This is a genomic window from Lacipirellula sp., assembly GCF_965279485.1.
In the GTDB taxonomy this organism is placed as follows: domain Bacteria; phylum Planctomycetota; class Planctomycetia; order Pirellulales; family Lacipirellulaceae; genus Lacipirellula.
In genome coordinates this window covers 3,969,457-4,027,127 of record NZ_CBDIIC010000002.1, presented here as the reverse complement: position 1 = coordinate 4,027,127, position 57,671 = coordinate 3,969,457, and the positions used below count along the sequence as shown (strand labels likewise).

General features: G+C 55.5%; 45 protein-coding genes (2 of these 45 only partly in view). 28 read left to right on the top strand and 17 right to left on the bottom strand.

The annotated features are described in order from the left end of the window. The 3 genes from ACQY7R_RS23695 to ACQY7R_RS23685 form a co-directional block, all read left to right on the top strand. Positions 1-50, top strand: the final stretch of a protein-coding gene (locus ACQY7R_RS23695) for a S8 family serine peptidase (protein ID WP_428308023.1). It extends 1,138 nt beyond the left edge of the window; the window shows 50 of its 1,188 coding nt (coding positions 1,139-1,188); the start codon falls outside the window, past its left edge; the stop codon is at positions 48-50. A gap of 1,544 nt (positions 51-1,594) precedes the next feature. Beyond that, positions 1,595-1,813, top strand: a complete 219-nt coding sequence (locus ACQY7R_RS23690) for a hypothetical protein (protein ID WP_428308022.1) — start codon at positions 1,595-1,597, stop codon at positions 1,811-1,813. Positions 1,814-2,401: 588 nt separating this feature from the next. After that, a complete protein-coding gene (locus ACQY7R_RS23685; protein ID WP_428308021.1) occupies positions 2,402-2,764 on the top strand; it encodes a hypothetical protein in 363 nt (120 codons plus the stop codon). A gap of 204 nt (positions 2,765-2,968) precedes the next feature. Here ACQY7R_RS23685 and ACQY7R_RS23680 read toward each other — a convergent pair whose 3' ends face one another. Then, a complete protein-coding gene (locus tag ACQY7R_RS23680) occupies positions 2,969-3,313 on the bottom strand; it encodes a hypothetical protein (RefSeq protein WP_428308020.1) in 345 nt (114 codons plus the stop codon). A gap of 21 nt (positions 3,314-3,334) precedes the next feature. Between ACQY7R_RS23680 and ACQY7R_RS23675 the strand changes: the two genes are divergently transcribed. The 7 genes from ACQY7R_RS23675 to ACQY7R_RS23645 all read left to right on the top strand — a co-directional run bounded on the left by ACQY7R_RS23675 (position 3,335) and on the right by ACQY7R_RS23645 (position 8,278). Continuing rightward, positions 3,335-4,498 carry a hypothetical protein gene (locus tag ACQY7R_RS23675; protein ID WP_428308019.1) on the top strand — a complete coding sequence of 388 codons (1,164 nt, stop codon included), beginning with the start codon at positions 3,335-3,337 and terminating at the stop codon, positions 4,496-4,498. A gap of 524 nt (positions 4,499-5,022) precedes the next feature. Next, positions 5,023-5,670: a recombinase family protein gene (locus ACQY7R_RS23670; RefSeq protein WP_428308018.1), complete on the top strand. Its 648-nt coding sequence runs from the start codon at positions 5,023-5,025 to the stop codon at positions 5,668-5,670. Positions 5,671-6,109: 439 nt separating this feature from the next. After that, the gene (locus tag ACQY7R_RS23665) at positions 6,110-6,550 is read left to right on the top strand and encodes a hypothetical protein (protein ID WP_428308017.1); all 441 of its coding nucleotides are present in this window, start codon (positions 6,110-6,112) and stop codon (positions 6,548-6,550) included. Between the two features lie 108 nt (positions 6,551-6,658). Continuing rightward, positions 6,659-7,186: a hypothetical protein gene (locus ACQY7R_RS23660; protein ID WP_428308016.1), complete on the top strand. Its 528-nt coding sequence runs from the start codon at positions 6,659-6,661 to the stop codon at positions 7,184-7,186. Further along, positions 7,186-7,770 (top strand): hypothetical protein, encoded by a 585-nt coding sequence (locus ACQY7R_RS23655; RefSeq protein WP_428308015.1) that lies wholly within the window; start codon positions 7,186-7,188, stop codon positions 7,768-7,770. Before ACQY7R_RS23660 ends, ACQY7R_RS23655 begins: the two co-directional genes overlap by 1 nt. Then, entirely contained in the window at positions 7,767-8,045 is a 279-nt protein-coding gene (locus tag ACQY7R_RS23650) for a hypothetical protein (RefSeq protein WP_428308014.1), read from the top strand. The genes ACQY7R_RS23655 and ACQY7R_RS23650 overlap by 4 nt, the downstream gene beginning before the upstream one ends. 23 nt (positions 8,046-8,068) lie before the next feature. After that, positions 8,069-8,278: a hypothetical protein gene (locus ACQY7R_RS23645; protein WP_428308013.1), complete on the top strand. Its 210-nt coding sequence runs from the start codon at positions 8,069-8,071 to the stop codon at positions 8,276-8,278. Between the two features lie 92 nt (positions 8,279-8,370). Here the strand turns inward: ACQY7R_RS23645 and ACQY7R_RS23640 are convergent, their stop codons facing one another. Together ACQY7R_RS23640 and ACQY7R_RS23635 are read right to left on the bottom strand one after the other, a co-directional pair. Further along, positions 8,371-8,949, bottom strand: coding sequence for a hypothetical protein (locus ACQY7R_RS23640; RefSeq protein ID WP_428308012.1), 579 nt, complete (start codon positions 8,947-8,949; stop codon positions 8,371-8,373). A gap of 220 nt (positions 8,950-9,169) precedes the next feature. Beyond that, on the bottom strand, positions 9,170-9,673 hold the full coding sequence (locus ACQY7R_RS23635; RefSeq protein ID WP_428308011.1) for a DUF6933 domain-containing protein: 504 nt from the start codon (positions 9,671-9,673) through the stop codon (positions 9,170-9,172). A gap of 370 nt (positions 9,674-10,043) precedes the next feature. Between ACQY7R_RS23635 and ACQY7R_RS23630 the strand changes: the two genes are divergently transcribed. Beyond that, positions 10,044-11,216 (top strand): hypothetical protein, encoded by a 1,173-nt coding sequence (locus tag ACQY7R_RS23630; protein ID WP_428308010.1) that lies wholly within the window; start codon positions 10,044-10,046, stop codon positions 11,214-11,216. Positions 11,217-12,598: 1,382 nt separating this feature from the next. On the opposite strand, the gene ACQY7R_RS23625 is transcribed toward ACQY7R_RS23630, so the two are convergent. Beyond that, positions 12,599-13,357, bottom strand: a complete 759-nt coding sequence (locus ACQY7R_RS23625) for a DUF4339 domain-containing protein (protein WP_428308009.1) — start codon at positions 13,355-13,357, stop codon at positions 12,599-12,601. Between the two features lie 30 nt (positions 13,358-13,387). Next, on the bottom strand, positions 13,388-13,660 hold the full coding sequence (locus tag ACQY7R_RS23620) for a hypothetical protein (RefSeq protein ID WP_428308008.1): 273 nt from the start codon (positions 13,658-13,660) through the stop codon (positions 13,388-13,390). A 1,485-nt stretch (positions 13,661-15,145) separates the two neighbouring features. On the opposite strand from ACQY7R_RS23620, the gene ACQY7R_RS23615 reads away from it, so the two are divergent. From ACQY7R_RS23615 to ACQY7R_RS23570, 10 genes are all read left to right on the top strand, one after another. Then, positions 15,146-16,447: a hypothetical protein gene (locus ACQY7R_RS23615; RefSeq protein WP_428308007.1), complete on the top strand. Its 1,302-nt coding sequence runs from the start codon at positions 15,146-15,148 to the stop codon at positions 16,445-16,447. After that, positions 16,444-17,076 carry a hypothetical protein gene (locus ACQY7R_RS23610; protein WP_428308006.1) on the top strand — a complete coding sequence of 211 codons (633 nt, stop codon included), beginning with the start codon at positions 16,444-16,446 and terminating at the stop codon, positions 17,074-17,076. Before ACQY7R_RS23615 ends, ACQY7R_RS23610 begins: the two co-directional genes overlap by 4 nt. A gap of 179 nt (positions 17,077-17,255) precedes the next feature. After that, positions 17,256-18,407, top strand: coding sequence for a hypothetical protein (locus ACQY7R_RS23605; RefSeq protein WP_428308005.1), 1,152 nt, complete (start codon positions 17,256-17,258; stop codon positions 18,405-18,407). Between the two features lie 52 nt (positions 18,408-18,459). After that, positions 18,460-20,976, top strand: a complete 2,517-nt coding sequence (locus tag ACQY7R_RS23600) for a hypothetical protein (protein ID WP_428308004.1) — start codon at positions 18,460-18,462, stop codon at positions 20,974-20,976. 20 nt (positions 20,977-20,996) lie between these two features. After that, on the top strand, positions 20,997-23,882 hold the full coding sequence (locus ACQY7R_RS23595; RefSeq protein ID WP_428308003.1) for a hypothetical protein: 2,886 nt from the start codon (positions 20,997-20,999) through the stop codon (positions 23,880-23,882). Between the two features lie 142 nt (positions 23,883-24,024). Next, complete coding sequence (locus ACQY7R_RS23590) at positions 24,025-24,798, top strand: DUF4339 domain-containing protein (protein ID WP_428308002.1); 774 nt, start codon at positions 24,025-24,027, stop codon at positions 24,796-24,798. A 69-nt stretch (positions 24,799-24,867) separates the two neighbouring features. Next, the gene (locus ACQY7R_RS23585; protein ID WP_428308001.1) at positions 24,868-25,764 is read left to right on the top strand and encodes a MotA/TolQ/ExbB proton channel family protein; all 897 of its coding nucleotides are present in this window, start codon (positions 24,868-24,870) and stop codon (positions 25,762-25,764) included. Positions 25,765-25,769: 5 nt separating this feature from the next. After that, positions 25,770-26,591 carry a hypothetical protein gene (locus ACQY7R_RS23580; protein WP_428308000.1) on the top strand — a complete coding sequence of 274 codons (822 nt, stop codon included), beginning with the start codon at positions 25,770-25,772 and terminating at the stop codon, positions 26,589-26,591. Further along, positions 26,588-27,496 (top strand): hypothetical protein, encoded by a 909-nt coding sequence (locus tag ACQY7R_RS23575; RefSeq protein WP_428307999.1) that lies wholly within the window; start codon positions 26,588-26,590, stop codon positions 27,494-27,496. The genes ACQY7R_RS23580 and ACQY7R_RS23575 overlap by 4 nt, the downstream gene beginning before the upstream one ends. A 173-nt stretch (positions 27,497-27,669) precedes the next feature. Beyond that, positions 27,670-29,154, top strand: a complete 1,485-nt coding sequence (locus ACQY7R_RS23570; RefSeq protein ID WP_428307998.1) for a prenyltransferase/squalene oxidase repeat-containing protein — start codon at positions 27,670-27,672, stop codon at positions 29,152-29,154. Between the two features lie 45 nt (positions 29,155-29,199). Here the strand turns inward: ACQY7R_RS23570 and ACQY7R_RS23565 are convergent, their stop codons facing one another. Continuing rightward, positions 29,200-29,586: a DUF6876 family protein gene (locus ACQY7R_RS23565; protein ID WP_428307997.1), complete on the bottom strand. Its 387-nt coding sequence runs from the start codon at positions 29,584-29,586 to the stop codon at positions 29,200-29,202. Positions 29,587-30,181: 595 nt separating this feature from the next. On the opposite strand from ACQY7R_RS23565, the gene ACQY7R_RS23560 reads away from it, so the two are divergent. After that, entirely contained in the window at positions 30,182-30,541 is a 360-nt protein-coding gene (locus ACQY7R_RS23560) for a hypothetical protein (protein WP_428307996.1), read from the top strand. A 330-nt stretch (positions 30,542-30,871) separates the two neighbouring features. Here ACQY7R_RS23560 and ACQY7R_RS23555 read toward each other — a convergent pair whose 3' ends face one another. The 5 genes from ACQY7R_RS23555 to ACQY7R_RS23535 all read right to left on the bottom strand — a co-directional run bounded on the left by ACQY7R_RS23555 (position 30,872) and on the right by ACQY7R_RS23535 (position 41,148). Beyond that, complete coding sequence (locus ACQY7R_RS23555) at positions 30,872-31,144, bottom strand: hypothetical protein (protein ID WP_428307995.1); 273 nt, start codon at positions 31,142-31,144, stop codon at positions 30,872-30,874. A 1,050-nt stretch (positions 31,145-32,194) separates the two neighbouring features. Further along, positions 32,195-34,954, bottom strand: a complete 2,760-nt coding sequence (locus ACQY7R_RS23550) for a hypothetical protein (protein WP_428307994.1) — start codon at positions 34,952-34,954, stop codon at positions 32,195-32,197. 154 nt (positions 34,955-35,108) lie between these two features. After that, on the bottom strand, positions 35,109-35,429 hold the full coding sequence (locus ACQY7R_RS23545) for a hypothetical protein (RefSeq protein WP_428307993.1): 321 nt from the start codon (positions 35,427-35,429) through the stop codon (positions 35,109-35,111). Between the two features lie 112 nt (positions 35,430-35,541). Then, a complete protein-coding gene (locus tag ACQY7R_RS23540) occupies positions 35,542-35,862 on the bottom strand; it encodes a hypothetical protein (protein WP_428307992.1) in 321 nt (106 codons plus the stop codon). 1,614 nt (positions 35,863-37,476) lie between these two features. Beyond that, positions 37,477-41,148: a hypothetical protein gene (locus ACQY7R_RS23535; protein WP_428307991.1), complete on the bottom strand. Its 3,672-nt coding sequence runs from the start codon at positions 41,146-41,148 to the stop codon at positions 37,477-37,479. A 554-nt stretch (positions 41,149-41,702) separates the two neighbouring features. Here ACQY7R_RS23535 and ACQY7R_RS23530 point away from each other — a divergent pair. The 6 genes from ACQY7R_RS23530 to ACQY7R_RS23505 all read left to right on the top strand — a co-directional run bounded on the left by ACQY7R_RS23530 (position 41,703) and on the right by ACQY7R_RS23505 (position 51,059). After that, entirely contained in the window at positions 41,703-42,662 is a 960-nt protein-coding gene (locus ACQY7R_RS23530) for an endonuclease/exonuclease/phosphatase family protein (protein ID WP_428307990.1), read from the top strand. A gap of 140 nt (positions 42,663-42,802) precedes the next feature. Continuing rightward, entirely contained in the window at positions 42,803-44,392 is a 1,590-nt protein-coding gene (locus ACQY7R_RS23525) for an esterase/lipase family protein (protein ID WP_428307989.1), read from the top strand. Further along, positions 44,389-45,273 (top strand): hypothetical protein, encoded by an 885-nt coding sequence (locus ACQY7R_RS23520; RefSeq protein ID WP_428307988.1) that lies wholly within the window; start codon positions 44,389-44,391, stop codon positions 45,271-45,273. Before ACQY7R_RS23525 ends, ACQY7R_RS23520 begins: the two co-directional genes overlap by 4 nt. Next, entirely contained in the window at positions 45,225-47,096 is a 1,872-nt protein-coding gene (locus ACQY7R_RS23515) for a phospholipase D-like domain-containing protein (RefSeq protein ID WP_428307987.1), read from the top strand. Before ACQY7R_RS23520 ends, ACQY7R_RS23515 begins: the two co-directional genes overlap by 49 nt. A gap of 51 nt (positions 47,097-47,147) precedes the next feature. Beyond that, positions 47,148-47,870, top strand: coding sequence for a hypothetical protein (locus ACQY7R_RS23510; RefSeq protein WP_428307986.1), 723 nt, complete (start codon positions 47,148-47,150; stop codon positions 47,868-47,870). A 51-nt stretch (positions 47,871-47,921) separates the two neighbouring features. Then, positions 47,922-51,059, top strand: a complete 3,138-nt coding sequence (locus ACQY7R_RS23505; protein WP_428307985.1) for a di-heme-cytochrome C peroxidase — start codon at positions 47,922-47,924, stop codon at positions 51,057-51,059. Positions 51,060-51,876: 817 nt separating this feature from the next. Here the strand turns inward: ACQY7R_RS23505 and ACQY7R_RS23500 are convergent. From ACQY7R_RS23500 to ACQY7R_RS23475, 6 genes are all read right to left on the bottom strand, one after another. After that, entirely contained in the window at positions 51,877-53,028 is a 1,152-nt protein-coding gene (locus ACQY7R_RS23500) for a hypothetical protein (protein WP_428307984.1), read from the bottom strand. Between the two features lie 82 nt (positions 53,029-53,110). After that, positions 53,111-53,971, bottom strand: coding sequence for a hypothetical protein (locus ACQY7R_RS23495; protein ID WP_428307983.1), 861 nt, complete (start codon positions 53,969-53,971; stop codon positions 53,111-53,113). Positions 53,972-54,374: 403 nt separating this feature from the next. After that, positions 54,375-55,244, bottom strand: a complete 870-nt coding sequence (locus ACQY7R_RS23490; RefSeq protein ID WP_428307982.1) for a DUF1559 domain-containing protein — start codon at positions 55,242-55,244, stop codon at positions 54,375-54,377. 299 nt (positions 55,245-55,543) lie between these two features. Further along, the gene (locus ACQY7R_RS23485) at positions 55,544-55,675 is read right to left on the bottom strand and encodes a hypothetical protein (RefSeq protein WP_428307981.1); all 132 of its coding nucleotides are present in this window, start codon (positions 55,673-55,675) and stop codon (positions 55,544-55,546) included. Between the two features lie 109 nt (positions 55,676-55,784). Continuing rightward, complete coding sequence (locus tag ACQY7R_RS23480; protein WP_428307980.1) at positions 55,785-56,345, bottom strand: hypothetical protein; 561 nt, start codon at positions 56,343-56,345, stop codon at positions 55,785-55,787. 84 nt (positions 56,346-56,429) lie between these two features. Next, positions 56,430-57,671 carry the 3' portion of a M15 family metallopeptidase gene (locus tag ACQY7R_RS23475; protein WP_428307979.1) on the bottom strand. The gene runs 411 nt beyond the window's last position, so 1,242 of the gene's 1,653 nt are visible here — the last part of the coding sequence; its start codon lies beyond the right edge, outside the window; its stop codon occupies positions 56,430-56,432.

Below are 57,671 nucleotides of genomic sequence, written 5' to 3'. Positions count from 1 at the left end.
TCGATAATTTCAAAGTGGGAGAATTTGAACTACGGGCCTCTAGGCGGTGAGGTAACCAGTAAGCACGTGTTTAAGACGCTAACGACCGATGTCGCTCTTAATATCCCAATTTCGGATGCCGACTTTGAGCTGGCCGTGGAAAAGCGATCCTCAGTTGTCGATCGGAGGGGGGGGCAAGTCAGTGTTTACCGCGCAACCGACAACATCACGATTCATCCTACAAATGGAGAGCTAGAACTCACAGGCATCGATGGCTTGACGCTCGCAAACTCCCTCGCACCGGTGAAGTCGGTTGCAACTTCTCGCCCTTATGAGCGATCGAGAATGCGATTCCTCATGATTTCAGGAAACACCGCTCTTATTTTCGCGATTGTCACTTTAATCTACGTGAGGCGGCGCAGGGCCATGAACGGCAAACCTTAGCGTACGGCGTTGCGACTCGATATGAGCTGGAAATCAAACGCTTGCCGAGGCTGTAGGTTGGTAATCTTGCCTGAATGACCTCTCGCCTCCTATGATTAGCCGAGGGTCATTCAGTCACCGAAACACCAAGGTACAGCGTCCATGTTTAATCTCCTCGTCTCAATGGCATTTGGAGCATGCCTCGGGCTGTTCGTTTGGCGATTGGCGAAGCGGCGAGCAGCATCTCTCAGAGCCCCCCTCAAACACGACGGCGAGCACCGAAATCCTTAGCCCCGTTTCAAGCAGCGTCACAGCGGCAGTGCTCGAGGCTTGCGAAAGGCTGAACGCCAGTCAGTCAGCCAGTTCAGCGAGCCTTACGCTAAGCTGCGCGTTCGGCTAGGGATGCGTACTGACCCAGCGCTAAATAACTGCCTTGGGAGCTACTACCCCACGACAACTATTGACCGCAGCGATTTGCCTGAGCACAGACTTGCGATCCGGCAACCAGCCCGCACAATCCCACTCCGACTCCTAGCCCCCTCCGCGCTCCCGAACTACACCATACAACAGACGGTAGCAGTTACGCCTTTTACTCCCCCTCAACTTGGTGGCGGAAGTCGCTATCGAGACGACACGAGAATGGTTCACGGAGGAGGTTACAGGTATCTTGCAGTTGCTATCCGAAACCTGCAACGCCGTGCGCAGTTGCTCTCGGGTTTCGTGTTATTCGCCGTGCCTTTTCTTGCAGCCTTTGCCTTCGCGTCCAACGCGAAGACAGAGGGACAGTCGCACCTTGAGTAAATTCGCGATCGCGATCAGATCGTAGAATTTTTAAATTTGGTATAGAAGGATACGTCAGCAAACTTCCAAGAGATGAAGACCTGCCACGGCAGCTACGAACACGCTCCCACACCTGCCGGCATTTAAGAAATACCAATCGTCGATCCGTCCGCTCCCGCAACTAAGTAAATCAATCGGCGACAATCAGCTCAGGCACATGCAGGACAACGCCGCCATGAACGTCAGAACTGCACGCCAACCCACGTCGCGTCCACCCGTGCGCGCCGGCGCAATGAGGCTCGAGGTCCTGCTCATTACGGCTTTTCTCGCTCTGCTGCTCCAGATCGTTCCCTCGCTTCGGGCGATTGTATGGCAAGCGATCGAGGTCCGGCAATGGTCCCGAGCAGCCTGGATGACCTTGAACGTCCTCGTCATCCTCGCGCTCTTTGGAGTCCGCTTCGGACCAATCGTTGCGACGATCATTCGCGAGCGATGGAAGCAGCCGACGCTGCGCGGACAGAGCAACACGCCGGCAGCCCCTGCTGCAGCAACCCCGGAAGACTACGAAGCCCGCCGCCGCCGCGACGCCGAGTGGGCAAAGCGAGCGAATAAACGCCTACCATGGCAGTAGCGAAGCTAGAACTGAGAATTACTGGCTTGCGTCACTCTCGCTAACAAGCACCCTGTGAAGGTCGCGTAAATCGCCATTCCGCTCGGAGCAATTAACGAACATTCGAAGAAACTTTTAGTAGATGAGGGCGTGCTTTCCCACGAAGCGTGAGCAAGCACGATCAATACCAAACTTGAGAATTCACGCTCTATCCAGAGCAGCGCAGCGCCACGTCTAATAATGACAGCATTTGCAATGCGTCCTGGAGTGCGTCGCGTTCCGGAATTGCGTTCTTTCTCGGGATTTGTTGAGTTTGGCGGCGGGTTCGATTCCCGCCGCCTCCACTTGGACGAAGTGACCCGTCCAGTCCTATTAAGGCCCGTCCAGACGCTCCGAAAGGGCTCTGGACGGGCCTTTTCTTTATCCAGTGAATCTGGGTCTTCGAGACTGTACGAGACTACAGAAGACTGGACGAGAACCGCGCCGCATACGTCCAGGCATACGTTGGGCCCGACTTAAGAAGGTCAAAGCTTGTACTTTAAGGGGTAGCAGAATAACTTCATTACACCGCGGCAGAGTTCGTGAGGCACATCCCGAAGGAGCATCGACATGAGCGAATTGACCAATCAGGACAACACGGCCCTCTCTCGAAAAGAGTTTGCGAATCGACTCGTGGAGCGGCTTAATGGCTCTGGCGATTTTCCGTACTTCGCATTCGATGCTCTTCGCTTCCAGCTTACGACTAACGACGGCGAATCGATTAAGCTGGCTGACTTCTATACTGAGCACCTCGCAAGATACGCAAATGACAAAACGATCAATTCAGATTGGATCTTCGAAGAATTGCGAAGCCGCTTAACTCATCGCGAGGAAGTTCGGCCAGAGGGTGCAGGAAGGTTCGACTATAAGATTCGCCTCACGCCTAACGGGCCCCAAATTGTTTGGCCACGAAATTCTCAATCCTCGGAATAAATCGCGAGTGCTATTGACGCGAAACCGCGGTTATGGTATTATTATGCTCCTCTCGGGGGCCGTTCAGCCCCCGCTGTCGAGCGTCCGAGTGTCCAGGGACGTAGCGTTGGGTCTTCCAGGGCCAGCTACGAACTCTAGGGCGAGATGGCGCCTATGGCAGAACTAACTAGATCGCCGGTTCGCTCCAGTCTGCTGGTGCGCCGGTTAGTGGTTCGCACATAGGTAGCATTTATGCCATCTAAACCGCGTCGTTCTGTCTGTCCCTGCTGCGCTCTCATTGGTGACGATGATCAGTGGATCTGTCGCAAGGGAGTAAAGCGCCTCGCCTGCTTCAGCGTTCGAACCGTTGATCGACTCGACAACGATGAAAGTGAAGCTCGGACTTTTCCTCGCTCCAGTAGGATCAATGTTGCCGGAGCCAAGAGAGGCTTCCGGCGCTGGGAAAAGCGTGCCGTCCTCGACTGGCTGAAGCGTCATCAGAAACCCTAGGTCTGTGAGAGATTCTTTCGGAGCACAGTATTGCTGTGCTCCGATGGTGGTTTTTTCCACACACTCTCTCGGAGTTAGGCAGTGCCATTGCCCGAATATCGATTGATTGGTCCGCCTAAGCGCTATCGCGACGGACGCGGAAAGCCTGCGAAATTTTACGCGCAGAAGTTCCGTCTGCTGCGTGATCCGCCTCGGCGTATTCGGAGCATTTCGCTGCAGACGTCTGACGGCACGGCGGCTCGCCGCCGTGCCGTCGCTTATGTCGAACAACGCATTCAAGAGATTATTCTGGAGGCGGATCCGCACGCCCGCACTCTGGCCAGCGGCATCCACGCTGCGCTTGTGGAATACATTGACGACTTGATTGCCCAAGGGAACACGCGTCGGCAAGCAAGTCTTGTCCAGCGCCGTATCGAGCGAGTCTTAGCCGAAGCCAAGATCACGGAGTACTCGCAACTCGATGCCGTAACATCAGTGAAGGCGATTGCTTCACTTCAGGCCAAGGGAGAGTTCTCAACCACCACCACGGCCAACCGCTACCGCGAAGGCTTGCGGGCGTGGTCGCGCTGGATGAAGCGCCACGGTCGCTGGCCAACGAATGTCCTAGAGGAGATGTCTAAATTCAAGGGTGACTCAAATACCTCGCGCCGCCGCGCGATCTTGAGCGACGGGCAGTTCAGTAAACTTCTTGAAGCGACGAAAAGGAGACCGCCAATACGTAATCTGTCGGGTACTTCGAGATTCTGGTTGTACCTTGTCGCATCACAAACTGGACTGCGGGCCCAAGAACTTAACAGTTTGTCGCCAAGCAGCTTCCATCTCGAATCATTACCTGCTTTTGTCCAAGTCGATTGCACGGTCAGCAAGCGGCGAACACTGGACCGGATAGAACTTCGCGCCGATTTTGCAAAGCTGCTCGTCTCTTGGCTGAATGGCAAGCCTCGCCACGAGCGACTATGGGGCGGAAGCCGTTCGTGGTGGTATAAGGCGGCGTCGGTACTTCGCGAAGATCTAAAGGCGGCCGGCATCCCATGTGAAGTGCATACGCCGGACGGGCCGGCGTTGGTCGATTTCCATTCCTTCCGAGCCTACCGGGTCACGCAGGCAATCCTGTCGGGGGCTAACAGCCGAGTGGTACTCGCCACCGTGCGATTGTCCACCGAATCGTTGCTGGATCGCTACGCCAAGATACCGCAGAGCGAAATCACCGCGTGCACCGAAGCGATCCCGCTGCCACGAATGTAGAACAGCGACCAGTGCGGAGGGCTATGGACAATTATGAGGCAATCCACACTCTTCGTATTCACAGACCTCGGGCTTCGGTACCGGATTACCGCAGTGCTCACAGAAGTTTCGTTCATCCCAAGGCAGGGGCAAGCAGTCTTCCTTGGGGTATTTCTGCAATCCGTTTCCAGGCTCGTTCTCGCACTTTACACGACCAGCTTCCCTGAGCATTGGCCCTCCGCAGTCGCGACAAAAATTTGAGTCAGAGCGGATGTAAGAACGGGTTGCCATTGAACTTCTCCAACTTTATCAGGCACGGTCGCGCCATCGCTTCTCTCCTCATACTGCCAACGATTCAGGAGGCTAAAGGGAGATTGCAACAATTCCAGTGAGCTTAAGGCGAATAGTTTGAATTGCAATACCGGGCGTGACTGACAGGATAAGGTTCCCATGACGGGGGAGCTAGTCGCGAGGATCGGAGTACTTCATCGTAATGGCTTGCTTAGCTAGAACTTTGCATTCCCAGCGTTCAGGAGCGGAATGCCATGCCGAGCCAGCCCAAAGTCGCCGTTTACGCCCGAGTCTCGACCGGCGAACAATCCCCCGACGCCCAACTCAGGGATCTGCGCGAATACACTCAGAATCGTGGTTGGAAGCAAGTCATTGAGTACGTCGACATCGGTGAGAGCGGCGCCAAGGACTCTCGTCCTGCATGGAACGACCTGTGGGAAGCGATCCGCCGCCGGCGAGTCAACATCGTGGTCATCCCTGCGCTTGACCGCCTTAGCAGATCGTTGCCGCATTTGGTCAAAATCCTTTGTGCGATCAACGACTCCAATATCACGCTCATCAGCCTGCGGGAAGGCTTTGACATCAACACGCCAGTCGGCAGACTGCAGGCCAACCTGCTGGCGGTGCTCAGTGAGTACGAGCTGTCCCTTATCCGCGAACGGACCAAGGCCGGCATGCGAGCCGCCCGCGCCCGCGGCAGCCAGATCGGACCGCGGAAGAACTATCTCTGCCCCAAGAAGGCAACGGAGATGCTTGATCGAGGCGTTGGCCAAATCAAGATCGCCAAAGCCTTGGGCGTAGGCGTCGGACGAGTCAACCAATTCGTCCACGAGCAGTATGTGCCGGCCAAACAGCGTCAAAAGCTCGCAAACGGCGTGGAGATGCTGACGCTCACCGACTGACCTCTGCATATCTAACCGGGGTTCACGCAAGAGCCGCTTGATGCCAGAAGACCGGTGACGCTCCACTTCTCGCTACAGAATCCGCCATGGCTGCGAACTCTGACCCGCTGAAAGCCGCCTGGGAACGAGCAAGAGTTTACGCCGCTGAACACGGCCTTTCCCTTCGTAAGGCTCGCTCCATCCTCGCTCAGCAACCGAAGACCGCCAAGCCAAAACGAACGACGAAGGCGGCAAAGACAGGAGTTCCTCAAGAGCTCGCCGCGGCAGAAAAGCAGTTGCGAACCAAATACCCTCACGTCATCGCCGGGACGCTCGCTGCCCACGCCGATGGTCCGCACAAGGGGCGGCGAACAGTCGAGATTCAATGCCAGGCCGAAGGCTGCAAGAACCGGCGATTAGTTCACACTTCGGACGTTTTCCAAGTGACTCGATGCCCTGATTGTGCCAAAACGGCCCGAAGTCAGAGAAGATCAAAGTCCAACTCGAAGGGAACGACTTGAACCCGAAGCCCAAAGTCGACCAACCTCCTGCCATCGATCTCGCCTGGAGCGAGTACGAAGACATTTCAATTTCAGCAGCCATGGCGGGGATCAAATACCCCGTGCTGCTCGACCCTCGCATTCGCACGCTGGTGGAACGGGAGATCGATCCTGTCGAGTTCGAACGAGCCCATCGTCAGGAGCCTTTGGGCATCTTCGCACTGATTGGGCTGCGATTCCTGCTCGACCGATTCCCCAGCATGACGAGATTTCGGTATTCGATCGGCCCGCCGCCAGAGGAAGCCAAAGTACCGGTGATCGCGACGTTTCACCACGACGAGCAGCGAGGCTACTTTCTCGCGTTAACGCTCGACGTTTACGGAACAGAGCTGAATGCCTGAGGCTCGTTACACGCGAGAAACCTTTGTCTCGGCAGAAGAGGCATTTGACAATATATTGGGTGCATTTTTCTACTATCGTCCATAGTTACCCCTACTATAGGTGGATGGATGCGTGAAGACCTCTTGTCACTACGAGCTTGCGTCGGCCTGGTGCGACGCTTCCATCAACGCATCAAGGCCCCGATCGCCGCGACGCCCCAAACTCTAAAATGCGATCCGGCATCGGCCTTGATGTTTAGCGAGCGACTGATGCAGCTATCGAAGGAAATGGCGAGGGCTGCCAACGGTACGGAGGATGTTCTGCTCAGTCGGGCGGCGATGGCGGTGGAGGAACTCGGGGAGTGGCTTGCAGCGAATGCGGAGGCTGATCTTCCTGGTGCCGCTGATGCACTCGGTGATCGGCTTTACGTGCTTTGCGGAGACGCCGTCGCCAGCGGTATTCCGTTAGCGGAAGTCTTTGAAGCAGTCCACGAGAGCAATTGGTCGAAGCTTCCGCACGTGACGACCGGCGTGGGCAAAGCGTTCAAGGGCCCCGACTACCTGGCGCCTAATCTCGAAACGCTGCTCGCGCATTACGCTGCGTTACGAGCGGAAGGCCTCGACGCCAACGAGCACGACCACTTCATTGAGAACTGATGCCGCGAGACAAGCCGGCCAACCAGCCGACTGACTTTCCTGAAGGAAATCCCTGGCTCGCCTCGACTTACCTCCAGTACATCCACGGCCTCGACGGCGAGTTGCGTGAGGTGTGTTTGCGTTGGGTGCAGGTCTGCCGGTTTGCCTTTCAATTGCCTGCAGGCTGCGAGTTCTTCGAGGGACGGCTGGCGAGCCTGGGCATCGATCGGCTTGGACTTCCCGACGAGAACGTGTTGGAGCTGCTGGAGGCAATCGCCGGATCAGGCGTTCGATTATCGGGAACGGTCTGGAAGCTGCGTGTTGCTCGTCCGTGGTGCGCCCTCCTCGAACCGACGAGCGGCGACGAACCGGTGCTGCCGACTCACTGGCTCGAAGGGCTGGAGCTTCATGGCAAACCGCACAGCCTCTGGATTGGCAGACGGGCGTTGAAACACCCGCTCTGTCCTTCCCCGTGCGACGAACTTCAAGAAGCCGCACCTGGTGCTAGTAAAGAGATTGACTGGTCTGCGTATGAACCGCATCCGGCAGGTTGGAAACTTCGAGATACCTTTGGCTGGCCAAACTTCATGGAAACAAGTGCATGACAACACCCGACCCGGAAGCTGATTGGCTCCAAGATACCCTCGCCAACGTCGCCCGGAAGCTGCGGCAGCCGGGCGTCAGTGCGGTCCAGTTGGAGGAGTGCGCAGCTATCCTCGAACGGATCGTCGGCGATCTGCGAGGAACCCAGCCGCTGGAGACCGTACCGGCCTTCGTAAGAAACCCTTGTACGCGATGGTGGGTCACCGTTGCGACTAGCCTCGGCCTGTACCTGCTACTAAAGCGACTCTTCGGACGTGACTCTGATTCCGAGTGCTGATCACCCACAACCTGGAGGCGACCTTGCAGCGTCCTAAAGATCTCAGTCGCGACGAGCTCGAACAGATCGTCGACCAGCTTCAACAAGCCCTCTACCTGAAGTACGACGAGGAAACCGACGCCTTCCTGTGGGATCCTCAGAAGGAGTGGAGGGGGACCGACGTCTCCGAAGCGATGAGCAACGTTCTTTCGGAACTGTCGATGGTTCCCGAAGAACTGAAACCATTCCAGTAGCGGCGAATTTCGACGACACTATATAGACAGTCACGGCGGAGGGGGAATTGTTAGCCCCCTCCGCCGTTGATGTTGATGCCGGCAGTTTCGAGCTATTCTAGAGCGTCCTCGACCGTCTCAAACGATTCTTCGGCGTCGTCGATGTACTCGATTTGCAACTGATCGAGCAGCTCCTCGCGCGACATCTCGCTGTAGCCTTTGTGACCGGACCAGAGAATGTCGCTGAGCCACGCCTGCAAGTCCCTCGTCTTCTCCTCGTACAATCCCTCCGAGAGTCGCTCGTGAAGGACGCCAGCCAGCTCTAACTCTACGGAGTTCGGTTTGCCGTCGACGGTCGGTTCGGCACTCACACGATCTTCCGCCCAGGCGATGAACCCCGCTTGCGTGAGCGGATGCGTCGCCGCCTCTTCGACCTCTTGCATCTCGACGACGGCCGTGCCAGGGAAGGGCGATTCGAATGAGTGCGTAAGCTGCAGTCTGTTCTGCGACAAGTCGGCGGAGTCGATGCGGCCCTCGACGTTCAGGAGCACGGCGTCTGGGAGGTTGGCGAGGTACGCCCGGGCAATCGTATGCGGGGTGGTCTCCTCCGTGCGGATCTTGTCGTAGTGTTCGGTTCGCTGACGTTTGGGATCGTTTGGGGTGACGTAACTCGTGTAGTTGAATCGACGCAATGGGCAGCTCCTAGAGTGTTGAAGAGGAACTGCTCTTTCTAGCACCATAAGGTGGTCGCGTGATCTTAGACGGCCTCTGCGGGCTATTCTCAAATGACCGTCTGAGAATAACTCCTTCGAACGCGATCAGAATATTCTCGCTGCCGCAGCTTGGCCCCTGCAACCCAACCACCCTTGAGAATATCGTCCGTCTGCCGACCCTTTGGGAATAGTGCCAAGATCACGCCAACTCTGGCGCGTCGGCAGCCAGCTCCACGAGCGATTCGCGGGGATTGGCGTACTCAATCGCCGACATCGGCATGTCGTTCAGCTTAAACGAGATGTCATATGGTGACAGCCCCTCCTCGACCAACCCGATTTTAGCGCAATTGATTAGGTCATTCATCGATCCCGTGACGGACCTGTTGAGCGACTTCGAGAAGCGGACGCTCGCGGCCGACGACGCCACTAATCGCTGATAGAGCCAACCCAGGCCATCGCCAACCATCACGTCTCGAATCGCCGCAAAGCCACGGTCGATCAGTCGCGCACCGTCCGTCACGCCGCGGCCGAGGAAGATCGCCGAGTAGAGCGAGGCGGTGTTCGTGAAGATGACGTACTGGGTACGATCGGCGGTGAACAGATGCCCCGACCAATCGGCCAGCGGGCTCGGGGCAAGCGGAAGGGATCCCGTTGGCGCTTCGCCCACCTTCTTCGACAGCTTTTGGGAAAGTCGAATAATCATGGCCTCTCTTGCCAGCTTCTCGATTCGTCGTCCGTGGATGTTAGGAGGTCGGTTGCCCCACCGCCCAAAATAATTGGCGACTGCAAGCGACAGGAAGAGACATCATCGTCGACGCCCACTTTCACCTCTATCCGTCTAGCTTTCCGCTGCCTAAGGTTCGTGAGCGGCTTGCGTTCCTGCGTGGAAACTCGCAGCCGAGTATATACCCGTAGACAAGTCTGAAGTACGACGCGGCTCGTTGGTTGGACAGCTCGCCCGCGTCGATTGAAAACTGCGTCGATAATCCCCAACCAACCAACCGACCCCCGTCAGGCGTTTCGCATTTTACCTGGCGGGGGTCGCGCTGTACCCACAGCCAGATCAAACTGCCATGTCGGAAGTCCGAGACGCTAGAGACGCGATTGACCGGAAGAGGATTGAGAATCGCAAGCTCCTCGACGCCGCTGAACTCGTGATCTTCGGCCTCGCCATTCCCGAGAAAGCCAAACTCCTCTGCCTCTACTTCCTGAGAACTTGCGATTGGCTCACTCTTACTCGTGACGAGGGGCGTGCCGTCCTTGCCCGCATCCTCGGCTGCAGCGAGGACCAAGTTTCCCGCTACACCAGGCCATTGGATCAGTTTGGCATCGTGAAAATCGTGGGCCGCGGGTCGAATTTGACGGGAATGGTGCACACCTACCGCATCGAGCTTGATCATAAATTCTGGAGCGGTAGCGAGTCGGAGGTTTGCAAGCTAGTAGCAGAGTTGCGACAGCGTATCAGGAAAGGGAAGCAAGTCGATCCGCTGATTGCCGAACTTCTCCGGGAAGATGAGAAGGACCATCCCAAGGAATCGGAATCCGTCGAGCAGCCGCGGACGGCATATGCCGCGGACGGCCTATCGACCAGCCGCGGGCGGCTACTCAACCAGCCGCTCGCGGCTACTCAACCAGCCGCGGACGCAGCCCTACCCCTTCTTCTCCCTTCTTCCCCTTCACCTCCCACAGGGAGGGAGGGTGGGAATGAATCTGAGCCAGAGGCCCTTCCTCCCTTACCCGTTTCAACGACTCAAGTAACTGATAAAGAGCTGGAAGGAATTGTGCAGACCCATAGGCTAGTCAAGCCCGATGACTTAATTGACAACTACTATCACAGCCGCAGTTGGACCGAACAGCTCAGATACCAAGTCCGACTGCGGTTCGCGGGCCATTATGTGCTTCATGGCACTAATGGGAGGTATGATTACTGTTCAGAGTACTGCCCGAATGATGCGAACATCATTGCCATCACGCTTCGCAACCTAGTTAACGCTTCACCCGACAGCCCGCTGAGCTTAGAGATCAAGCACCTCTACCCAGACATGTGGCCTTCCGCGAGTAGCGGCGATCTAGCGATCGATGAGGAGAAAGCAGCTCTAGACTGGCTGAAGGACGCCAACCGTAGTGGGACGCATAGTGACTTCTTAAATAGCAAGAGAGATCTGGTGCTGAATGGGGGGCTTCTTTCGCCCAAGCAGTTGGCAGCAGTGATGAATAACTGGAGAAGGTCGACGAGCGTGAACTAACCAACCCCTCAGCAAGACGTTGGCTGCTTACGTTGGCTGGTTTAAAAACCCCATCAGCAGCATACACCGACAACTTACGTTATATGTTGGCTGTGTCCCTAAAGGGGGGACACAGCCAACATAAGTAACACAGTAGGATAGCAATATTGTCGGTAAGAGGCCGCCAACGTAAACAGCCGACACGCCTCCCCCCTGACCTTATAACTTACAGCGAACTTGATGGCTTCACTGAACTGACAACTGGAAGATCAACCTTGGCTACTGCCTAGCTGGATGCTGCAATTTGCAGGCAACTGATGGAAGGAATGGTTGCTACCCTGAGCTCTGCCTGGAAGTGCTCCGACCGTGCTGGTGATGACAGTGACGTCCACGTTGATCGACTACCATCCGCCCGCCTAGCTTGATTACACAACCATAGCATCCTGAAATGCGGCCGTTCGGAGTTCAGCAGTGATGGCTAGCAGCAGGAGGATGACCGCCACTGTTGCTGACTGCCATGCCATGACTGCCACCACTTACCACGTGCTCTCCGATGGCCCTCCTCCGCTCTCCCTTTGCATCAAGTCCTCGGCGGCTATCTCAGGTGGGGCCGGCAGCTGAAAGCCAAGGAGAGGCCAAAGGAAAACCCGGAGAGGGCGTGTCCTCCACGGCCATTGCCTAGAACGCCATTTGATGAAGTCGTTAAATGGGACTTACCAAGCATTGCTGACGCCACCAATCAGTCCCAGGCGTCGAGGAGGCATTTACCTTGGACTTCCGTGGAGAACATGACGCTGGCAGAACGTCAGGAAGATCTTCATCGGCATGATTCACCGAAGTGCAACGAGAAGCCACGACGGGGTTATCAAGAGGTTAAAGTTGGCGACAGTTTGGGCGACGTCGCGGATCACTAGTACGCCATAAGTGCTCTTGGCCATACCTTTGGGGGATTTTCTCGGAATTGGATGGGTAGGTCGAGCGGGTCGGCGACCATTTCATTCATCGTCGAACAGCGCGTCAGCGGCACCTCCAACTTCGTAATGGAGATCAATCGCAGCTCTCCAATCCGATAGCTTGAACTCCACAGCAATCAGCTCTAATCGTGCTCGCGTCGTTGCCGATCCGTGGTAGATCATGCCTTGACCGGTTTTGGAACGGAGGAGCACTCTCCCTCGGGGAACGGAGAAGTATTCGTCATTGGCAGATCGCGCGAGCCGAAGGGCGACGTCTGGCCATTCCCGCCAGTGTTCGAGGTCGCTATCAATGAGTGTGACGGCCGTCGAATCACTGGCTACAGGCGGGTGAGCGAGCGCTACTATCTGCTTGCCGTCATCCCACCAAATCCCGACGAGCGGGAGATCGTTCGCATTGCGAGCCATTCAATCGAAACCGAAGAGTTCCAGTTACCTCTCGTCGACGGCGACAGGAGCGATGTCATCCTGATACTGGAACGGCCCGGCGGGGCATTTTACCGTGACGAATCCCTCGCGACATTTATAGGTAAGATAGGTGTCGTCTGCCACGGTAAACGTCCGGATGGGACGCCCATATTTTTCGTAGAACGATTGCTTGGGAATGAAATCGCGGCCAAGTATCTCTTGGCGGAACTGGTCAACGGACATTTGGGCCGTCGGCGACCTGACGACATGCTGTCGAAGGGTCTCGGCTTGCGCTGACATTTCGGGAGTGATTCGGCTCCCGGCGCCTGGGGCCGTCGACGCCGTCGCTCGCTGCCGCTGATTCGTTCGCCCCAGCACTGCGAGGAGTAGCAGAACCACAAAGCCGGCAGCGACGAGCCCCAGCACACGCTTTCCCTTCGTTTGCAACGCCGGCTGGCGATCGTTCCACAACCCCCATCCCCACCAGCCTGGGATCCACACGAATCCGTAGAAGATCCACGCGAGCACCTGAAACGGCGCCTCCCATTTTCCCGCATGCTCTCCATACCACTCGGAGAATGTCCCCGACTTCTGCGGCGGAGCATTTGGCGGGGGAGGTAGGAATAGCCCCTGAATGCTGCCAGCAGTCGTTGCGACAGCGATACCCTCCCTCCGCACGAGATCGTCGCGGCCCAACTTACCCTCGCTCGCTAGTTGGCGGAGCTGCGCATCGGTGAGCGGGCCTAGCTCGGTTCCGGCGAGTGCTACAAACCAGTTTGCCATGAAGATCCCGGGGCGGAGAGGGCAGGGGAGTTAACTTTTGGCGTCGGCGTCGATCTTGAGCATCACCCTTTCGGCGTTGTAATGCGCTACGAGGGCGTAGGCGAGGTTCCCGAACCCCAGGGTGAACCAAACGGTCAGTAAGGCCCACAGGACATGACCGCCAGTCGATCCCCAGGTCTTGCGACGAACCATTGCGGTCGTTTGGCCCTCCTCGATGATCTCATAACCTTGCGTCATATAGTCGTCGAGCATGTTTTCGAGTTCCTTCTTCGAGCTGACGCGGCGGAGGCGGGGTGCTGGCACTATTAACTCCATCGAGAGCGGAGCGGCCGACGCCATGAAGGATGTCAGCCGAAACATTGACGAATACTGGAACTTCTAGCCCCGTAAGGAACTCCCCCAAACTGGAATCGCCCATCGAGTCCCCAAATTCGGCTGGTTCGCAGCACCGAGCGTGAAATGGGCCTAGTGGCGTTCGGATTTGATGCCGGCCTTCCTTGCGTTCGTCGATATTGAGGGAGATTAGATATGGCCAATTCTTGCGGGGCGGGCATTCTCTATTGTCAAACCCGAAATTCAGGTCACCGGCGAGAACTTACGCAGTGAAGTGGCCATTAGCCCTCAATTGCAACCTTGGTTTCAGGGTTTACATTCCGAAGTAGCGTTTTCCCCGTAAGTAATTTGGGGCTTTCACTTTCTACAGATGAGAAATAGTTACCCCGTTTATTGATTTTAAATCGGATCGTAACTATTCTACGGTGCTTTGCAAAATTTTCGGACTGGGCGGGGCTTCGTGGAGCTAGAGCCGAAGTCTGCGCGAAGTGATGCCAGTGAGTAAGCGTTTCCTACGAGGCGCCGTTTGTTATGCCAGATAATGTCTCAGATCTTGAGCGACGAGTTTGCAGCGAGATCCTCAGGATACGCACTGATCGCTTCCCCCCAAACCATTTCTCTCTCCTTGGCATCTCTTCAACGACTGAAGACTCTTCTGCGATAGAATCCGCGGCGAAGCAGCAGGCCAATCGACTGAGGAGTGAAACTCCGAAAGAGCTCATTCCGGCCGCCCGATACGTTCTCAAGCGAATTGAGAAGGCGAGGATATGCCTTTCTGACGCGAGTTCGCGAAAGGCGTACTTGGAGTCGCTGGGCAAGTCGCGTGCTAAGACCACCGACAATGGCGCAGGGACTTCCAGTGCGACTCAGCTCGGCAAAGCTCGAAGTACAACTCCGCCGGCACGTCCTACTACGACCAGCCCTCCTTCAACGACCGCCTTGGAGTCTCAACCGAGTAGTTCAGATACGTTCTCAGCGCTCGAGCCCCTAACCAGCTCACATAACCTCGACTCGCTATTCGACGAACTTTCCGAAGAAGAAGTTTCTTCGGGCGTGGTTGGACTAATCGATAGGCCATACCGTTCCAAGAAGTCAAATAGCGGCCAAGCCGTTGTCTACGGAAGCGTAGCTGCTGTCAGCATGGCTGTTCTCGCCGTCATTGGCCTAGTTGCTCTCCTAACAGGCTCGGAATCGGCTGAAACCCCAGCGACCGCGCCAAGCCCAATCGTTGCAGAGACCTCGAAATCGCTAGTTGACCGTCCACCCCATGAAACGGCTTCCTCGCCCTCACCTACCAACCCAAAGACTGCAGCGGCAGGAAATCCAGGCAGCGGCGGGGCGTCCGAGACACGATCAACGGAATCGCCTTCGCCAACAACCGAATCGTCGAAGACTGGCGCTACGTTAGCGGACTCGCCATCTACCGCTTTGGCGCCAGTGGAAGATGCGTCTGACGTGCCCGATTCTCCCGTACCGCCCCCTTCGGCAGTCACCCCCGTAAGTACCGCACCAAAAGAGCGAGCTGCAGAGATTCCTCAAGCCGACAAACCTGACATTGCGATCGGCTCGCTCGAAGGGCTTGTGTCTGAAATCGCTCTCCCCCCCTTGCGGATAGATCAAAGTGCCGCAACGGCGGAAGAGTCTGCCGGCGTTACAGACCTTGGCTACTTGGATGAGGTAGCTGCAAAGAATCTTCGGATTGAAGTCGATGAGCCTCGTTCAAAGCAGTTCGAGTACACGCGATTCTATGTAGAGCGGTCTGATCCCGCCGTTGCCGCTTGGGAGATTAAATTAAAAGCTGAGCCCGAGAAAGCTGCGCCGGCGGATCCGGATACTGCGAAGAAACCAACGCCAGAAAAATCCCAATTCGATGGGGCGTTGGAAGGCTTCGATGAATCGATTGCTTCCCTGACGCTGGAAGATACGGCCCTGAAATTTCAGTGGCTCCAAACCAAGCGCGCGACATTAGTCGAACAGCTAAGAAACTGCGCTCTCGTAATGAGTTCCGGCAACCACTCGCATCGTATCCAGCTGCGACCACAACTACTCACTTACAAATTCGTATTCGACTTGTCGAAAAGCAATCATATCTTTGAGGTCGCCGACGAGTATCTTCCTCATGCGGCAGGCATCTGCTTCGAAGTCTCGAACATACAAATCCCCAGCCTCTCAATAGACCTTGATCCTGCGGATGGAAGAATTAAAGAAGGCGAAACACTGCGACTGAAGACTCGCGAGGACGGAATTCCTGTCGAATTTCAATTCACATTATCCGTCACGGCCTCCAAAGCGACTGTGCGATTCGTCCCTCGCCATCAACTCGGACGTCGCTGGTATCCATTCACCGGTGAGAGAGTGTACGGTTCGATTGGCGACCTTCAGAATGCTCTCGCTGACGGACGCGGCCGGTTGAGCGCAGCTCAAAGCGCGATAAGTTCGCTGCCTGGACAGATCTCTAGCATCGAATCTCGCATGCGTGCCGACAGTCCTGACTACGCGCAAGTGGCGTCACAGCGATCTTTGATGGTTAAGCAATTGAACGCGGCACGGGGCACCGCACGCCGCCTTTCAAAATCGCTGCCGGAGATTGAGGCTAAAATCCCGCAACTGACTTCCGTTGCCGCCCTAGGGAAGCAAGTCCACATGAAAGGGCGCCTCGAATTCCGCGCCTACATCCCACTTGAGTATGGGGAGCTAGTGCTTCTTAAAACGGGAACCGAAGAGCCGCCTGTCGAAAAAGAGAAGGGGAAAAAATGAAGTCTCCTCGCTTGCTCTGGCTATCTAGCAATGGCGCGTTACTAGTAGGCAAACAGATGTTCTACGTCTCAGCAGTGCTTATTGCTGGACTGCCAGGATGTAAAGAGAAGAGCAGCGATCCCGCGCACGAACCTAAGCAAGCATTCCCAGCAGGCCCCTTAGTTAACGAAGAGAGTTTGGACGCCCCCGCCCCGGTACCTGCGCCGGCTGCCGCTAAGCCTGAGCCCAACGACATGCCGGCAGAACCGGCAGCGCCCTATTCAACAGTCGCCGTTCCAAGCAAACGAGACTCGGAAACCGATAAGTCTGGTATCAGCCTCCCTGTAGAATCTGCGAAATCGGCAAGCTCGGGATTGCCCCGCAAGCGCACGACGCAAGAAGCACTTGCTGCTGCCAAAAAATCTCGGCTATCTGCCACAGAATATGCTCGGCAGGGTAAGCTGGAGCCTGCTTATAAGGCGGCAGTCGAAGGCTGGCAGATGGTGAGGACTCATCAGACTGATCCCAATTGCAAAGCACTAACCGCCAATCTTCTCGACGACATCAAGAAATACAGCGATCGGTTGGTGAAAGCCGCGGGAGGCGAGGCGGGAATGCCTAATGCCTCTAGGCCGATCAGATTCGAATAAGCTGGGACGTAGCTGCTATGCAGAGAGCGGGTGGACTCCAAAACGTGAGGATTGCGCTGCGTTCGCGGGTGACATGCCCCCATTGCTGGGCCGGATTCGGGCCGGAAGATGCGCTCTGGGTTGCCGAGCATCCGGACCTGCAGCATGATCCGCGACTCGATGCGGCCGGATTGCGATTCTTGCCGACTCGATTCGACGTCGACGGCAATGCGATTGATCCGATGGGGTCAGTCTGCAAGGAGCTAGCATGTCCGAAATGCCATCTCCGCGTACCGCGTCCGCTGTTCGAGATCCCGCCCCTTTTCCTTTCGATTGCCGGTACTCCCTCCTGCGGCAAAACTTACTTCTTGGCGTCGATGTGCTGGCGGCTGCGCAATACGTTGCCGCGTCACTTCTCGATGGCGTTCACCGACGCCGATCCGGTTTCGAATCTCCCGCTGCACGAATACGAGAATCAGCAGTTTTTTAATTCGAACCCCGACGAGATCGTCAAACTATTGAAGACCGATCCGAAGGCGGGCGATCTTTACGACATGGTGATGTACGGCGAGCAGCAGGTAACCTATCCGCGGCCGTTCTTATTTGCGATTCGTCCCAGCGAGAAACATCCGAACTATCGGGACGCTTCCCGAATCTCCCGCTTGCTCTGCCTGTACGACAATGCAGGCGAATCATTCGCTCCGGGCGCCGACACCTCATCGGCCCCAGTGACGCAGCATCTCGCGCAAGCTCAGGTACTTCTCTACTGCTTCGACCCGACGCAGGATCCCCGCCTACGCGCCGAATGCCGGGCTCGCACCAGCGACCCGCAAGTCGTCGCAGGGCTGGAAACGCGCCGACAAGAGGCCGTGCTGCACGAGATCGTCGACCGAGTCCGTCGACACGCGGGCCTGAACCAAAACCAGAAACACGCGCGCCCACTAGTCGTCGTCGTGACCAAGTACGACGTCTGGTGGCCCTTGCTCGGAGAAGAGCGGCTTCCAGATCCCTGGGTGAAATCTGCCAATCAAGATCTCTATGCTCTCGACATGGCGCTCATCAACTCGACCTCTAATCGAGTGCGAGAGATGCTGTGGCGGTTCTCGCCCGAGTTGGTTTCCGCCGCGGAGTCTTTCACCGATCACGTCCTTTACGTCCCCGTGAGCGCCACCGGCTGTGCGCCTGAATCGGTCGTCGAGAACGGCGTCACGACGCTCGTCGGCATTCGCCCGCGGGACATCAATCCAATGTGGACCGAAGTCCCGCTGCTGGTGGCGATGGCGCGTTGGGGCGGGGGAATGATTCCGTATCGAGACCAGCCGGCTGACAGCCCGGGCGCCGCGATCTCTTGAACAAACGCTAATGCGATCAGACGCTCACTCGTAACGTGGACCTCGTCGAAACGTGACTCAGGAACTCATCTACACTTCGGCACCGAAAGGGCTGCAGCTTGGCAGTCGCGGTTTCTGCACCGTCGCATGTACGGCAGGGATGGCGAAACCGCTCGCTGATCGTCTCGAGGCGCTGAGCGGTTATAAGCATCTTTATCCGCCCGGAGGAGAGTCGTCGCATCTCAACCCGGTGAACTATTCGTTCGTCACGTTCAAGCTGGGAGGCAAAACCTACTACGTCTTATCTCGCATTGCTGATGCAGGGTTGGACTACACTCAGCGGAGCAACAAGCTCGCCCACCATGTGGTGCTTGCGGGTTCGGAGTTACCGCCGGCGGGCCCGGCGTGGCTGATGCGCCAGCCAGGATTTTTCGTCACGAGTTGGGAGGGCGAGCCACGGCCAATTGAGCCCCGCCGCTTACCGCTAAGCCCCGACGTAGGGCCTCGTAAATGCGACGTGTGGCAAACCGTCTCCGGCGACGCCGGTTGGGGCGGCGTTCTGGCAGGGAACGATGAAGTTAGCGGTTCGATGGATGCGAACATTCTCTTCGCTCCGCCAGGCGAACGGCTGCTTGAGTTGGTGGACGAAGCCCAAGCACTGCTGCCGTCATCGAAACGGTGGGGAGCGACGTTTAGCACCTACTATTCAAAGCTGCCGCCGGGCGTCGAGTGTCATTGGCGATTTCTCTCGGGAGAGTCGGCTGAAGCGGTGGCGGCACGACGCAGCCATGATACTTTGCTGATCGATCTTTTCGCTAAGACCGGCGTTCGCAGTGAGACCGCCTGCGTTCTTGCTGCGAGAACGGGTGCTTTTCCACCCCTAAAGCCTACGTTGAAAGCGACAATTCCCGAGCAGAACATCCTTAAAACAATCGCTCCTCTAACTGTCCCACTCGGCAACGGTAATGGCAAAGAGATTTCACCGCCTCATGATTCAGGCGCGATCAGTTCGCCTCCTAGCCTTCCGCCTGCTGTGGCGATTTCCGTCCCCTCGGACAATTATCTCTTAACGAAGGCAACAAGGTCACAGCCATGGAAACTCGTTGCGATACTCGTGGGGATTCTGATATTCGCTTCTTCATTAATTGGCGTCGCGATTTTCACATTCGATGCCACTAGGCCATCGCACGGCCCATCAATTGCAGATTCTCCCAATTCGCATCCGGCAGCAGACTCACCGTCGACGATCGCACAGACGGCAACTGATCCTCAAGCAATTGGCTATCAAGAACCTACGAGCGATGCCGCCCCACTGGCCGAATCAACTAAAGCGTCACCGAACCCAACCATCCCGGCACCGGCCTCGCAGGGGAATATTGCTATAGCCAATCCATTGAATGGGGACAGTCCCGCAAAGGCTATTGATGGGTCGCCGCAGATGAATGAGGCAAACAAGGCTGCAACGGATTCAGCCAAATCAACCAATTTATTTGAATCAGTCCATAGATCAATCGTCGTACCGCAAGTGACATGGGCCCTGCGGCCTGATGAATGGCAGAAATCTGTATCACTAGGGACCATTGCTCACCCTCACTCTCCTCTAACCATCTCGCTACACACCGACAGTGAACGTCACATTTCGATTTCCTCAAAGAAGTCTCCTTGGCAAGTGACTGGCCCGAACGGGAAAGCGATAGCCGAAATAAGGGAGAACGATTCCAGTAAACACACTGAGTTGCGATTCACTTGGCTTGAGGAGGCTGTGCGCGCACCGAAAGACGTCGCCGCTGTGGAATGGTCATGCATTAATCTATCGGCCCCTAATCAAGTTAACGGCTCAGATCAATGCCATATATTCCTTCTACCCCAGACTTCAGGGAAGGCGATTACCGAAGAAGGCCTTTCATTTTCAAAGAACCTCATCGACATCAGCAGAACTCTAAACACGCCTCCTTCCCCCTCACTTATTGTTAGACATTCAATTGAACAAGAAGGATCTAAGACCGCGACCGCTACAAGTAAACCAGGAGAGGCTTACGAGTACAGGCTCGATACAACATACCCCCTAACGCTGAGCCTCCTACTCGAGGCGGATAATGAAGCAGCAAGCACTACTGGCATACGAGTCACCATACGACTCGCAGCGAATCCCGACGTGGGCGAGAAATGCAGTGCCTTAGAAGCGCTCAAATACGAGCAAACGGTAAAACTTAGGCGCATCCTAATCGAAGCGATTGAGAGCCACGCGTCGGCATTCGCCGCTAAAACAAACATTACGAAAGAAGACGCGATCGCCAACGGCTTACGCGACGCTTTCCCTCGCAAGAGCAACAAAGACTACACGAAGGCTCTTAACTCATTATCCATACAGGAACTCAAGGACTTTGAAATTGCTGGAAAGCAGGCTGCACAACAAGCAGACTACCCTCCGCTAGTTGGACAACTAAAGCTGATTTATGATCTAAAGAAGGCGATTGAACAACTACCTAAAAAGGTGAAGGTGAACCTACAGATCGTCCGGCAGACGAGAGCACCGGGAGGGGGTAGTGACTTAGCCGAAGTAGAAGTATTCCGGGCCGGCCAACTTTAGTAGCGTGGACATGACATTCAATGCAAGCCTACCAACAATACATCGACGACATCCTCGGCGCCGTTTACTCACCTGAAACGGCAGACCCCGATTTCCTTCGCGACTCTGCCGCGATGTACGCCGAAGCATGCGCGGAAGTTAACGACAGGCTCCGTCGCGTCGGGCGGCTGCTGCACCGCGGCCTTCGCAGCGAAGCGATCCAGATTGCGGAAGAAGAGCCCAATCTGCTTGATATGGTCGCGATGCTCGACTTCTCCGAGCTGCCGACTTGGCGGGAAATGCTCGTCCAGTGGGAGATGGCCGAGCCGCCGCAGTTACTGATTGATCTCGCTGCCGATCTCAACAAAGCTTACGCCGACCAACAACCGCTGGAATCGCTCCTCAAACAACACCGCACGCTCGCGCTGGCTCGCGCACCGCTGGCTTCGCGGATCTATACGCTCAGGCAAATTCGCGACGCCGACGCCGGCAATGAGATGTGGGGCGCCGACCTCTGCCTCATGGAACGCGCCCGCCTGAAGCAGATTGGCGCCGAAGTAGAAGGAGCGCATCGGAACCGCGATGTCGCTGGGCTGGCTCGCCTCACCGACGAATTACGTGCGAAAGGCTGGACGGTTGAACGCCCAAAGTCGCTGATCGACACGGTGGAAAAGTTCCGCTCGCAGGTCGCTGCCGCGGCGGCTCGACGGACTTTGGAGCAACTCGATTATGAACTGAATGACGCCTACATGGCGTTTGACGTCGCCGCGGCTCGCAAGCTGCGAGACCGCTGGCACGAGTCTGCTGGGATTGCCGCCCTGTCCGCGGAGGATGAATTATCGGTTCGCGCAGCGCCAGCCTTGAATTGGCTAGCCGAGCAAGACCGTCAAGACGCCGGCCAACGGCAGTTTCAGCTGGCGGTGGCACAGTTGCAGCAAGCCCTCGACAACGGCGCTGCGTCAACCGAACTGGAGCGACTCTTTCGCGCCGCGACGCTGTTCGGTGAACCACTTCCCGAGTTGCTCCAGCGCCGCGTCGAGCAGACCCTGGCCGCCGAAGGGATCAATCTTCGTCGCAAGCGACGGCTGGTCATCGGGTCGATTGCCGCGGTCCTCGCGCTGATAATTGGCGGCATTGGCTACTGGATGAATCAGCAGGCGTTCGCTCGAGAAGTTGCGGAATCGTCGTCGTCGTTGGCGACGCTCATCGATAAGGGCGCTCATACGCAGGCGCAAGAACTGCTCGCTGGTATTGCTTCGAATTCTCCTAATGTTGCTTTGAGCGGCGATGTGCAAGCGCAGAAACTTCGCCTTGACCAGGCAGTTGCCGCGGAACAGTCGCGAGTACGACAGTTTCAGGAACTCATTTCGAAGGCCGGAGATCCATCGACGGATGGTGCTGATCGCGGGGCTCTTCCCCAGCTGAAGAAGCTCGCCATGACGGAAGAAGAGAAGGTCGCCGTCTCGACTCTTGAGCATTCGTTCAACGAGGCTGATCGTGCGAAAGTGAGGGAGCATGACCAAAGACTCTCACTACGGCTCGTTGAATTGCAAGACCAGTTGGCGGCGCTCGATCGGAATGCGCGAGGCGATGAACAGCGGAAGCTCGCCGACCTAACCAAGCTGGGGCGAGAGATTTCTGCAACGAAAGAGCAATTCAAACAAGCAAGCGCTGCCATGCTGGCACAACTCGACCCACTGCAGGCGCGCATCAATACCGTATCCCAAGGAATTCTGGCGCGCCGACGGCAAGCTGAGTTTCGCATTCGCATTACGCAATCTGTTGGCGATGCAGACGCTTTCGTCGCCGCTCTGAATGGCTTTGCCGAAAGTTTTCCTAATTCATCGATTGCCGGAAACGTGGCGACGCTCGCAGGTGAAGCGTCTCTATGGAGAGGATTGCTCGATTGCAGTGAATTCGAGGAGAGCAACTTTGGGGCAGGACTTCCTCGCAGCGCGAAAGCTGCCCGCGCTGCGATCAAACGAGGTGAAGAACTGGCCGCAACTTACGGCGATCTCCCGTTCGTCGAACGATTCGAGTTACGAAAGCCCTACCTCGTGAGCGTCGCCGCCAGGGAGCCTGAGGCGGGTGACGCGGTCGTCACTGAACTCAATCGACTCGTGCGAGATCCGCTTATTGCCGGACTACAGATGATTACCGACAAGAACGGCAATCGTTACTATTGTCGAAAAGCTCCGGAGGAAAGCGACGGCACCTACAAGTTCGACTATCTTGCGGGATTCGACCTTAGTGAGCGACCAGGCGCTATTCGGAACGACTTAGTCGCCTTCAACGGTTCCGCACCGCAATCTGAGGTGGCTCGTGAAATCATCGCGGTCGTGGCCAACTTACCGACCCAATCATGGGAATCTGGCTTTCATAAGATCTTGAAATCGATCGACAATCGAAAGGACCTGGATCCCGTATTGAAATTAATCCTGCTACAGAAGCTGGTCGAGTCGGGGACAAGCGGAAGCGCCGTCCTCAGCGAGGGATTTCGAGAGTACCAGCGAGCGTTGGGTGAAGGAAACGTCGATCTGTCTGTTCCTTGGATGTCCCCTAAAGACGAGGGCGCCGCCAAAGAACGAACACGAGCGGAGACGCTGCTGGCGACGCTTCCGTCAATGGACGACGCCTTTACCGTCGCCGCGAGCCAGCTACAAACGCTAAAAGCGTCGCACGAGGAATGCTATTCATGGGTTGGATGGCTTACTCGCGTTGACGATGGCAATTGGCGAGTTGAAGTGCCATCTGGGCAGATTGCTGATGGCAAGCTAGTCGTTATTGCAAAACCGCCGGGCGTCAAGACTGCCGTTGTCGATGTCATTGGCGAAGCTAAAGCAGGCGAAGCACGAATCGCGAATGGCGCTAGCAGCCCCTTGGTCGAAGGTCGACCAGTATTCTTGCGTGACTCAAAGAGCAACTAGTCGACCTCACCTTCTACAAGTTTCCGTCAATTGGAGCCGTTTCTTGGATCAGCAATTCTTTGTACGGATTCGCGGGCGAGTGCAGGGCCCCTACGACGCCGAGAAGCTGCGATCTCTAGTTCGCCGAGGCCAGCTAAGTCGCATGCACGAAGTATCGAATGACAAAGTTGTCTGGCGGCAAGCGGCGGATTTCCCAGAACTATTCTCCACTCCGGAAGTTCGCAGGCCAAACCAGAGCAGTTCCACAGCTCCAGCGGCAGGTGCCCCTGCGGTCAGTGACAATGACGGCGATATTCCGCTGCAAGACGAAAGGGATTGGTATTACGCCAAGAACAACGTTCAGAATGGCCCTGTGACCTTCGAGCACCTGAAGACTCTGACTCAGGCGGGCGCGCTGCTGGGAGAGGATCTCGTCTGGAAAACGGGAATGGCCGAGTGGAAGCCCGCGTGGCAGATCCAGGGGCTCCAAACCGTTCCGCTGATGTCTAGCACGCCCAAGACGGGGCATCAAAGCGATAACAAGCTCGCTACGGAACTCGTGCGAACGCTATCGGACTCGAAGGCTTGGTCGAAGTTCGTCGCTTTTTGCATTAATACTCTCGGCGCGTTATCGATCGCACTTGGCTTGGCGACATTTTTGTTCGGCGTTCGCCAAGGGAGGGTTGAGGGAACTGCAGGCGGTTTGTTTATCACGCTTTGGGGCTCTCTCTACCTCACCACTGGCATACTCCTCACCAAGTACAATTCGAACATAGAGCGGTTCGTGACTCTTCAAACGTCTGAGTGCCTCGATGCTGCTCACAGAAACCTCAAGTCGCTGTGGATTTTCCTGAGCATCGTATTTCTTTTCTTTCTTCTCAACACTCTGGTCGCCGCCATCTGGGCGTTCTCAATTGGCTTGGTTGCGATGGACTAGCCGCTAGCGTGATCCCGTCGCTTTGACTCGGTTCCGTACAATAAAACAATATCCTTAGTGGATGAGTAATTGAATCACCAGCCAGCAACAGCCGAGCATACAACCACAGCGGCGGGCGACGACGCTGACGACGAGTTGCTGTCATGGTCTCGCTCAGACATTGAACAGCGGCTCGGCTTCCATGGCGCCCGCCATACCCGCGTCAACAATTTGGTAGCATTACTGGCTGGACTGTTGACAACAGCCGCCTTCTACGCCGTCCTGATCTACTTCAAGGACAGCTATCTTGCCGTGATGTTTCGCGATCGCGGGCCGACGCCTTACTTTATTGTGTTCCTATCGATGTGGTCCTTGGCGATTCTTTTTATTAAGTGGCGGAAGTTAGTTCTGCAGCGATCCACGCTATCGATATCAGTGCTACCGTCAGCCCATGACTTCATATTGTCGCCAACTACAGTCGATGAAGTGACGCGACGCTTGTACGAAGTGACCGATGACCCCAAGCACTTTATTCTCTTCAACCGGATTCAGATTGCGCTGTCGAACTTGAAGAACTTGGGGCGGGTGTCCGATGTCGACGAGATCCTTCGATCGCAAGCGGAAACGGACGAAGGTGCGATGGATACGAGCTACTCGTCACTCCGCGGTTTCATCTGGGCGATCCCCGTGTTGGGATTTATTGGAACAGTCCTCGGTCTTTCTGAAGCGATCGGCGCCTTCGGCGGCGTGCTCGGCTCGAGTTCCGATATGGACGCTGTTACTGCATCACTGAGACAAGTAACCGGCGGGCTTGCAACCGCTTTTGAGACGACCCTAGAAGCATTGGTCGCCGCTCTCGCGATTCAGCTGATGGCGACGTTCTTGCGCAAGTCTGAGGAAGAGTTTCTTGACGACGCTCGAGAATATTGCAATCGCAACATCGTGAATCGCTTGCGGATGACCCCGTTTGATCGAATCGCAGATTAGGAACTATGAAGCGTCGTCGAGCACACACTGAGGCGTTCTCCCTTTTCTCTTTCCAGGACATTATTACTTCCGTTACGGGAGTCATCATCTTAGTAACGCTTCTGCTAGCGGTGGAGTTGATTAAGCGTCCACCCATCCAGGCTGTCGAGTCCCAAGATGCCGCAAACCAAGAGTTGCAAACGCAGATAGCGGGGTTAGATGTTGAGCTTGAGTCGCTCAATCAGATGGTACAGGAGAACACTGCGTTTCTTCACGAATCGGCGTCACTATCATTGTCGGATCTGGAACAAACTAGAAACGAACTTGCGAGGCGAGTACAGGACGCTGAACACTCGGCGGAGACGACATCCAAGAGCTTGAAAGAATCGATTGCCCGAAGCGCCGCTGCGAAGTCGGAGATGAGCAAAATCGAGACGGCATCACTGTCACAGCTTCAAGCAGACAACGCGGCACTAGCGACTGAGATTGAGGCTATCAAAGCCTCGAATCACGTTGTGTACAACCAAGTGCATGGCTCTCGCAAAGTGGCTTGGATTGTAGATCTGCAATCGGCCCGAATACGCGTTCTAAAGCCGGGTGACGCTGGAGTTGAGCAGGATTTCAGCGAACCTAGTGAAGCAGAGAGGGTTCGCAGCTTCCTCGCGTGGGCCAGAACCATCAATCGTCAGGACAATTTTTTCGTACTACTCGTTCGCCCAGAGTCAATTGGCATTTACCAAGCAGTTTACGAGAAGACAAATGAACTAAAATACGACCTTGGATTTGATCTTCTCGGGTCTGACACGGAAGTCAAAGTAGTTTTCCCGTCGAGGAGAAGCTCTCCGTGAATCGCAACGACCCTGACTCTACAAGCCTTGAACTACTGCTCGACACAATCACAAACACCTTTGGGGGTGTTCTATTCCTAACGATGCTGGTTGTACTGCAACTCCGAACAAACAAAGTAGTTGAAGCAACTGTGGCCGGTAATAAGTCCACATCAAGTTCAACCGACGCTCTCCGTGAAGAACTTCACCGCAGAACGGATGAAGTAAACTTGCTGAAGCAAGTTGCTGGCGCGCAAGGACGTTCTATGGGACACCTCACATCCGGCGATGCCAAAAAGATCTTTCAACAGATATTGGAGCATCGCGCAACACTTCAAGAGCTTGCTAGCGATAGCTCTCGCAGCTTGGCCGCCATCGAGCGTGAAACAGGCAAGACGGAACACCTTAAGTCGCAGTTGGAAGATCAAAGAGCAAAGATCGCATTGGAGCAGCAACGTCGTGAAGAACTCAAGCGACAGATGGCTCGCGAGAGAGTGGTCCGAACTAGAACCGCCGAGTTGCCAACACTCAGGGCTACTGAGAAGCGCGAGTTTCCCGTTGTTGTGAGATTCGGGAAACTCTACACGCCCTATGACGTTGATCCGATTTCGTTAGAGCGAAGTCGGCACCTCGACGATTTCCTGCCACTCGGCGAGGAGAATGGAGCCGTACGACTTACACCGAATCCTCTTCAAGGCATTCCCCTTGATTCTTCAGAAAAGTCGGAGTCAATGCTCGAACGGTTATGGAATCAATTCCCGAAGGAGCATTTTTATGTATGTGGTGCTGTCTGGGATGATTCCTTTACTGAATTCTCCTCGCTCAAAAGCTCATTGGTAGCCCACGGAATTGAGTATCGTCTTATTCCGACGGCAGCGGGCGACGTGATTGAGGAAGGAAGCGCCAGTGGGGCATTTGTTCAGTAGCATTTCGTGCTTCCAGCTCGGAAAGACGTCTACTCTTCAGACCGCTATCCCAGGGAGTCCATTGAGCTCAATTGACGCCTGATTGGAACTCGCCCGAACGTCACCAACACTTTATGCCTACACCTCCTCCACTGCCGCCAAAACAACATAGCCGTGGAGGCGTGAGGGGCTGGATGTTTGCTGCAGGATTTATCCTGGCGTTCCTGGTGTTTATCTTGGCAATCGCACTACTTAATCTGAGCTCCGAGCGAATAGGCCGAGGAGATGATGAGTCTGGTGAGGGCACGACAAATGATTCGCAAGAAAGCGGAACTTCCAACTCAGAGGCTCTTGGGAGTAGCAGCAGCGGTAATAGCAACACGACACAAGATGCCGCGTCAGACGCATCACACCTTGCAGATACAAATCAGTCGCGAAAACAACTGGGCGATTCAAGTGAATTGATGCCATCAACGAACTCGGCAACTGTTACTGAGCCGGCGGCAGCAACCGATGAGGCGGCAACGACCAGAACAACTCGCAATTTCTTCACGCTTGATTCAAATCGTAGTCTGTCGCTATCCGAGGCCGCCGACGAACCCGCTACGGGAGTTCGCGCAGGCATTCAAGATTCACTTTCGGGTCGCCAGCGTGGGTCCAAGGGTGAGTTACTGAGAACAGGAGGCGGAACGTCCGCTACTGAAGGAGCTGTCAAACTCGGACTCGAGTGGCTCGCCAAAAATCAGCAAAGCAACGGTTTGTGGAGTTTGTCTGGGCCATACGATGATGGAGGCATGGAAGAAAATGTCGCTGCGGCGACTGCGATGGCACTCTTGGCATTCCAGGGCGCCGGCCACACACACAAGGGCGATCCCAAAGATCCCTATACTGCTGTTGTCGCACGTGGCTCAGCCGCGTTAGTCGAGCATATTCGTACTGAAGGCGAAAAATATCGCAATGCAGGTATACACGGCGGGTACACCCAGGCGCTCTGCACCATCGCACTCTGCGAGTTATACGGAATGACGCACGACGCGAAATTGCGTAAGCCGGTTCAGAATGCGGTCGACTACTGCATTGAAGCGCAATCCACTGAAGGAGGATGGAGATATATACCACGCCAAGATAGCGACACCTCGGTAACCGGATGGTTTGTTTTAGCTCTGCAAAGCGCACAAATGGCTGGATTGAAAGTACCAAACGAAACGCTTGCGAGAGTTGGAATATACTTAGATTCAGCAGGTAATGACGATGGCACTCGCTACGGATACCAACAAGGAACCGTTGCAACGCGAAGTATGACGGCTGAAGCACTGCTGTGCAGGCAGTATCTGGGTTGGAAGCAGGATGATCCGAGGCTTATCGATGGCGCTGACTATCTTTCAGATGAACTGCCGTCGTGGGATACTCCGAACGTCTACTATTGGTATTACGCAACACAGGTTCTTCATCACCTCGGCGGAAGACGCTGGAGTTTGTGGAATGAAGTCATGCGCGAGACGTTACCGTCGGAACAGATTACTGATGGTCCCGAGCGAGGTAGCTGGAGACCGCGCGGTGATATTCACGCCCACGCGGGCGGGCGACTATACGTGACGTGCATGTGCCTTTACATGCTGGAGGTCTACTATCGACACCTACCGATTTATCAAGCGAGCAGCGTAGGGGCATCAAATTAAAGAATCCTCTACTTCACTGCCCGAAGACTTGGAACGGCAAGCGTTTCAGTACTCGCTCGGCAGCATCAGCGTCCAATGCTCTCCATCGAACGCACAATAAAGGTCGATTTTCATCAGCGGGAAATCCGCGTACTCGATCCCCTGCCGGATGAACGGCTCCTCACCTGAGTCGGCAACCGCCGTGAGGTCGGCTGAACGATCGTCGCCGACCACGAGCTTCCAGAAGTGGATGTCGGCAATCCGCTTGTCGTGCTGAACTGCGGCTTCAAACTGCCGCGACGGCAGCCAGCTGGCTATCGCGTCGATCAGCCAAAACGCCCCGGTTCTCTCTGCCAAATACTTGATACCCGGCGTGTAGATCAACTTGCGGTAGAGGGGATGACGCCAGCGTTCAAGATCGCCCGTGAAGTTCTGGAGTTCTGCTCGCAACATAGCAGCGTCAGCATTCTCACGCGGCATCGATATTCCTCAAGGTGATGGGCTAGGGGATCAAGCAGAGGACTTCGAGGCTACCATGCTTGCCTCCCCTCTCTTCTAGCTCCAGAGGACTTGACGCGAATAGTTTGCACCTCTTGCGGCTAGGGCCCCCGCAGTTTGGCGTCGAACACGACGACGCTAGATGCGATGCAATGAGGATCGCCAGCCGGCATTGAGGGAGTGGCGTTCTGGAGACGACCTGCTTCCTCGGGCGTACTACGAGTAATCCGGCGTCGTCATCATGGGTACAAGCCATTGGATGAGGTAACCCTTCTTCGAGGCGTATTTAAAGGCTGGGGATTTCTGATCGAAACAATCGCCGACGATCTCTCTTAGGCGGATCAAACCAAACAGCACCCCAAGAACGCACGCCCACCAGACTCGGCGAGTAAATACGAAGTGGGAGTAGTCAATTCAACTTTCCAGAACCGGCTGGCCTTTCTCACGCGTCCATGCCGCCACCGTGAAGCTTCCTCGCTGCGTTGGCGACAGAACGACCGCAGAAAAACACAACTTCCCCCAACCTTCAACACCCCCTATGAGAAGAAACATGACGAAAAGCGTCCTAAGTGACATGCAACGAGAGACATTGTTGGCGAACGCCAGGAAGATGGAGCAGCAAGCCGCAGAGATGCGAGCAAGAGTTACTTGGTCCGACGAAAACAAGCACAGTAAGTCGGCCGCTGAAGTCATTGAAGTGCTCAGTGCCCCATCGACGGCGGAACTGTTCGCTGATCAGGTCCACGAACTGCTGCTCCAAACGCCGTTCAACGAGATGGAACGCTGCGTGTGGGCGTTCGTCAACGAACTCATCGCTCACCCCGATGAGCTCGATAACATTGACTCCGAGCACGTTTATTCCGTGGTTCGTCGTGCCATCCGTAGGGCCACGAAAGGCTGGGGAGATTAATACGGCAACGAGGTCTACGGGCACTGCGTCCTCGTATTCTTAGCTTCAGAAGGGGCCGTGCACCTTGGGGAAGTCTCCAGGGACACGGGAGCCCTACGCCCCGTTAGAATTGGAAAATTGGCGGCGGTCGCTTGCGACCAATTGCCCAAGCATCCTCTTCATTGCAGGCTCGCAAACATTAGGGCCGCTAGGGCCAGGGGACGGCTGGTCTCTACGGACACGATGGCCCGGCACCGCTGGGATTGAATGCTAAGCGGTAGGTCGCTTGCGACCAACGGGCCACCTCTTTCTTCATCTCTCTCCATTTGAAGTTATGCAAAGCCAGAGACGCTAGGGCCGTGGGGACCAATAGCCTGTCAATCGACCTGTGTGGCGGAGGAATAGGCCCCGCAGGCACTGTGCAGTTGCCGGTCCCTTGAATCGCAGCTCGACGTTTACCGAGTTCGCCACGAGAGCCTGCACCTCTTTTATCTCGTCGAGATTCTGCTCCCAATCTTTCAGCGTGCCGATTGGCATCCGGCCAGCGTTCGCGGCAATAACGACGACGCCAACTTCCCGACGACGATGGCGTCGGAGCAGCAGCCCGTAATCCCTTCTAGCCATCGAAAGTGGACTGATCGGCAGCCGTATCGCCCCTTTCCACGATCTGCTACACCATGATGATCGTTACGGAGTTGGCCCTGGGCTTCGATGTTCGCTGAGGCCGAGAACGTCGACGTCGATGCCAGCACACCGCATGATGGCGCAAAGGGGTATGATCTCCACGGAACGTCGTATGGCAACCGCCGCGGCAGCCCAGTGCTGAGAGTTACCTGCACGGCGCCCCTAAGGCCTACGCTCAGATGCGGAATCCAGGGATCGCTCGCGGAGAACAATCGCCCGAGCGACAACGCCGACGCGAATCTGGAGCCAGCCGTCGAGCCGGCGGAAGAAGTATGGAAGGGCGGGGGCCCGCCGAATCTTCCCCCAGCAAGCGTCATCTCCCTGATCACTGCCGAAGAAGGGACAGCCACCGTCATGAGGCGTCCGAACGACATGATGGACACGAGCTTCAGCGGCCAGCCAAACCAGGGGCTATGCCGCAAACTTGGGCGACACGACGGGCACGAGTGCAGCAGCCCCCACCAAGTGGGGAGCAATTCTCCACAACGCTGTTACCCCTTTTCTTTTCAACCTTAAAGGTAAAGAGGGGTCGTGTCCGTCGTGTCGTTGTGTCGGGATCAGCCGTCGAAGCCCTCTCGCCGAAAACTTAGCCTGTGTTTGGCCAGCGTCGCAGCGTCACGACGACACGGCGATTACGAGCCCAGTCAGTCCGAGAACTGCGTCCCCGTGTTGGGCATCACAACGACCTGGCAGACACAGTTGTAGCCCTGCAAGATGGAAGTCTATCAACTGTGCCGTGCTATCCTCCTTTTCTCTCTTCAACCTTCAAGGTAAAGGAGCATGGTGCCCATCGTGTCGTTGTGCCGCCCTTCAGTCCAATAGCACGAGCAACACTCTGGCGACGGCTCCGTCCCTCGTCCTATCACTAACTCTCGTCGGCGTCATGGCCATCGTGACGCCGTGTCCGCCCAGCTGCCACGGTGGAGGCAGCGACGACTTATAACTGCGATCGCGAGAATTAGCCCCACCCCTGCGTCATAAGTGAACAAGTTAAGAATTCAGTTTGAGATACTCCTCGAAGTATTCTTCCCAGTTCACGCCGGTCTGGGCCCGCGATTGGGCGGCGTCCTGTTGCTTCCCAATTTCCTCCGTCGCTTCTTCGGAAACCGGCGTTGGCCCACAAGGTTGGACGACAGGCTGGGCGACAGTAGGACCAATGGGAGCCGAAGTGGGAACGATTACTGTGATAGAAACCGGCTTGACTCGCGGCTCCGCCGTCCGCCGCGGCGAAGTCTGCACATGAATGCCAGACCTTCGCATCAGGGGGGAGAGCCGCACCAAGGCTCTGCCGAGAGCAGTCCCGCGTTGAGGCCAACCTGCCTGTATTTTGAACTTCGGGCCGTCAGGAAGGGCTTCCAGTTCCTGAAGCAGGTCGCTTGCCCCTTTAATCTGATTCGTCGCCGGCCAACGTCCTCCGTGGATTTTGAGCAAGAGCCGAATCGCCGTGACAACCGGGTTGCCTTCCATGGCGGCGTCTTGGGCGGCTTGAATATTTTCGTCGTAAGCCGCATTAAAATCCTCAGCAGTCCAGCCAAAAGCCGGCATGGCAGCAGCTGCCCATTGCTGAAAATCCGCCATCCGATGCTTCGTGGACAGTTTCAAGTTTTGATAATTCCGCAATGCCTCGACGGCGCCGTTGAGCAGGGCGCCGAGCATTTCCCCATGCAGAGCAGTGTAACGTTGGCTAATTTCCTCCTCCGTTTGCCGTCCCGCCTCGGGAATGACCGGAATGCTGATCACGATCGAACGCTCCAGCAGATCAGGCCGGGTGATCACCTCGCCAATGCTGTTGATGATCACCGGCCTGCAGACGTCGAATATTTTCTCGTCGCTGTCGGTGTAAAGCTTTCTCGTGGAGAAGCCGACTCCGGTGGCCAGACGGCAGAGGCTGTCGGACAACTTATCATCGATGTGACTGACGTTGTCGAGTGCGACGACCAGTGAATTCTCAGCGGAAATGACGAGATCGTGTTCGTTGCGTGAAAGCGTCTTGATTAGCGCCTTGTGCGGGTCGATCAGGTTCCGCACCATCCGCGACATCGTCGATTTCGCACTTCCCTGCTCCCCGTAGATGCTCAGCAATGGGTACGGACGTTTTGCTCGCAGGATTGTGACCAACCAAGCCGCGACGAGAATCAAATCATTCTCAGATTCAAGATTAATGAGGTCCTTCAACCGCAACATTTGACCGCCGCTCGTCGGCAACGGCAGGGGCAGCATGCCGGGGGCTCGCCGAAACTTGCAGGGCGCTGAGTCAACGCTCTTCCAGCCGTCCGCACCAATGGCGACGGCATCCCACGAATCGCGTCCCAAATCGAGATAAATTGAACCGGCAACTCGTGCGACGCGGAGGAACACGTCGTAAGCCTTCCCTCGAACGCGAGCTTTCGCCGCTGCCGTGTCGATCGCCTCCTTCAACGCCTGCTCAGAAACGACCTTGCCGTGGGCCTCGAAGTCAATGAATCGCAGCGCTTCCCGAAACTCGGTAGAGCGGACTGGATAGTTCTCCTGGTGCCAGGCGGTGGGAGCTAGATCGCCCGGATCCGGACTGGCACTAGGCATTCTGATCGTGACGTAGGCCTCGTTATCCTCTGTGGTACGCCATAGTTCGCAGCGAGCGGAGATCGTTTCCATCAACCGCTCGGCGGCGCTCAGCGTCTTCTGCTGCGCAGGCGCGGAACTCCCGACGCCTGACGACTGCTCGGCCTTCTTGGCTGCATCATTCAGCTTATGACGCAACTCTTCATCGGACCACGGTGGCTGGCATTGATCGCCATATTCCTTCATCAAGGGGAACGCGATCTCCGGTGGGATACCGAAGTCATGAACTAACGTGCACGCCGCACGAAAGCAGGCAGCACTTCCATTCTGGCCTTCGATCGCGATCGGCAACGTTCCAATCTTTGCTCTTGCACGTGCGAATAGTTCCGGATCGACCGCCACGGGTGTCGATAGTGCTCCCGTCGCCGAGATTTTCTTGCTATCGCCTCCCGCAGCTGCCGTTTGCCGACTGATCGGCGGCACAGTTGCCGCAAGTTTTTCAAGTAGGAGCCTAGGAACTGGCTGCAACGCCTCTGGCGCTGACACGATTGCAGTTTCTCGATGGGGACGCTCGGTCGTGTCGGCGCCTTTCCGGTTTCGCGTCCCGTAAAGCCGACAAACGCGGGAGGGGTTAAAGACCGTCGTATCGATCTTGGCCGCTTGCGTTGAGTACTTCGCATCAAGGGCGAGCAAGACGCGCTGCACAAGCCCATCGTCGTCAGTCGGAAGTTCGATTCGATAGAGCAGATGGCAGCCGTTGCCGCTATCGGCGATCACAGGGGCGGGCCAACCTTCAAGCGTCAGATCGCCCACTATCTGCTGCGCCAAGGCCATCGCTACCGCCTTCTCGGCGTCCGTGCTGCAAACGCGAGCGGGCCGAACAGGATCGACGTCAATCAGGAGCAGGCGACGGTCAAGTATGCCTTCATCAGTGATTGCTTTGCCAGGCCCAACCTCGTTGTAGCGGCCAATGAACGCATAGGTGTCGGGGTCGACGGGATTCAGGCAGAAATAGCCCCCGTATCCATGCAAGTCTAGGTACGCTGAAAATTTTGCAGCCTCAAGCCAGCTATCAAAGTACCCCGCCAGAGATTGCCCCTTGGACTTGAGAACGCGGATCTCTGCCAGTGGATATGCTCCGATTAATAAGCATAGAACCGCGCAGATCGTGTCGACTCTGCCGTCGAACTCCTCGGGGGAGCATGTCATTGCGACATCGTCGAATTTATCGTTGGGAAATGGATCCATGAAGTCTTTCTGTGAGTGGAAGCGAATCACCATGCAAGCGTAAGGGCGAAGCGATTGCTCACAACGCCGCGCTGCCACTGCAGTTGGCAACACGAGTTGTGAGCCTGCCCTCGACCTAGTCGTCGCTCTCGGGGTTAGCTTCGAGCTGCTCGATGCACGCCCACGTCTCGCAGGCCAAGCTAGCAAGCGCATCGGCGAGCGCCTCGTAGTACGGCATCAGATGCGCGGCGTGCAATTTGCGAAACTCACTCTGAAGCCGGCTCAGATCTTTGACAACCGCGCCAATGTTTTTACGCATTGGCTTTGTATCAGCTTGGGACACAGGCGATTCCTTAATCACCCTAAGGAAGCGATCCGCCTTGCCTTCAAATTCGATGTGAGTGTACAGGTTATGGGCATAGCCCCCGAATTCCGCCCTTCTAACGATCAAGTTCATCTTTTCTCCTAACTGGTTGCTAGTCGTTTGGGGAGCCTGGCAGCGACGTGCCAAACGGACTCACCAAATAACAGCAGGGGTGTCGCGTAGAGCGCGAGAGATTAACCTCGGCCTAAGTATTGCTCTCCATCTGGCCATATTCGACGTGCGTCCACATGTCGCAGACTAGGTTGGCAAGCGTGTCGGTGAGCATTTCGTAGGAAGGCAGCACGTCCCCGGAATACATCGGGTGGTATTCACGCTGCTGCTCACGCAGGTACTTAATGGCCTCGCGAAGGCGGCTGTGAAGCTCCCGAGCCTCCTTCGAGACGGGCTCAGTAGGCGTCTTGCCGATTGCCTTGAGGTAGTACTTCGCGCGATTCTCGTAATCCACCTGCGGATCGGCATTACCATCCGCGTCTGCCGCTTCGTCTTGATTCAACTTGCTTCTCATAAAAACTCCTACAACACAAAGTGATTTGAGGACCGGCATTAAACGCCGGCTGAAACTCCCCACATGAATTTGGACACTACCGGGCCGAATGCTCGCGCGCCTAGCGGGTGCAAACTAGATGTCGCAAGTGGTCGCTTGCAGGCAATCACAGGCCAGGAACATTCAGTCTCAGTGCTCGCCACACCGACCGAGTTGCCTCAGTTAGTGTCGCCAATAAGCACTGCTGGCGTTCCCGCGCCGTCATACACCCGCTGTTGCCGCAGCGGGATTGCCCGGTGAAAATCTGGCTGTCCTCCCTTCTGTAAAAATGAATGGCGTAAAACTTGAGTGCCGTAGTGACTCTCTCCCTCAAACACTGAAGGCTTGCAGCCAATCCGCGCGAGGTTCGCATCGGCGATGTTTATCAAGCGGGTGAAGGTTGGTCGGTGCGACGACCCTCGCGATCTGGCTTATGATCGATGGCCGTGTTGGGTGAGCGATCTCCTTTCAGTTCGTGTTGAAGGCGGCATCAGAAGCAGCTGCCGCCAGCTTGTTGGTTTGTGACTTTATTGCCCGGAATGCGTTCGCAATAGGGGCCAAACGGCCTCCGAACGAACTTGTCTCAACCTGTCGCTTGTAGGCACTCTCGCGGCGCAAAATAACGCCTGGTCGATGATCACATGCGGATCGAGGCCGTCGAACTCCAACTCAACGGTGATGAAATTTGCGAGGCTGGGTATCGCGGCGCCGGCGTTCACGGCCATCGCGATGAGCGCCTCAGGGGCACTTCGCCTCGGTCGACGCAGTGATGATTGCAAGAAGTTGCCGACGGAAATCCCGCCGGCAAAATGCGTGTCGCGCCCTGACTCGTCGTGGTGTCTCGAGTCCTAAACAGTCGCGACGGAGAAACTCGCGAATAACGCGATGGACACTTAGGCGGATGGGGGGCCAGGCCCGAGATGAGCGGCAATTTTGGTACGGTAGCCGCCCGTGAGAGTGCCGTATGGCCCGGGAATCGCGACTTAAGGATCCCGGCGGCCGTGGGAGAGGAGTTGCTGGCAGCAATAGCGCCGCGGCAAGAAGGCGGGCGAGATTCTCCGCGGCCCCGGCTGCTGCGGGGCAAATAGCAGCAAAGGAGATGTCCAAAGACACCAAACGTCCGGGAGTGCGTCATAGACGCGCTCAGAGAGGCCGACAAAAGCCGGGAGCCAACCTCAGACTTGGCGAACTGCCCGAATCATGCCGAAGTCGGAATTTAAAGTAAACTCCGACCACCCAGAAATCAAATTCACTCGCCTTGAATCGTCCGGCGATTGGGACGCGAAGGCCTGCGTTATTGCAACCGTCGTCGAACTCGGACTTATCTCGAACTGGCATTCCGTGCGGCGGATCGTCAACGAGTGCTCGAGCGGCGTTCCAGCGCCAAATTGGCCGCGTTTTGCGACTACCGTCAGACGAGGTTTTAACTCAATGATGCGATTAACATTCTTGGCGGGCGCGATCGAGCTTGTTTGAACTAATCGCTTCTCATTTTTCGAGACCCAACTTAGCACAATCCTTGAGAAGTCGCCGAGAAACCGGCCTTCGTTCCATTCAGGTAAGCCTACCCATTATTGGAGCCACGGCAATCTTGTTTTACCGACCGGTGAGGCGGCGAAACCAGTCCAACACCTCGTGCGGCATGCCGAAGACGCTATATAGTATGAGCGCTGCGAATGGGCCTACAAACATTAGCATCGTTTTTGCGAAATCAAGATTCCACGTGACTTTGTTTGGATCAGTTCCAACGACCCGGCTTACCACTTCGTCTGCATTGAGTTGGAACGCGATTCTCCAAATTCGATGCGCCGTCAAAATGGCGAGCAACCAGGCGGATGCGCGTAAGCTGCTTGAGGGAGCGAACGGGTAGCTCCACATGGCGAGAATAAGCGCCGTCGACGAGATAATCAGCGCCCGTGCGAGCCGCCTGACTTGCACCAGAAAAGGCATCGTATATGCGAACAACATGCCAGCGGCAAATACTTCCGACTGTTCATACTTCGACGTTACGGATTGAATTTGTCCCTGCAAGGGCGCAGTCGCAGTAGCTTTTGGATTGGCGTTAGGGTAGGCCTGCGCTACGCTTTGGTAAGGCCAAAACTCTGTGGCCAATGCCGTTAATTGGACAGTCAAAGCGTCGTTAAGTTGCTTCCATGCTGCAGGGCCGTCGGTGTGACTCAAGTCGGGCGGCGCCTCCGCCCGCAGTGAACTCAGCTGTTGCCGTAAGATTGTCAGCATGGATCGATAATTCGATTTATTCCAGAACAGAAGTCCGCCGGAAGCTAGATGACTGAAATTCGCAGGCAGCCGGTCAAACGCGGCGAGGAATGGCAGATTGGCCAGTTCTAATTGCACGTCGCGAAGTCGAGACCAAAGTTGATGCAGCCACATCAAGTGGCTGGCGACCATGACCGTAGCGACGATATAGAACAGCGCGCAGATCGCGCCGTGCCATGAGCCATCGAGTGAAGAGCGGGACGTAAGGTCGATGATCGCGGGAATAACCATCAGGCCTGCCAGCGCCGCATAAGGACCGTAATGCACAAGTCGCCGTTGCTTGTGTTGACCTCCATCCTCGCGTGCTTTCAAGGGATGGGTTAAGCGAAACTCAAGATCGTGGCAATAATGCGTTAACTTTTCGAAGTACGTCGATTCGGGTAACTCCAAAACACCAACATTGCGATTGACGACGGTGAACCCATCGACGCATCGCATTTGCTCGCCGGCGAGAAGGACAAAGCAGACCGTGAAAAGGAATAGAGGAATAAGCGGGGACGCACCGCCTCGTAGGTTTACTGTGCGAGTCGCGTCCATGATCGCCGCGGAGCCAACGAAGTATTCCCAAGCTGCCAACGAAAGGAAAAGGATAACCGCACTAGCAAGTATTCGCCCCCAACTTGGCCATTCGAAGCGTGCGTAGAGGATCCCCCTTGACGTCGTCGCATTAACTAGGACCGTCGCCAGTGCGATGAATGAAACCAGGAGCGCCGCCCAAATCTCCGCCTTCGAGGCCGCGCCGTAGTTCCAACGCCAAGCCACTCCTCGAAGCAGCCAAGCAGCGGCGACCCAAAACATAAAGAGTCCGGCCAACACCACGACTGCTAGGTTCCGAGTGCGCCAATGGTAGGGATATGTGAGATGAGCTGCATAGTGGCAAATCCAAATCGACGACATGCTGGCCGCAGTGCAGGCTAGCAGCCACCACAGATTTGCGCCAGGATCGCTGCGAGATTCAAGCGTCGCCTTGTCCGGCAAGTTAGATTTACCTCCGTCGGCGCATCGGATGTAGGGAGTCGGCTTGGCAAATAGTTCACATCTGGCCCTCTGCAGCGGCAATGGTTTTTTGGTAGGGTCGTCCCGCTTGGGTGCGACTTCACGTACGTGCAACGGCATCGTGGATAGCGGCGAGGTTTCCAGGTCGTAGCACTTCAGTGGATAGATCGCATCGCGGCCCACCACGCCAATCCAAACAGGCGGCTGCGTGGATGGAACTTTCGCTCTGATCGAATGGAACGGATTCTCGTACTCCATCATTCCAGCGGTGTTCTCAAGCAGTACTTGGACGGCATTGTAAACGCCCAACTCCGACTGATGACCGAATGCCATGCGCACTCGCGATGCACCGGGATCGGACCAGTCTTGGTTTGCCCGGTAAAGGGGGTAAGTGGAAGCCACTACCATGCCCGCGAGATCGGTCGATACATCCGGGTGAGTGACGATCACGTCGCTGAGTGTGGTAAACAGTCGGGCGTCCGGACAGGCCTTACGAACGAGCGCTGCCAGAAACAACTTATCCAAACTCCTAGTGGCAACGATTCCGACATACTGCGTACGGCGCTCCCGGAGCGAGCGGGTAATCTCGCGAAGCAGTAGGTCGACACGAACTGCGGTAAGCTCAGGTTCGTAGGACGCTAAACGGCGATGCCTCATATCTCGCGTTTCAAATGGAATCCCGATTTCGATTTCCGACGACTGAAGTTCTGGCAAGCCTTCGAAAGCCTGTTGGCGCTTTGCTTGGTAGGTGCCAAGCACGCTTGAGACATGCTGCGGAAAGGGAATAACAGTGAAGTCGAGGCCTTCATGCTCACGCAACCTACTCATCAGAGCGGCATTTTGCTGACCAAAGCCTGTGTCAGATTCCACGAGCAGCGCGATCGAACCCAGCCTCGACAGGTCACGAGAGCCGGGCTCGCCTGCAAGAAAATACAGTAAATGATCTTGGAGGATTTCATCGGGGATAACGGTTGTTGAGTAGATGATCTTTGCCGGCTTGGCGGCGTCGACAAAGCTTTTTCGGTCGAGAGCCGTAGCGCTTCCATTCACGAGACGAATAGTAATAGGTGTGGCCGCGTGTTTGCACTGGAACTCATAAATGCTCTGGGCCAACGAATCTTCAGCGCCGGTAAAGGTTGGTCCTAAAATGCGGATCCGGTAATCCTCCGCGTCTTGAAGTTCATTGACGAGATGGAGCGCCGCCTGCATTGCACGTCGATCAATGCCGATGGCCGGATGTTCGCTGACAACCAGAACAGCCACGAAGCGCTCGCGTTGTCCGCGACTGAGTTCGCGAAACACCAGCATGCCTGGTCGCCCAGGCCCGAAATCTTCCCAATGCACCGGATCGGATGCACTCCACGGCAACCAATATCGATCCAGTATGGGACCTCGTCTAACAACCGGCTTCTCACTCAGGTCTGTAGAGCCCGTTTGCTCCTTGCCTGCCTTGTCATTCTTCCCTGGTGTTTTTAGATCGTTCGCTTGCTTATCCGGGGAAATTCTATTGACCAATTGCCTAGGAGCTTCAATGGCTCGCCGCAGCGATTCCAACATCGCGTCCGTTAAGTAATCAGATCCGGACATTTGCGGATGAGGAAGCGTGACAATTAGGAACTGAGCCAAGGGCTGGTCCGGGTCCTGGCCACTGTTACTTTCCCCTGTGTCAGCCGCTTCCTTTCGCTCTAACATTCGCCGCTCCTCTTCGCCTCGCCGCTTTCTTTTGATATCCGTCTTAAGGTGGGCAATAGCTTCGGCTTCCGTTAGCCCCTCTATCGAGACGTTAAGAAATGCTGACAGTGGCATCAGATATGGAATTGATTCAGGCGGATCTTTAGGAGGCCAAAGACTAAGAGTGACGGGAGCCGGCGCTACCGCGGCACTGACAGCTGGAGGCGATCCCGATTCGCCGGCAGACCGCTCTCGCGGAATCGTGAGATACGCGCCGCTGAAAATGATCAGGAGGCCGATTATCTTCTGGAAGCGATCCGGCATACGTTTACCCGTTGGCATTCAGAATGCGAACGTTTCGGCGCGATGCAATTCGAACTGGCCCGATCGCGCTTAAGCTCGGGAACTGTTTGATCAGAAAGACCGCTGCTGGGTACTTTGCGCGAAGTACAGAACTGGATGCATCACTCGCAACGTCACGCGCACAGCATCACAGGCACTTTGATGGCGTTGCCGCATCTCTCAGTTGCCTTCGACTCGTTGCCGAAACGGATCGCTGAGGCAGTAGTTAGTTACTACCCTAAGTGAAGACCATTCCCAATCACCCCAAATGAGGGGTAGCATCACTACGGATTTTGGCACCGCCATACTTGCCTTTACAGAGAGTATCACTTTGCATCGCAAAATCCATTGACTTCCAACCAAGTACTGGTATTTTCCTCTGTAGATCCACAAACGACCCTTGAAGGTCGCATCCGACCCCACGGATGCCATTAGTGCGATCGTTGCCTTGGCGCCCTCGGTTCTGTTGGTCTCCGGCATTTCTTTCGCCTCTCTGCACGCTCACACGCAGGCTCTCCCTGCGGAAAGGGACTTCTATGGACTTGCTGCAGCGAATTCTGTGCACCGTTGCCATCGCGATCGTCTCACTACACCAAGCCGACGCCGCTCCCATCCAGTTACGAGTTTGCGCTTGGAACGTCGAATCGGGTGACGCCGACACCGACCATATTTCCGAACGAATTAAGAAGCAGGAGAAGGTCGACGTCTGGGGATTGTCGGAAGTTCAAAACGACGACGATGCCGAGCAGTTTGAAACGGCCGCGGAAGCGGGAGAATCAGCCGATTTCAAAAGAATTGTCGGGACAACTGGCGGCTCAGATCGGCTCGTCATCATCTACAACGCGGACCGCCTCAAACTCGATAGCACCGAGGAGCTGCACCCGATGAACATTGGTGGCAACGTGCGCGCACCGCTCGTCGCCACCTTCTCGGGAAAGACCACCGGTAAGAAGTTCCTATTCGTCGTGAATCACCTCTATCGAGGCAGCGCATCCGGCAGACACACACAGTCAGAACGGCTGAATTCCTGGGCGAGACAGCAAGCTCTGCCAGTCATTACGGTTGGCGACTTCAACTACGATTTCCATTTCGTGACGGGCGACGTTGATCACGACGAGGGCTTTGATTTGCTTTGCGAGGATGGGGTGTTTAGCTGGGTTCGCCCGGAGACCCTAGTGCCGACCAATGCGTCAGGGCACAAGAGCGTGCTCGACTTCGTGTTCGTCTCGGGAGACGCCGCAGGGTGGACGTACAAGTCGTCCATTCTGCAGGAGCAAGGGGACTTTCCAGACGACGCCGTGAAGAGTGATCATCGGCCCATTGACGCCATTTTCACGTTCGACTCCCAGTCCCCTTCGGCTCCAGTCCCTGCGGAAGCAGCGGCGAGCGACGGCGCCGAGCATGATTCTGCTGCACTGCTTCAGCGAATCGAGAAGCTTGAGAAGGAGCTCGAAGAGCTTCGTGGTTTGCTGGAACAGTCAAATGACGACGAGTAGTCGGCGTGGGGCGGTGCTCTTCTCAACGGCCGGTCCTCTGTTATTGAAAACCAGCAAATGGTTCATGTGGTTTAGTTAACGATCACAACAGTATTCTCACCGCACTTGATAGCAACTCTTGCCCTCTGAGAGACAACTGCATGCCCGAACCAACCGCAGCAACTCGCGACCCGCAGCCCCTTATTCTCATCCGTGGATTCGGTGGACTGGATGTCGAAGACGAACGCCGCGTCGCCTACCAGGGCTTCAATGACGGTACGGTGTACCCCCTCAAACGAGGGGAGAACTACATCTACGAAGGCATGCTCCTGCGTTTCCTCAAATGCGACTACAAGTATTTTGATGCGACGAATGTCATTGGCTACTACCGAAGTCCTTCGATTGCTGAGCCCAAAGATCTACCGCCTCAGTTAGAAAAACTTGGCGCCGATCTGTTTGTCGGGGGAAAGATGGTCGTGGACCCTGGGATGGCCATGTCTCTCGTCAAGCAGAAAGTCGACATCGCGAGAACGGTCTGGGTATTTAGGTACTACGATTTGGACGACCGCAAGATCAAGGCCTACGGCAAAGCGCTGGTACGTCTGATCGACTTTATTCGCAAGCTCGCATCGATTGATAATGGGACGGTGCCGAAAGTCAACATCATCGCACACTCGATGGGCGGCTTACTTGTCCGAGAAGCAATCCAAGCAAGCTATCCAGAGTCCGAGCGTAAAGCTTCCGACTTCATCAACAAGGTCGTCACACTCGGGACGCCACACCGCGGGATCACTTTTCAACTGCTGAAGAAATGGTTGTTCATCGAATCAGCTGATGAATTGAAGCATTTCAGTCCAGAATTTCAGCGGGATAGTGAAGAGCCCTCCTCCTATGTCAACTTTCAAAAGTTCTTCCCAAAAGAACGCTTCTTAACCGTCGTCGGAACCAACTACCGCACTTATGGAGTCCGAGTGGCATCGACGTTGAACCGTTTGTTCGGCGTCGATGGCGAGTACGGTCCTAACTACAACCGTAGTGATGGCTTAGTAAAGCAAACGAACGCGGAATTGCCCGGCTGCCCGCGAACGTTCGTGCATAAGTGCCATGGCGGTGAAGATTCGCTCGTAACTTCGCGGGAAGCCTACGAAATCGCTACGCGATTTTTCTTCGGAAACATCAAGGCCAAGCTTTCGTTGGTCAAAGCTGAAGTCAATCGCAAGCTTGATATCTTCGGCAAAAGCGAGATCTTTTTTGGGGTGTCAATCAAACCACGGGGAGTCGATTTCGACCTCTTCCATCAGAGCAGAGAAGCCGAAAACTGCTACGGCCCCTTCGCGGACAAGACATTAGGCGGCGAAGCAACCTTCAACTGGGCCGGGCCAGGGAAGCTCATCTGGGAGGGCTATCTGGATACCTCCAAAGTCAAGAAGCTCGATGACGAAGACAAACCTAATGACATGGTGCTTCGGCTTGACTTCTACGTCGGGGAGCGTGATTTACTCGGAATCGGATTCTCAGACAACGTAATTTTCTCGAAGCAGTACTATGTCCGCGCAATCATGTCGCCAAAACTGAAACTCTACCTGCACACAAACGAAGAGTTCGCGGAAGACGGCTTTGCGCCAACTAAGGAACAGCTCATGCACGGTGGCGGCGAAAAGTGGGAGTTTGACGTAGCGGGAACTGGATTCAACGCCACCCTTCGCATTGAACTGCAAAGGCTCGATAAGCAGAGCGATGACGCCTCTTGAAACCCGGCAACACCATAGCCCCCCGCATTGCTGTCGGCTACCTCTGTCACTCGCCAAAGAAACTGCCGCAGGCACATCACATGGCGTCCTCGCGTGATACGGATCGTGTTACGAGCCGTGAGTACAAGCTCATGCTCGACCACCGACTATTCGCCATTCGTGATGAGGCGGCTGCGATTTTCGGCGATGACCTGGCTCGCTGCACCTCTAGCATCGATCTGGTGAAGCTCAAGGGAAGGTTTGATCGCATATCGAAGAGGCAAATTACTTTCCTCGACACTCCTCACAACACGATTCGTCTCAACGGATGGGTACTCCGGCAGCGGAACTCTCATGAAAGCGATTCGACTGAGTACACGCTCAAATGCCGGTCTCCAGACTACTACCTCGCCCGCGAAGTGGACGTTGCGGCGGGCGAGGGCCTTCATTCTCGCGTGAAACTCGAGGAAGACATCGCCGCACCGTTTGCACCTCGTTACTCGCGATCATGTACCGTCACCGGGACTTCAGAGACACCCAAGAACCTGAAAGAAGCGTCAGCGATCTTTCCTGTTCTCGGAGACCTTACCCGTGATGGCCTGCGAAGCCACGGCGACGTAAAGCTCGTTCCGACAAGTTCAGTGGCGATCTTCGAACGCGTTCTCACAGGCCCTCGACTCAAAATCGCCGGAGTGGAAGCTGAAATCGCCCTAATTCTATGGTCAGATCAGCAGAAACGGCGACCTCTAGTCGCCGAATTCTCGTTTCGCTACGCCGTTCCGAAGAAGGCGGCGATAGGTGTTACCGCTGAACATGCCATGAAGCTTTTCTTGGCGATACAAAGACTCGATTGGTGTCTGACGGAAGCGAGAACGAAAACTCAATACGCATACCAAGACTAACACTTCAACCAGACGAGGCACCCATGCGCGCGTCGACGAAGAGCGGTTCCTTTAGAGCTTTCGGCGTCGCAGGAACACGAGCAATTATGATTGCTCTAGATTGTTCGAAGAAGGACCGCAAAGGGCTTCTGGGGTTTGCGTTCCGCCGTACAAAGTCGGGAAGCGAGGGCCGCTGGCTACGCTCACTCAAGGTTTTTGAATCCGTCGAGCCGGACCCAGATCCGGAACACGGCGAGTACTACACCAACCAGTTTCCCATCCAAAGTTTTCTATGGAGCGACTACACCGCCGAACCCGGAACCAAGTACAAGTTTGAGATCTTTCCCGTCTACGGAACACCAGAAGATTTAGAACTTAGAAAGGGCCTCACGCTCTCGATCACGACCGAGAAGGAGGAAGGGAAGGAGCATAGCATCTGGTTCAATCGCGGCGCCATCGCGAGCCAAGCATACGCTCGCCAGTTTGGGAATCACAAGCCGACGCAAGCTGAGCAAAATGACCCCGAGGACAAGCATACGAAGTGGCTTTCGCGCGGCCTCTTAGAAGCGTGCCTTGAGTATATATCGTCAACGAAGGACAACGAAAAGCTCCGTGTCTGCGCGTACGAGTTCACCTACAAACCAGTACTTGAGGCGTTCGCCGAACTGATTGCTCGAGGCATCGACGTGGAACTGATCGTCCACGACGACCCAGACGGCCACAATCGCAAAGCGATGCGAAGCTCCAAGCTGCCTCTCACAGTCGACGGAAGGCGGATCGTGTATTGGCGTACGCGTACAAAAATCCCGCACAACAAGTTCATCGTGAAGCTACGCGGTAGTAAGCCGTCATCCGTATTCTTCGGGTCGACGAACTTCACACCATCGGGATTCTTAGGGCAGTCGAACGTCGGGCATCTCGTTTCCGACAAAGACGTTGCAGCCCAGTACATCGAGTATTGGGACATCCTCAAGGACAATCCGACTGGCAAGGTCGCGAAGGCAGCAATTGCGCCCCTCTCGCCCTATCCGCCGCCGTGTCCTTCCGAGGGCTCGAAGACCTGCATCTTCTCTCCACGCCAAACGGCCTCAATGCTCAATTGGTACGCCGAGCGGATGGATGACGCTACCTCGTGCATCGCCTTTACGGCTGCCTTCAACGTGGCAAAGGACTTTATCGTTCCGTTGTCGCGGGATCGGGACTTCCTACGATTCGTATTGAAGGAAAAGCCGCCGACCGCGGAAGAACGTACGGCACTAGAAGGGGATCGCGATTTAGTGATCTCCTACGGCGCGGTGCTGGGAGCCGAATTTACGGTGAGGGACGGCAAACTCGTTGCCAAGCGAAAGGCAAAAGAGTTTGCACTCGATCGGTGGTTCCTCAAGGAAGAGCTGACACGTGATCAAGGGAATATCTTCTTCATCCACACCAAATACCTGCTGATCGACCCACTCAGCGACGATCCGCTGATCTGCACAGGCTCTCCGAACTTCTCCGAGAATTCGCTCACCTCAAATGACGAAAACTTGCTAGTGATCCGCGGCGACACGCGCGTCGCGGACATCTATCTCACCGAGTTCGACCGACTGTTCCGGCACTTCTATTTCCGAGACGTGTCGAACGAGCTCGCAATGAAGAAGGGCCAAGGAGCTCGTCCAAAAAAGGTCTTCCTAGACGAAACTGACGCTTGGACTGACGTCTATTTCTATTCCGGTGGCTTCAAGAGTCGCCGTCGCGAGATGTTCTTCAAGGTCGCGAAGAAGAACTGGAGTGCGAGTGCAGCGAAGCGAGACGACAAAGAGCCAGTGCGTCCGCCAAAGCCCAAAGCGAAGAAGAAATCTTGACGCTTCCTGCGTCGGCGCACGTGGGCTTCAGATTATCCAAGGAACTAATTAATGAATCTCCTCGACATCGCAAAGTTCAATCTCGAAGCGAACCAAGCCGAGGTGCAGGCGCGTGTCGACCTCATGAAGGCTTACAGCGACTTCAACGTTCGCATGATGGAGGCGGCGAAACTGCAAGCCGAAGTAGCCATCGAGCACTTCAAACTGCAGCTCTTGCGCGACGCATTCAACAACTACAAGCGAGCACGCAGCCTGGCAATGAAGGAAGAGAAACGCGTTGCGAGAGAACTTGATCGAGTGAACCTGCACGGACGCAAGCTCCCGTCATTACTCCTCGGAGAAACCTTGCCGGCAGACGACGTTTCCAGATCCTGGATTGGCCTTGAGTACTTCGTGAAGACGACCGACGCGGACACCATTGGCAAGCTGGTAAGCATCAAGGCGCCAAGCTCCGCACTCCATGGGGCTCACTTTTCGAAGAATCGCGCGCCAGGGACCTCGTGCGAGGATCCGCCAGCGGGGATCACTCATGCCTGGCCGCTACTCCAGTGGGCTCGCAAGAAACTCTACCTACCGCGGATCGGAACGCCTCCGCACACCCTTCTCGGCAAAGCAATTGAAGTGATCGGCGCCGGCGCCGATCGGCGCCGTAAAGCAGTGGAGAAGGAACTCGCAACCGCTCAAAAGGATCTACGGGCAATCGAGGAGAAGGCGTGGGAGAACCTCGATATCACACGAATTCAGCCGAAGACTCCGCCCCCCGCTGCCAAGTAGTTCGGGCTCAAAATTGCAACTGACTCCTCGACCGAGAAAAGTGAGGCTTCAATGCGCATCTCGATCATCCCAGCACTCATTGTCGCCTTGCTTGCCAGTAATGCGAAGGCACTGTATGCCGCTTCACCGAAGCTTGCGGCTAATGACGTTACCTGGCTGTGGCCGCCTCCCGCAACTCCCGAAGACCTAAACCACATCATTTCCATTGATTCGCTTACCTCAAGCAGCGGAGATCCCGTCTGGGCCGACATTCATTTTGACGACCTGATCAAAGTTGCTGACAGCGATCATGCGAGCGTCGACAAGAACCGCATCGGGCTGCCTGATTCAGTACGATCAAAGAGCGTCTGGCGGATCGCGGCTTTTCGAGTGGACCCTACGGCCCCAGGCGGCCACGAAGTAATTCGCTCCAAATTCGGAGAGCGACCCCAGATACGACTGATCCTGCAACCCGTCACTCAAGAGGGCGGCAATTTAACGGTCCACGACATTGCGGCCCACATGGTTTACACGTTCATGGAGTCTGAGGATCCAACGAAGCCCGATCGCGAGCACTTTCAACAGATTGTTCGAGATCTTGACGAATTGAAGGAGCTAGTGGAAAGGGCAGGGGAGTCAACGAGTGGCAAGCCCCTGGGTATCCATCCAGGCCTCCAAGCTCGGATTCCTGGGTTGAATGAAAAGGTAGAGGATTTTCTGAAGAAGTATTTGAGGGCGCAAAACTTAACCGCCATGGCAATTATGGGGCTCGATGCTCCAGAGCCATGGATCTTCGTTCCGCTTGCGAAGCCTAAGGGAGGCGACCACTTTGGTCCCATCCCGTTCCTGCCGGCTGAGATGATTAGCTTCCGCACTAGGCGAGGCGTTGTCTTGCCAACGCCCAAAGTAAACAACCTCAATCCGGTGGCCAGCGGGTTACAGATGCCGGCGGTCGATTCGGAGCGACGAGGCGTCTCGACGTCCGTGCTATTCTCGCAACCGCCTCTGGATCTCGACGCTCTGGCGATCGTCAGTAAGGATCAGGACGGCAATCCTGTGATGGATGAGGCGATTCGCAATCGAGACATACCAGACATCGTCGCTGATCCCATCCGCTCGCATTTCTTCAATACAGACTGTGTAAGTTGTCATACGGAAACACGCCGCCGAATGCGACTCGGCATTGCGCCTGGAGAATTTGCTTTCCGCCAGGACGGCTCGCCGCCGGCGATCGATGAAAGCGTTCTGCCAAAAGATGACTGGAACGTTCGCAACATCGGATGGTTCCCCCCACGCCGCCCCATCGGCGGAGGTCCAACGGTTGCGACCGTGACGCAGCGTACGGCGAACGAGACGGCGGAAGTTGTCGATTTTATCGAGCGTCACTATCGCCACGAGCCGTCGCCCGGGCCCGGCGGTTCATCTAGTGACACTACGGCCCCGGGGCACACTGATCCATCAGCGAAAGTGCAGTATCTCGAACAAGGATGGAACGACGAGCAGCGCCTCGAATTTTACTTTGTAGGGCAGGGGTCCCAGCTAGTGCCTTACAGCTGGTTTCTTGCACTCGAACGAGCGGAGAGCGAAGAGCTGCTTCGATCGGATCGCTACATGGCGGCGCTGGGTTTCATTCCACACGCTCAAGATGAGCATCGTAACCCAGACGGCTTGCCGATCGGCTTCGTAAAAGACTCGAACCCATCGACAATTAATCAAAAAGCTGGTTTTCTAGGAAAGAACTTTAACCCCGAGCACTACCCTGGAAACGATTGGTTAGGCTTCACCTGCGCCGCCTGCCACACGGCTAATCTCACCTACGAAGGGAAGACGCTGCGAGTCGATGGAGGCGCAGCCCTCGCCGATGTTGAGCAGTTCCTAGCTTCTCTAGCGGCTTCGATGAGGGCGACGGTTCAGTCCGAGGAGAAGTTCGAACGATTTCGCAAGCGAATCGAAAAGAACGCACCCGGCGACATTGATACTAGCGGGCTGCGAGACCAGCTGAATTCCTACACGCCAGTCATCGAAGAACTCGTTGCTCGCAACGACGCTGAGCATCCCTATGGCTTAGGTCGCCTAGACGCATTTGGGGCTATCCTCAACCAAATCTGCGATGCTGGTCTCGGCATTCCGGAGAATCGGCGACCTTCGAGTGCACCAGTGAGCTACCCGTTTTTGTGGGATACCCCGCACTTTGATTGGGTTCAGTGGAATAGTAGTGCAGACATCCCAATCTCGCGTAATGTCGGTGAAGTGCTAGGCGTCTTCGCGCACACCCGCCTGACAAGCGATCCGCCAGAGGAACAGTTCGACACATCCGCCCGGATCGATTGGCTCCATCATCTTGAAACGCAACTTCGCGAACTGAAGGCGCCAGTCTGGCCAGCAGAGGTCTTAGGGGCCATCGATCAGGAGAAGGCTGATGCAGGGAAGCAGTTGTTTGCTGAGAACTGTGCCGCCTGCCACAACACTCGCGATGATCAGGGGCAATTCGCGACGACCGACCCTAACGAAACAGGGGCACGGTTCATCAAGACAACGAACATTCCCTTCAACGTTATTGGCACAGATCCACAGATGGTACTCAACTTCGTCACTCGCGTCGCAAAACCAGGAGATCTCAAGGACACCATCGCACCAGAAATGGTTGGCTCTGAAGCGGTTGCTCAGCAGCAACGCATTACGGCTCTTCGCCAGCGACTTAACATGCCCGCTCCTGACTTTACGCAGGAGGTGCCAGCGGGACTTCTGTTAAGGGCCGCCGTCCGAGGCGTAATTGCTAAGGACTTGCGAGATCGCTTCGAACACGTCACTGATGAGGAGAGGCAGCAAATGCTCCTCGATCTGCAAGGTGGTCGAGGAGCGGCTGGATCTCCACCGAACGGCGGGGCAGGGTACAAGGCTCGGCCACTCAATGGGGTTTGGGCCACGGCACCTTATGGCCACGCCGGTTCCGTTCCCAACTTGTATCAGTGGCTGTTGCCCGACGGAGAGCGCGTCAAATCGTTCTTCGTGGGCAGTCGCGAGTTCGACCCCAAGCACGTCGGCCTAAGTACGGAGATGGTGGAAGGAGCGTTCGAGTTTAGGACTCAACTAGCGGACGGCGCCCCAATTCCCGGCAACTCGAATAAGGGGCACTCTGGTCCAGGGCATACTGATTTCACCGACGAACAGCGTTGGCAGCTGATCGAGTATCTGAAGACGCTCAGATGAAGCTTTGGCATCCGCGGCTTCTCCAAGACTCAAGGACGCGACCATTCCGCCCAGAGGCTTCCCGGCCGCTTTAAGGCCTTCGCGCTCAACGGAAATACATTCTCAAGGCCAAGAATAATCGTAGGGGCGGGCTGACCTAGCGTTCCACGCGACCGATAGGCTCATGGGGGCAGGTACGCTACGAAATCGAAACAGCCAACTGGCGCGTAAGGTCTTCAGAAAGCCTCAAGGCACAATGGGTTGTGCAGAGTACGCACGCTCGTGCCATCTCTGCACAACCTCAATATTCGTGCAATGGAAGCAATGGACGAAAGTGTCACATAAAGCAGAACTTCGCCCCTGTCATTGGGCAACTCAGCTGCCGCATGGCTGGCTAATGCAATCATACAAAGTCGATACGTGTGCATCTGTACTGATCACAGTCATGTCACAATCACAGCCCATTCCATACCTGCCAATCTTGCACTCACCATTCAACCAGCGTCTGTAATAAGGCGCGGGCGTGTCGGGAAGACATTCTGCCATGGACCCAAAGATGCTCAAGCAATAGCCATCAACGTCATCGTCATACCCAGTGCAAGTTCCCTCGCACTCTGCCGAGCAAGTAAGCAACATTATGACCGTCATGTAGCCATGCTGACACTCCGTGCCAGGACAGCCGTCTGCCAACGTGACCGCACTTCCAAAAAGCGAGAGTAAAATGGTCGCCAAGAGAGTTCTAACGATGTTGCCGGAATTTCTCACACACATACTGCCTTACCTCAATCAAAGACTCGGGAAGGAAAACTATACATAACTAACGAATTGACATCTGCCTTCAAGCTCCCCTGCGCCTCAACATCCATAACACTAGACAAAATATGACGACGCCGTTGACGACTAATAAGCTGACGCGAAGAGATGGAAACCGCGACTCGCTTAGCTCCGAACCCAATGCAGATTGTTGTAATCCAAAGTCGGTGGTCGACGCATATGTCTTCACATCCGCAACAGGCTCTTTGGCGATTTCCACTGAAGGTACAGGTTGCTTTCCGTCGCCACGCGTTACTTCCTGGGAAAAATTTACGACCCGAGTCTGTTGTGGAGCTGAAACCTTGAATTGCTCTGCAGCGATTTCGCGATTCGCGTTAATTGAATTGAATAAGTATATCCGCATTGAAGCGGCCTGATCACTATTGCGGGAATAAGTGGTTTCGGCAATTAATCTCGGCACAACGGCACCAGTATCTAAGACTGTCGGAGCGAGCTGATAAAGCTCGAATCGAGGCTTACCGCCATCCGGGTGACGCTCAAAATAATGAACGAATCCTGTGCTTTCTTCAATTTCCGCCGACATAACCGGAGTTGTTAATCTCACGCGACCGGCGTCATTCGGACTCACGCTGACCGATTCAGCTTCATCACCAACAAGCGGATAAAATAGAAAATCTCGTTTGGCCTCAACGCGAAACATTGACTTCGAAGCGTATAGGCTTGCCTGGTTAAGCGATTCTTCGTACCTAACTTCCCCATCAGGCGAGCGAACGGCGGTCGTCAGTTTCCCATCAATTACGGCATCAGTTCGTGCAAGGTCACCATCCGCAATAAATGCATACGCCCGCCAACTTGCTAACGGCTTAGTGGCAAGCGCAGCCGGAGGGGTAATGCCGTTGCCGGAAGGAAGACGGAGGGTGCCGGCCGTCAGCTTGGATGTTAAAGCATTCAAGCGGTCAAGACCTACCTCCTTAGTCTGAAGTGCAATTGCCTCAGTCAGTTCGCTGTGTATGAATTTCCGCAACTCCTCCCGACTGAATTTGCTGTCAGACAGAGCAAACGGAAGGTATATCGTGAAGCCATCAAGCTCTAACGTTCGTACTGCATCCCATTTATCCCAATGCTTACGAAGCTCGCTTGGTGCGCCGGCGTAAATGCCGGAATGCGATGTCAGCACCGCGATCAAGAATGCTATAAAAACTAGGCGATACTTCATCGGGCACCCATATATCCATTGTTGACACAGGTGGAACTGTCAGTTCACCCGCAGCGAACCAAGGCCCACGTTAGGGAAAAATCTATTTGGCCGAATGACTGCGATAATGGACGAGCCCAAGGCCGTATACTGGAATTTCCAGCTTTCTCAATGGAACGCCTGGATCTCGAGCGAAAGAGGATGAAATAGTTAGGATCGAGGGCTCATCCTCCATGTCTGCACTGCTTGAACTGACAGCGGACAGTCGCCGCAGTGCTACATGGTACTTTCGTCGCCTAACAGGGCCATCAGTATTGTCGGCCGCCTCAATAGTCGAGATCTCTACAGCATACGCGTTTCTAATCGGGCCGAAAAGTTCCACGTCTATTTTAACATCTCCGTCCTCTATTAATTCCGCAACATTTACTGTAACTCCTCGATTCGAATCGCCACCATCCTCCAAGGATGACAGGTGCAGAACGGAAGGAAAGGCCTCCAAATTGCGATAGACAGCCGACCGCCCCTTCAGGACCTTGCGGGTGACGACTTTCTTAGCGGGATCTGAGAGCAGACTTGCCTCCAAGACCAATGCAGCCTCTTTGCTTTCGCCAGCAGATGGCCTTGCTGTCTTCATTCCCAGTTCTGAAGAGCCATTCCCAGGCAATATCCATTCGCATGGACCGTCAACAAACTTGCCGTCGAGCAGCAATGAAATACATCCACAACTCTTCTGAGGTACCCGCAACTCGATTGCTTCGCTCGTGCGGTTGAGAATTCTATAGCCCATCAGTATTTCAGCAGACGCGCCCGTTGATCTGACCTCCGATTCGAGGAGTATTGCTCGAGCGGGAATTGCTTCAGCTGAAATAACGTCAAACCCTAAAGCTCCGTCCCTGAGGATTGAGGCGATCTGCGCAAACAAAACGCTGCATAGTGCTATCAAAGCAATGACTAGATACTTCATAAGCCGAAGCCTACAGGGGAGCTAGCGCGCTCAGCCGATCCAGCTCGAAATGAGCGACAATCTAGCGTGGCAGTATGAAGGCTGCAGCGAAGGCTAATTCCAAACACCTTAGCTGAGCGACAATTAAAGACTTTCAACACAATTCTACCCTGCGGGTGCAGCTACAAAAGCTCGCTGAGACACCAACATATCTAACTGCTTAATCCAGCAGAGTCTAATTTACGACAGTCTTGTCCGCGCAAGTCGTACCGAGGGCGCGAGTATATTAGATGCCAGGCGATACTGTCAACGAAAATCTGCAGAAACTCTAGTGGTGAACAGTCCGTCGTGCCAGCTACCATACATCAACCAAACTGACAGCTTGGTAAAACTGTTAATCTGGGTTTTCAAATCGCTAGGTTGCCTACTTCGTGGGGACTAGCTCTTCATCGTCACCTACGAATCGCACGGAGCCGTCGCAGTAGGCTATGTTAACACCACCCGGATGAGGCCCTCCGAAGCGGATGCCGGCAGTTCGGTCAGGCATAGGAGCGCCGCTGCCACTCCGGCGAATATCATCCGAGTCGCCGACGTAAGCAACTAACGTGTCACCTATTCCAGTACCATTGGTATAGTTCTCGGACGAAAGTGACTTTTCGCCTGCCAAGATCGTGTTGCTAGCGCCTTTGCCGCGGAGTTGAATATCGGGCATGATCACTTCCGACTTTTCGTAAGAGATCTCGGCATTAATGGCGTAGTCGGACTTGGCAACGTCTTTCGGCGGCTTTGCATTCTTTAGTTCCGGGCCTGTGTAAGGATAGGTTCGTGGCAATCGACGGCTCGGACATTGGAAAACATCGATCGGCGACTCCATCAGCGTCACCATTGCTTGCTCCTTCGGCATCCCGCTGAGGCCTTTTCCAAGCTGCCTCAGACTATCGTGTTCTATGAACGAGAGAATATTGTAGATCCAGCCCCCCGGCTGTTTGGGCCCGTAGCCAGCGCTAGGATCGCCAAGCCAGCCATGCCAACCCCCAGTCGGAAATGTCTTGTGAGATTGTTCGTGCAATTTGACGGCAATCGCATGCTGCCGCAGATTATTACTGCAAGCGCTACGACGAGACGATTCCCGAGCCATTTCAATTGCCGGGAGAAGTAGCGCGACCAGCACTCCAATAATGGCAATTACCACAAGTAGTTCGACAATTGTGAACGCGCTGCGAGGCGAATTAGGGCCAGACATCTCAGAGACTTGAGGGGGCATGTTATGAACTATTTTATTTGTGATTGGCATGTTATTTCGAAGCCGTCTCGATGCAGTTTTGATCGTAGGTTTCTAGTTGAAGAAGGTGGTGCTTGGCTTTTCGGATATATTGTGACGGGATGCACAGATTGATACGCCCCTTCTTCTAGCAATTTTCTCTACCGTGAGCGTAGCGGCTGCCAAAAATTAGCGATGAAGCGTCAAATCGGAAGAGACAGCGGGAAGGTCAAGAGATGTACCGACTACAATGCCGTTTTCGACTTGGATCTCGACCGGCGTTTGCACAAACCACTCATGCGCGTCGGTAAGGCGGGCGTGGACGATTCCTTCTAGTACATCTGTTCCGTCACCCCAATCTGCTTACAGACTTCGGGAACCTTCTTCCCGCAAGCCAATTCCACCTCGGCCTCACGCGGCTTCGAGATAATCTCTTCCGGCTTAAACTTCGTTCCTCGCGGCATCGGATTGCTCTCCTTCGACTTGCGCCTACAGCCTGGATTCTCGCTCCAAGCGCGGGCTCTTTTGAAGGGGGCACGTCAAGCCGACGCGGCGCGACTTAGGCATTGGGAGTTACTCAACGTCGGGTCGAGCAGCTTCCGCTTGCTTCGCTAGAGCGAGAGCGAACATCCCCACGCTGAACTCCGAGGCCACGGCGTCCGGACGAATGGCTTGCACGAGACCGCGGACTTCCACGCTGCCGATCGCCGTCCGAGAGGGTACGATCCTCCCTTCGAACTCATACTCCAGTTCCAGCGGCGGGCCCCCAAACCGGCTGGGGGCGCTCCCGATCGCTACTAGTTCAATTTTCGCCGGCGACCCATGACGCCCTTCACGCACTGTGCCGTTCACCTCCAGGCACGCTCCGTTGGTTAAGGTCAGTTTGCCTTGGATGCGGGCTCCATGAGGCCTCGCGGCGTGCGCGTCGATCTCGAGCGTCCCCTCAAGCCACGATGGCGCGTCTTGGCTTGACGCTTCGCATGGCGGATTCACGTCTCTGACGACTGCGGCGCGCAGCGACCAAGTCCCGTGAAGATCACTGATTCGCGGCGGCACGCGCTCGTCGGCTTGGATCGCCGTGAGCATGATTCCGAGCAGCGCGATAGCTGCACCTAGCTTTGCAGGCGTTACCATGAATCCCTCCGTATGCCGACGCACCAACGCCCGACTAGCCTCAGCGGCATCGGTCCGGCGAGCGACCTTTGTGGCTTCAGTTATCTATAGCGGCTTTTCAAAGTGCTGATAATCTTTGTCGCCTTTCCAAGAGCCGCCCCATTCCCATCCCAACTCGGTAAACGCCTGCACAACCGGATGATCAACAGAAAGCGTGCCGGGCACGGCCGGATCGTAGCTGGAACCGTTCGGCCGCATCTTGCCGCGGCTGACGTAGGGATTCTGCATCGGGTTGACGTCGACGGCGCGTCCCCAGGCGTGCTTCGAGAGTGAGCGGCCGCTGGGAGTTTCGCGGTAATTAAAAGCCGAGGTGTTATTCGCCTCCATCGATAGGGCGTCGTCCCAAACGCCGTTCAATCGATAGTCGGCATGGGAGATGGGAATCACCGAACCAATGGGAAAGCGATAATCCCGCGCAATCCCGAAGACGATCTCGAGATCTTTCGACACCTCGCGATCAACGACGAGCTGCCCTTGATGAAGCTTTCCGTCGAAAGAGTAATACTCGACTGACACCAGTTCTAGACGCCCCTTCAGCGACTCCGGACAATCGCTGCGGACGCCTTCGAACGCCTCCGCTCGACTCATTTGAGAGTCGATGACCAACTCTTCCTTACTAGCGACTTGCTGTTCCTCCTCGACTCCCGTGCGCATGCGGCCTTCCAACCGAACGGCGCGCGATTTGACTTGGTCGTGCCACTTCGAATTCTCCATTTCATCGGCAGCCGCCTCGAAGTCTCCTTCTTCCACGGCGGCTATCATTTTCTTGAACGATCGAAATCGCACGGGCCCAAGATTAAACATCATGTCTGCGAGAACACGCTGCCTAACGTCCGAGAGTTCGTCGAACTTGGGGAATACTAAATGGCATTGCTTCAACACTTCCTCAATATCCCGGTCGAGCAAAGCGGCAATCTGCTTGTCGTCGAGCTTATCGTCGCCTGAGAGCAGGCGATCATAGTCGGCTCCAACGCTTTCAACCGAGCTGCTTGCATCCTCTCGACGGAGATTGAATCCGACTCCAATCGTCGGGATGCCCAACGAGTCCTCGTAGACCGACTCCCGCGTTCCCTCATGCTCGGCGAGTTGCACTCGAAACTTTTCTCGATCGAACGCTCTCGTCCAACGCCCCCCGACCTCGACCAACGTCTTACCGACGATCGAGTTGTCATGAATGAGTTGAGCTCCGTCGACCGTCGTTCGAATACAGCCTGCCGAAGCAGGGTAGGGGGGCACCGTAGGAAAATAGTGCAAGGCGACGCCGCGCCGCATGTCGAGCCATGTCAC

What these genes read in the sequence shown, in the direction of transcription:
- ACQY7R_RS23690 (WP_428308022.1), top strand. Translation starts at nt 1,595, where the DNA reads ATGACCTTGAACGTCCTCGTCATCCTCGCGCTCTTTGGAGTCCGCTTC.
- ACQY7R_RS23685 (WP_428308021.1), top strand. Translation starts at nt 2,402, where the DNA reads ATGAGCGAATTGACCAATCAGGACAACACGGCCCTCTCTCGAAAAGAG.
- ACQY7R_RS23670 (WP_428308018.1), top strand. Translation starts at nt 5,023, where the DNA reads ATGCCGAGCCAGCCCAAAGTCGCCGTTTACGCCCGAGTCTCGACCGGC.
- ACQY7R_RS23660 (WP_428308016.1), top strand. Translation starts at nt 6,659, where the DNA reads ATGCGTGAAGACCTCTTGTCACTACGAGCTTGCGTCGGCCTGGTGCGA.
- ACQY7R_RS23655 (WP_428308015.1), top strand. Translation starts at nt 7,186, where the DNA reads ATGCCGCGAGACAAGCCGGCCAACCAGCCGACTGACTTTCCTGAAGGA.
- ACQY7R_RS23650 (WP_428308014.1), top strand. Translation starts at nt 7,767, where the DNA reads ATGACAACACCCGACCCGGAAGCTGATTGGCTCCAAGATACCCTCGCC.
- ACQY7R_RS23635 (WP_428308011.1), bottom strand. Translation starts at nt 9,673, where the DNA reads ATGATTATTCGACTTTCCCAAAAGCTGTCGAAGAAGGTGGGCGAAGCG.
- ACQY7R_RS23630 (WP_428308010.1), top strand. Translation starts at nt 10,044, where the DNA reads ATGTCGGAAGTCCGAGACGCTAGAGACGCGATTGACCGGAAGAGGATT.
- ACQY7R_RS23625 (WP_428308009.1), bottom strand. Translation starts at nt 13,357, where the DNA reads ATGGCAAACTGGTTTGTAGCACTCGCCGGAACCGAGCTAGGCCCGCTC.
- ACQY7R_RS23610 (WP_428308006.1), top strand. Translation starts at nt 16,444, where the DNA reads ATGAAGTCTCCTCGCTTGCTCTGGCTATCTAGCAATGGCGCGTTACTA.
- ACQY7R_RS23595 (WP_428308003.1), top strand. Translation starts at nt 20,997, where the DNA reads ATGCAAGCCTACCAACAATACATCGACGACATCCTCGGCGCCGTTTAC.
- ACQY7R_RS23590 (WP_428308002.1), top strand. Translation starts at nt 24,025, where the DNA reads ATGCACGAAGTATCGAATGACAAAGTTGTCTGGCGGCAAGCGGCGGAT.
- ACQY7R_RS23580 (WP_428308000.1), top strand. Translation starts at nt 25,770, where the DNA reads ATGAAGCGTCGTCGAGCACACACTGAGGCGTTCTCCCTTTTCTCTTTC.
- ACQY7R_RS23570 (WP_428307998.1), top strand. Translation starts at nt 27,670, where the DNA reads ATGTTTGCTGCAGGATTTATCCTGGCGTTCCTGGTGTTTATCTTGGCA.
- ACQY7R_RS23565 (WP_428307997.1), bottom strand. Translation starts at nt 29,586, where the DNA reads ATGTTGCGAGCAGAACTCCAGAACTTCACGGGCGATCTTGAACGCTGG.
- ACQY7R_RS23560 (WP_428307996.1), top strand. Translation starts at nt 30,182, where the DNA reads ATGACGAAAAGCGTCCTAAGTGACATGCAACGAGAGACATTGTTGGCG.
- ACQY7R_RS23555 (WP_428307995.1), bottom strand. Translation starts at nt 31,144, where the DNA reads ATGGCTAGAAGGGATTACGGGCTGCTGCTCCGACGCCATCGTCGTCGG.
- ACQY7R_RS23550 (WP_428307994.1), bottom strand. Translation starts at nt 34,954, where the DNA reads ATGACATGCTCCCCCGAGGAGTTCGACGGCAGAGTCGACACGATCTGC.
- ACQY7R_RS23545 (WP_428307993.1), bottom strand. Translation starts at nt 35,429, where the DNA reads ATGAACTTGATCGTTAGAAGGGCGGAATTCGGGGGCTATGCCCATAAC.
- ACQY7R_RS23540 (WP_428307992.1), bottom strand. Translation starts at nt 35,862, where the DNA reads ATGAGAAGCAAGTTGAATCAAGACGAAGCGGCAGACGCGGATGGTAAT.
- ACQY7R_RS23535 (WP_428307991.1), bottom strand. Translation starts at nt 41,148, where the DNA reads ATGCCGGATCGCTTCCAGAAGATAATCGGCCTCCTGATCATTTTCAGC.
- ACQY7R_RS23530 (WP_428307990.1), top strand. Translation starts at nt 41,703, where the DNA reads ATGGACTTGCTGCAGCGAATTCTGTGCACCGTTGCCATCGCGATCGTC.
- ACQY7R_RS23525 (WP_428307989.1), top strand. Translation starts at nt 42,803, where the DNA reads ATGCCCGAACCAACCGCAGCAACTCGCGACCCGCAGCCCCTTATTCTC.
- ACQY7R_RS23510 (WP_428307986.1), top strand. Translation starts at nt 47,148, where the DNA reads ATGAATCTCCTCGACATCGCAAAGTTCAATCTCGAAGCGAACCAAGCC.
- ACQY7R_RS23505 (WP_428307985.1), top strand. Translation starts at nt 47,922, where the DNA reads ATGCGCATCTCGATCATCCCAGCACTCATTGTCGCCTTGCTTGCCAGT.
- ACQY7R_RS23500 (WP_428307984.1), bottom strand. Translation starts at nt 53,028, where the DNA reads ATGAAGTATCGCCTAGTTTTTATAGCATTCTTGATCGCGGTGCTGACA.
- ACQY7R_RS23495 (WP_428307983.1), bottom strand. Translation starts at nt 53,971, where the DNA reads ATGAAGTATCTAGTCATTGCTTTGATAGCACTATGCAGCGTTTTGTTT.
- ACQY7R_RS23490 (WP_428307982.1), bottom strand. Translation starts at nt 55,244, where the DNA reads ATGCCAATCACAAATAAAATAGTTCATAACATGCCCCCTCAAGTCTCT.
- ACQY7R_RS23485 (WP_428307981.1), bottom strand. Translation starts at nt 55,675, where the DNA reads ATGCCGCGAGGAACGAAGTTTAAGCCGGAAGAGATTATCTCGAAGCCG.
- ACQY7R_RS23480 (WP_428307980.1), bottom strand. Translation starts at nt 56,345, where the DNA reads ATGGTAACGCCTGCAAAGCTAGGTGCAGCTATCGCGCTGCTCGGAATC.